The following is a 55,943-nucleotide window of genomic DNA, read 5'->3' as shown; positions in this document are numbered from 1 at the left end:
TGAGCATGACGACCTGCTGGGGGTGGATGAAGCAAGCATCTTGATTACTACGGATGTTTCTTTGGCCGAGCTGGAAAAAATCATTGGGATGGAAACCGACCTACGCAGGTTCAGGCCCAACTTCGTCATTCGTTACGACGAACCGCAGCCCTTTGAGGAATTTGATTGGATCGGGAAAACCGTCCAAATCGGGGATACAAAACTGGAGATATACAAAAAATGCCATCGCTGCAGTATGGTAAACGTAGATCCGGATCACAACACCGTCAACCCGACCTTTCTCAAGCATATCTCCAAGCATCTGGATGCTTGCTTTGGGGTATATGCCCGAGTCATTCGGACCGGAACCGTTACCGCCAGCGATCCCGTTTATTTGCTCGACTGAATTTTCAATTGAAAAAGAGCGATTCCTTTACGAATTCGCTCTACACGGTAAATTTTATAACGTTCCCGATGCGCGCGGTGCCTATCACAGCGCGCGTCGCGGCGTTTAGGGTTACTCATTCATTGTCAGGTTGTGCAGCATCGTCAGGCGCTTCAAGACTTACGCGTCCCAGCTTGCCCGCTCTCAGCTCGCGCAGAATGGCGAGTGAGGCCTTCTCCAGATCCACCCGTCCCCCGCTCATCAGGGCGCCGCGCTTGCGGCCTACGGCTTCCATCAAAGCCACAATGGCATCGGTGTCTGCCGGGTCTTGCGGAATCTCGTCTACGCCGAAACGTTCTTTGACCGATTGTGCGTAATGCTCCGTCAAGTAACGCATGGCGAACAGAGCAATTTCCTCCACCTGCAAAATCTCTTCCTTGATCGCTCCGGTCGCTGCCAAACGCAGACCAACCGACTGATCTTCGAACTTCGGCCACAAAATCCCTGGAGTATCGAGCAGCTCCATCTCCGTGCCAACCTTAATCCACTGCTGACCTTTGGTTACCCCCGGCTTGTCTCCGGTTGCGGCAATTTTACGTCCGGCCATCCGGTTGATCAAGGTCGACTTTCCGACATTCGGAATTCCAACAATCAGCGCGCGGATCGCTCTCGGATTCATTCCTTTGCGCAGCTGCGCCTGAATTTTTTCTGACAGCAGTTCCTTGCTGCGCTGCATAATTTCTTTCACCGGATTGCCACCTACGGAATCGATCGGGATCGCTTTCAACCCTTGTTCCGCGAAAAACTCAATCCAACGCCGGGTAACCTCCGGGTCCGCCAAATCGTGCTTGTTCAGCAGGACCAAACGCGGTTTATTTTGCAAAATTTCATCGATCATCGGGTTTCGGCTGGATAACGGTACCCGCGCATCCAAAAGCTCGATCGCCATATCAATGAGCTTCAGCTTCTCTTGGATTTGCCGCCTTGCCCGTGTCATGTGACCCGGAAACCATTGGATCGTCATCTGAGTCACCTCAATCTGTTTACCTACTGCCGGTTCGGACTATTGAAATGAACCAGGCTAATTTTATTGAACGGCCAGAATATCAGGTCGGCACGTCCGACAATTTTATCATAATTGACAAAGCCTACAGACGGGTCGCGGCTATCCGAGCTGTTCGAACGGTTGTCGCCCATTACGAATACGCTACCCTCGGGGACTGTCTGCTCCGGGAAATTTCTTGTGTTATAGGGCCTCCCTTCCGAGGCGGCTTTATCCAGCGCCGGCTTCAGATAGGTTTCGTCCACCAATTGGTTGTCCACATACACCTTGTCGCCTTCGACTTTAACCTTTTGGCCCGGCAAGGCGATGACGCGCTTTATGTAATCTTTGTCTTTGGTCGCATGAAACACGACGACTTCCCCGTGCTCCGGCTTCCCGAACTTGTAAATAAACTTATTGACGATGAGCCGCTCTCCCGTATAGAAATTCGGCTCCATGGAAGGCCCTTCCACAATGAACGGGGCGAAAACGAGCCAGCGTATAAAAAACACGAGGGCCGCCGCAATCAGCAGCGCTTTGATCCATTCCCAAGCTTCGTTTTTGACGGGATTCGTTTTTTCTACGGTTTGATCCTGCTCCATTAGCTTTCCTGCCCTTTCGCCAGAGTGGGGTAAAAAACGAAAAGGGACTTGGTGTGCAAGCCCCTTTGTTTTCGTTATCGAATCTCTTGAATTCTTGCTGCTTTACCGCGCAGACCGCGAAGATAGTAGAGCTTCGCGCGACGGACTTTACCACGGCGAGCCACTTCAATCTTATCGATCTTCGGAGTATGAATCGGGAACGTTCTCTCAACGCCGACACCGTAAGAAATTTTTCTTACTGTGAACGTTTCGCTGATTCCGCCGCCGCGGCGCTTAATAACAACGCCCTCGAACAGCTGGACACGCTCGCGCGAACCCTCGATAACCTTAACATACACTTTCAAAGTGTCGCCAGGACGAAAGCTCGGAATGTCGCTGCGCAGTTGTTCCTTCGTAATCTCTTGGATCAAGTTCATGGATGACTCCCTCCTTCCACACAGGTGTTCATGCCGCTGCTATTAGATGTCGGTTCTTCGATGTCACGCGCAGAGGACCACCGTATTCAAGCAAATTGCCACAACGTTTTATATCATAGCATAAACTCAAGGGAAACACAACCAGTTCTTTGCTGTAAGATGAAGGTCCGATCCATTTTCGCAAATCGATCCGTTATTTCCACATTATTCCCGTTAAAACGAAAATGTATTCCATCCGTCAAATTAAAAAACCGTCTTGTCTCATGCTCCTGCGCATGACGCAAAACGGTTTTTCCTGAGGCCCGTCATTCCGGCTTACCGGAGGATTCTCGCCCGGAACGCTCCTGTGCTTCCCATTCGTCAAGCCAGCGGCGCTCTTTAGGCGTGAGCTCGATCCCCGCCAGCAAATCCCGACGTTTCCTCCATGTGCGCTCCAGCGACTGCTTTCTGCGCCACTCCTCGATATTCCCATGGTGGCCGGAGATCAGGACCTCGGGAACCTCCCAGCCACGGAAAATCGCGGGACGGGTATAATGAGGGTATTCCAGCAGGCCGGTGCTGAACGAATCCGTCACCGCCGACGTTTCGTTGCCCAGCACGCCGGGAAGCAAACGTGCGACGCTGTCGATCACGACCATCGCCGGCAGCTCTCCCCCGGTCAGCACATAATCGCCGATGGACAGCTCGTCCGTCACCAAATGCTCGCGGATTCGCTCGTCATAGCCTTCGTAGTGTCCGCAAATGAAGATCAAGTGCCGCTCTGCCGCAAGCTCCTCGGCTTTTTTCTGCGAGAACGACTCGCCTTGAGGACACATCAGGATCACGCGAGGCTTCGATTCGAGTCCGGAGGTTACATCTTCAACCGCAGAGAATAGCGGCTCCGGCTTCAGCACCATTCCGCCGCCGCCCCCGTACGGATAATCGTCCACCGTATTATGCTTGTTGTTCGCGTAATCCCGGAAATTGACCGTATTTAGCTCGACTAATCCTTTTTCCCGTGCCTTCCCCAAAATACTCGAAGTAAAGACCCCGTCGAACATCGCCGGAAAAAGCGTCAGCACATCGATTCTCATAGGTCCAGCAAGCCTTCCATCAGGCGGACCGTAACCTTCTTCTCGTTTACGTCGACGCTGAGCACGACATCGTCGATATAAGGGAGCAGCAGCGGCTTGCCGGCCGGACGCTTGACGGTCCAGACGTCATTCGCCCCAGGGGACAAAATTTCCGAGATCGTACCCAACTCTTCGCCTTCTTCCGTAAAGACCGTACAGCCGATAATTTCGTGGTAGTAGTACTCGTCTTCGGGAAGCTCAGATAAGTATTGCTCTTCGACTTTTAAGAGCCAGCCTTTATATTTTTCCACTTCGTTGATGTTCGTGAAGCCTTGGAATTTGATGATGAACATGTTTTTTTGCTCACGGGCCGCTTCTACCGTAACAGGGAGCTGCGTCCCTTGTTCGGGATGGACAAATACCAGCTTGCTGCCTTTGGCAAAGCGCTCGTCCGGAAAATGCGTTTCCGGGACGATCTTAAGCTCGCCGCGGATGCCATGCGTATTTACAATCTTTCCAACCGTATACAACTTTTCGCTCATAGGACCCTCCCGGGTTTGGAATAGGAGCTTATAGGAAGAGAAAAGAGTTAGGAGCAGCTCCTAACTCTCATGTTTCCCTTATGACACGATTTCAACCGAAACGCGTTTCGGTTCTTTCACTGCAGCGGATGTGACTACGGTACGAAGTGCTTTGGCAATACGTCCTTGCTTGCCGATCACTTTGCCGACATCGTCGGGGTGTACCGACAGCTCAAACGTAATGCTGCGGTCGTCCTCGACCGTATTCACGCGTACTTCTTCAGGATGATCCACCAACGCCTTGGCGATAACGGTAATAAGATCCTTCATCGTACCCTCCGAATCTTACAGATTACTTCTGCAGTTTAGACTCGTGAAATTTTGTCAAAATGCCAGCTTTGCTGAACAGGCTGCGAACCGTATCGGAAGCTTGCGCACCATTTTGGAGCCATTTCAGTGCTTTTTCCTCGTCAATATTCACAACGGCTGGTTGAGCAACCGGATTGTATGTGCCAATCTCTTCAATGAAACGACCGTCACGCGGGGAACGGGAATCCGAAACCACTACGCGGTAGAAAGGAGCTTTGTGAGCGCCCATACGCTTCAGACGAATGCGAGTTGCCATGTATATCACCTCCCCAATAGAGTTAAACATCATTTATCTCAAAACGGGAATTTCATCCCGCGTCCGAGCTTCTTGAGGTTCTTCAGCTGCTTGGCCCCTTTGGGTCCCATCATGCCGGAGAACTGCTTCATCATCTTACGCATATCTTCGAACTGCTTGATAAACCGGTTGACATCCTGCACGGAATTGCCGCTGCCCGCAGCCAGACGCTTGCGCCGGCTCGGACTGAGCAGATCCGGATTTTGCCGTTCTTCCTTGGTCATCGACTTGACGATCGCAGCGACGCGAGACATTTGCTTATCGTCGACCTTGACGTCCTTCATGCCCTTGATCTTCCCTGCGCCCGGCAGCATGTCGAGCAATTGGTCCAGCGGACCCAGCTTTTTGACCTGCTCCATCTGCTCCAGGAAGTCGTCAAACGTGAATTCCGCGGTACGCAGCTTGCGTTCCATTTCCTTCGCCTTGTCGGCGTCGATGCTCGCTTGCGCTTTCTCGATCAGCGTGAGCATATCGCCCATGCCGAGAATCCGCGAAGCCATCCGTTCCGGATGGAACGGTTCGAGCGCATCCAGCTTCTCGCCCATGGCAGCAAATTTGATCGGGCAGCCGGTGACGGCTTTGACCGAAATCGCCGCGCCCCCGCGCGTATCGCCGTCGAGCTTGGTCAGCACGACACCCGTCAGCTCCAGCTGTTTATGGAAGCTTTCGGCCACGTTGACTGCGTCTTGTCCGGTCATCGCGTCGACCACCAGCAAAATCTCGTCAGGGCTGACCGCTTCGACGATTTGCTTCAATTCGTCCATCAAGCTTTCATCGATGTGAAGACGGCCCGCGGTATCAACGATCAAATAATCGTTGTTATGATCCTTCGCATGCTGCAGCGCCTGCTTCGCAATCTCGACAGGGCTTACTTTGTCTCCAAGCGAAAACACCGGGACTTTGAGTTGCTCGCCCAGCACTTGAAGCTGTTTGATCGCAGCCGGACGGTAGATGTCCCCTGCTGCAAGCAACGGCCGATGGTTCTGCTGGAGAAGCAGCTTCGCCAGCTTGCCGGTCGTCGTCGTTTTCCCTGCACCTTGCAGACCGACCATCATAATGACCGTTGGCGGCTTGTTCGCCCGCGCCAGCTTGCTTTGCGTGCCGCCCATCAGGGCCGTTAGCTCTTTATTTACAATATCGACGACAACCATCGCCGGGGTAAAGCTTTGCAGCACTTCTTGTCCGATCGCCTGTTCCTTCACCTTGGCGATGAATTCCTTGACGACCTTAAAGTTGACATCCGCCTCAAGGAGCGCAAGCCGTACTTCCCGCAGCGCTTCGTTTACATCGTCCTCGGTCAGCTTGCCTTTTCCTCTAAGCTTACTGAATACACTTTGCAGCCGGCTAGATAGTCCTTCGAATGCCACAGGTCGTCACCACCTTCCGGAGGGAATATGTTAATCCAATTCGTTAAGCTTTTCCATGACGGCCTGAATCTCCATACGTTGAGGCTCCGGCAGACCACCGCTAAGCGCCTCAAGCTGCCGCAGAAGCCGCTGCCGCTCTTCGTGCTTCTCCAGAAGCCCCAGCTTGCCTTCGTAATCCTCAAGTACCGATTCGGCCCGTTTAATATGCTCGTAAACCGCTTGACGGCTGATGCTGAATTCCGATGCGATCTCGCCAAGCGAATAATCGTCGTGAAAATAATGCTTCAAAAACATTTGCTGCTTTTCCGTCAGCAGCCGTTCGTAGAAATCGAACAGCAGATTAATCCGATTCGTCTTTTGAAGGACATGTTCCTCCGTCATTCGTGCCTCACCCCCGTTAAGGTAAAACACTTTACAGCAAATCAACCTCACTTATCATACTGAAACTGAAGAGGGATGTCAAGCTTTTCTCCTTGTCAGGCAAAAAGCCGGCTTATTGACCGGCTTTTTCCTCTTCCTTTTCCGACTCGGCAATCCATTTGCTGAACAGCGCATGCACGAATTGATCGGAATCGAACGCTTGCAGATCGTCCATCTTCTCGCCGAGGCCGACGAATTTGACCGGCAGCTGCAGCTCCTGACGGATCGCGACGACAATGCCGCCTTTTGCCGTTCCGTCCAGCTTGGTCAGCACGAGGCCGCTCAGACCGGATTTCTCATCGAACAGCTTCGCCTGCTGCAAAGCGTTCTGTCCGGTTGTCGCATCGAGCACCAGCAGCACCTCGTGCGGTGCTTCCGGCACCTCGCGGCGGATGACGCGGTAAATTTTGTTCAGCTCTTCCATCAGGTTGACTTTGTTCTGCAGCCGGCCCGCCGTATCGCAGAGCAGCACGTCCACGCCGCGCGATTTGGCCGCATGCAGCGCGTCGTACATGACCGCAGCCGGGTCTGAGCCCGCCTGCTGCTTGATCACGTCGACGCCTACGCGGCGCCCCCATTCTTCCAACTGCTCGATCGCTCCGGCACGGAACGTGTCTCCGGCGGCAAGCAGCACTTTTTTGCCCTGGGATTTCAGCATATGGGCCATTTTGCCGATCGTCGTCGTTTTGCCGACGCCGTTGACGCCTACGAACAAAATGACCGTGAGGCCGGATTCGGCCATGCGCAGCCCGGTTTGCTCCTGCCCTTTGAGCAGCGCGATCAGCATCTCGGACAAAATCGGCTGCAGCTCGCTCGGATTCTCGATTTTGCGTTTGCGGACTTCGGCCCGCAGATCCTCGATCAGCTTCAGCACCGTGTTCACGCCCACATCGGCGCCGATTAGAATTTCTTCCAGCTCCTCGTAAAAATCCTCGTCGATTTTTTTGCGGCGGGAGAACAGATCCTCAACGCGCTCGACAAACACGTCTCTCGTTTTGGCCAAGCCTTCCTTGAACTTGTTCGTTACCGTTTCGGCTTTGGTCGAAATCGCTTCTTTCAATCGTTTAAAAAAGCTCACGGGGCACCTACCTCAATCTCAATATATCGGCATCAGCCGGCTTCCATAATGGCTTCGTCATCTTCCAGACGGACGGATACGAGCTTCGATACGCCGCCCTCTTCCATCGTCACACCGTACAGCACGTCGGCTTCCTCCATCGTGCCTTTGCGGTGCGTGACGACGATAAATTGCGTCGACATCGAAAATTCGCGCAAATATTCGGCAAAACGCGTCACGTTCGCCTCGTCCAGCGCCGCTTCGACCTCGTCCAGCACGCAGAACGGCACGGGCTTGACGCGGATGATCGAGAACAGCAGCGCAATGGCGGTCAACGCCCGTTCGCCGCCGGAGAGCAGCTGCAAATTTTGCAGCTTTTTGCCCGGAGGCTGCGCTACGATCTCAATGCCCGTGTCAAGCAAATTGTCCGGCTCCGACAAAATCAGGTCGGCCCGACCGCCGCCGAACAGCTTGCCGAAGACGACGACAAAATGCGAACGGATCGCATCGAACGTGGAGCGGAATCGTTTTCCCATTTCCTCGTCCATCTCACGGATTACGAGATAAAGCGCCGTTTTGGCCTCCACCAGATCGTTCTTCTGCTCCGCCAAAAACAAGTATCGCTCATTAACACGCTGGTACTCTTCAATCGCCCCGAGGTTGACTTCCCCGAGAATGGCGATTTCGCGCTTCAGCTCGCGAACTTTATTTTGGGTGCCGGGAACGTCCTCCGGTACGGGATAGCGCTCTTTCGCCAGCTCATAGCTGAGCTCGTAATCTTCGGAGAGCTTTTTGAGCAGGTTTTCCAGCTCCACGTCCAAGCGGTTCACGCGAACCTCCGTCTGATGGAGCTGCTCCTCGATCTGCCGCAGTTGGGTACGCTGCTCCTTGGTTTTGCTTTCCTCGGCTTCGAGCTTGGCCACCCACTGCGCCCGCTCCGCGCGCTTCATATCCAGCTGCTCCGCACATTGCTGTTTCTTCAGCTTCAAATCATTAAGCTGCTCAATCTGCAGCACGGATTCTTGCTCGTGATTCGCCATGTCGGAGTCGAGCTGCCGCTCCTGCTCGCTGTTCGTTTCCAGCTCGTGCTTGATCATCTCCAGCTCATTGCGGGAACGGCGCTCCTGCTCATGCATCGACTGCTTCTCCTGCGATTGCGCCGCGACCTTCACCTTCAGGTCGGTGAGCTGCGTTTGCAGCTCCTCCTTCTCCGACTCGCTCGCCTTGCGGCGAATTTCGGCGTCGCGGATGGCCTGCTGCAGCTCGGCCTCCTGCCGCTGCAGTCGCTCCTGCGCCTCAAGAGCTTCCGTCCGCCGGCGCTCCAAATCGCTGCGCTCGGCCGCCAGCGTTTCGCCGTCCGCGCCGTACAGCGCAAGTTGTTGGGCCACTTGCTTCGCTTCATGCTCCAACGGCTCAAGCGAAGCGCGAATCTGCTGCTCCTCGACCCGCCGGTTCTCGCCTTCCGCCCGAAGCTCGTCCAGCTTGCGCGTCGTTTCGCCGATTTCGCGGCGCAGCTCCTCCGCTTTGGCCCGGAAGCTTTTCAGCTGGGTTTCGGACAGCGAGATGTCCTTATCCATGTCTTCAATTTGCCGTTGACGGCTCAGAAGACTGGTCGTTTTCTTCTGCTGGCTGCCCCCGCTCATCGAGCCGCCGGGGTTCACGACATCGCCCTCCAGCGTGACGACGCGGTACCGGTACTGCACCCGGGCCGCAATCCGGTTGGCAACCTCCAGCGTATTCGCAATGATGACATTACCGAGCAAGCTGCCGGCAATTTGCCGGTACGTATCTTCAAATTGCACCAAATCGACGGCGATGCCGACAAAGCCTTCCATTCCTTGGATTTGGCGCTGTTCGCCTTCCGGTATGGACCGGCTGCGAATAACGTCCAGCGGCAGAAACGTCGCCCGGCCGAGCTGACGGCGCTTCAGAAAAGCGATCGCATCCCTGCCGTTCGCTTCGTTATCCACAACGATGTGCTGAAGCGCACCGCCCAGCGCCGTCTCCATGGCGACTTCCACATGGGCTGGCACCTTGACAAGCTCGGCCACCGCGCCGCGAATGCCGCGCAGATCGCCGCGGTCCTTCGCCTTCAGCACTTCCTTGACGCCGTGCATAAAGCCATCATAGTCGTTCGCCATTTCGCGCATCGTATCACGCCGCGACACCATCGAATCGATTTTCTGCTCCCACTTGCGGACGGCGGCCTGCGCCTCTTCCGAAAGCGTCTGCTTCGATTTGAGTCCTTGGCTGAGCTCCAGATACTGATTCCGCACCTCCGCGATCGCGGCTATGGCTTCTTCGAGCTTCTTCTCCAGAGCCGCTTTGCGCTCCGCGATGCTCTCCTGCTGCTCCTGCCACTTGCGGTGCTCGTCGTCGAGCCGGTCCAGCCGGCGGCCAAGTGCTTCAAGCTGCTGCTCGGCATACCGCGCTTCATTGCGGGCATTGGCGGAATCGTTCAGCACTTCGAGCAGTTCGCCCTTCAGCCGATCTTCCTCCGCGCTGCTAATGCCTCCCGTTACGCCGAGCAGCCGGTCTTCCTCGGCTTTCAGCTTGGCCTGCGTCTCTGCAAGCTCCGCTCCGATCCCGGCGATTTTTTCGCGCAGCTGCGCAATTTCAGCCTCTTTATCAAGCACCCGCTGCTCCTGTTGGACAACGGCAAGCCGGATCTGGTTTTTATTGGAAGCGTAATTTTTTTTCCGCTCCTTCAGCACCTCGCCCTGGCCTTCGCATTTCTCAAAATCCTCGCTCAGCTGAAGCAGGTGCTGCTGCAATCCTTCGATCTCTTCCTCCAGCCGCCGCGTTTCCCAGCGTTCCTTCTCCAGCTCGGCGTCCTGCTTGCTGATCACGCCGGACAATTCGCGCTGCGATTCGCGAAGCTTCTCAAGCTGAGCGTTCGTATCCGTCCAGCTTGCATAAATCTGCTCGATCTGATGAACATACATCGCGATTTCGCTCGATTTGAGCTCTTCCTTCAGCTCTTTGAAACGCACCGCCTTCTCCGACTGCACACGCAGCGGCTCCAACTGGTCTTCCAGCTCCGACACCAGATCGTGGATACGCAGCAAATTTTGCTCCGTTTCCTGCAATTTCTTTTCCGTTTCGCGCTTGCGCGATTTATATTTGACGATCCCCGAAGCTTCTTCAAAAATACCTCGGCGGTCTTCCGATTTCGTGCTCAAAATTTCTTCGATGCGCCCCTGCCCGATAATCGAGTAAGCTTCCTTCCCGATTCCCGTGTCCATAAAGAGCTCGGTAATATCCTTGAGCCGGCAGGGCTGCTTGTTGATCATATATTCGCTTTCCCCGCTGCGGTGCACGCGCCGGGTGACCGTCACTTCGCTGTAATCCAGCGGCAGCGACTGGCTCGCATTATCGAGCGTCAGCGATACTTCGCCGTAATTGACGGCTTTGCGGGCATCGCTTCCGGCGAAAATAATATCTTCCATCTTGCCTCCGCGCAGCGACTTGGCGCTCTGTTCGCCAAGCACCCAGCGGATGCCGTCGGAGATGTTGCTTTTTCCGCTGCCGTTCGGCCCGACCACTGCCGTAATTCCTTGTACGAATTCCAGCTCGGTCCGATCCGCAAACGATTTGAAGCCCGAGAGCTCGATACGTTTCAAAAACAACTTGGCTCACCTCTTACGGCTATTGTACCATATTCCGGACCTATAGTAGATACCGACCGCTTCAGCAGTCGATCTATACGCAGGCTGCGATTGACTTGCTGTCGTCTGAACCTAAACGAGAACGTTTTTTTGACTAACGGTCCCGTCCGCCTGCAAAAAAAAGAGTGACGGCCCGCTATACGGCCGTCACCTTCTGCGAACTTGCTTTATGACTGATCCACCTTGACCTCCAGCTTCGAAAGCGCTTCTGCGGCCGCGTGCTGCTCCGCTTCCTTCTTGGAGCGGCCAAGTCCCCGACCAAGCATTTCCTCATGAAGATATACTTCCGCCGCGAACTCCCGCTCGTGTGCAGGTCCGCGTTCGTCTACGATTTTGTATTCCAAGGGGCCCATATTATGCTGCTGGGTATGCTCTTGCAGAATCGTTTTGTAATCCGCCGTTAACAGACGCCCTTGCTGAGGCAGGCCCGGAAACATATGGCGGCTTAGAAAAGCGCGCACCGGCTCCAAACCTTGGTCCAAGTAAAGCGCACCGATGAACGATTCGAACACATCTGCGAGCAGTGCCGGACGGGTTCGACCGCCGGTCAGCTCTTCTCCTTTGCCGAGCAGCACATAAGATCCGAAGTCGAGCTGCTCGGCGAAGCCGACGAGCGAGGGCTCACAGACGATGGAGGCCCGCAATTTGGTCAATTCGCCTTCCGTGCGGTCCGGATACTTGTCGAACAAATATTCCGACACGGTTAGCTCCAGGACAGCGTCGCCGAGAAACTCCAGCCGCTCGTTATCCTTGCATTGACCGATTCGATGCTCATTCACGTAGGAAGAATGGGTAAATGCCTGCCGTAGAAGGTCGGGACGCCGGAACGAAATCCCCAGGTCCGCTTGCAGCTGTTTTAAGTTGCGATGCATATCTAATCACCTTCGTGTAAGCAATTTGTTTCGTGGAGATTGAATTGTGCAGCCAACCCCACGAAACAATGTTATAGTTTGGCCAGCCCCGTGAAGTCTATGCCCTTAAGCCTCGTACTTTTGCAGAATGACCGTTGCGTTGTGGCCGCCGAAGCCGAACGAGTTCGACATGACGATACGCAGATCGAACGAGCGCGGCGTATTCGGCACGTAATCCAGATCGCATTCCGGATCCTGATTATCGAGATTGATCGTCGGCGGGATCATGCCATGCTTCAAAGCCAGTGCGCAGATGAGCGCTTCCACGCCCCCCGCTGCGCCAAGTAAGTGACCGGTCATCGACTTGGTCGAGCTGACAGCCAGCTTGTAAGCGTGCTCGCCGAATGCCTGCTTAATCGCAGTCGTCTCCGATTTGTCCCCGATCGGCGTCGAAGTGCCGTGCGCGTTGATATAATCGATCGCTTCAAACGGAATGCCGGCGTCTTTCACGGCTTTGACCATGCAGCGTGCAGCGCCGTCCGGGTCCGGATCGGTCATATGATGCGCGTCTCCGCTCATGCCATAGCCGATCACTTCGCCGTAAATGCGGGCTCCGCGCTTCTGCGCATGCTCCAGCGATTCCAGAATGAGAATGCCGGCGCCTTCGCCCATGACAAACCCGTCGCGATCCGTATCGAACGGACGGCTCGCTTTTTCCGGCTCGTCGTTGCGGGTCGACATGGCGCGCAGCGCGCAAAAGCCGGCAACGCCCGTCGGACTGATCGTCGCTTCCGCACCGCCGCAGATCATGACGTCCGCATCGCCGTGCAGGATCGTCTTGAAGGCGTCTCCAATGGAGTGCGTACCTGTCGCACAGGCGGTAACGGCCGTGCTGTTCGGTCCTTTGGCACCCGTTATCATCGAGATTTGCCCTGATGCCATATTGGCGATCATCATTGGAATAAAGAACGGGCTGACCCGCTTCGGTCCCTTTTCAAGCAAAATTTTATGCTGCTCTTCCCAAGTCGACAAGCCGCCGATCCCCGAGCCGACATAAACGCCGACCCGTTCCGGATCGGTATCTTCTTTCACATTCAGTCCTGCATCCTTCAAGGCCGTTATAGTGGCGGCTACGGCAAATTGCACGAAGCGGTCCATGCGGCGGGCTTCTTTCTTGTCAAAATAATCTTCCGGGTTGAAATCTTTAATTTCGGCGGCGATCCGTGTCGGATATTCGCTGACGTCAAATGATTCAATCGCGCTGACGCCGGACTTTCCGGACAACAGATTTCCCCAAAAGGTTTCAAGATCGCGTCCTAGCGCAGACATCACGCCGAGACCTGTAATAACGACTCTTTGTTTCATGTTGTAATTCACCTCTATCGTAAATAACCTTCGTTATGTACTTCATTCGTAAGGGGTCGAGCTCACTGGTGTGCGCAGTTGGGCACGGAATGGAGATAAGTCCCGTTTATCCAAGAAAAACGGGACTTATGCGTTTTACGTATGAGATTTTATGTACTCAACTACTTGACCTACAGTAGTGATTTTCTCTGCGTCTTCATCAGAGATTTCCATATCAAACTCATCTTCCAATTCCATAACCAATTCCACGACATCGAGAGAATCGGCACCTAAATCATCTTTAAAAGAAGCCTCAAGGGTCACTTCCGCTTCGTCAACGCCGAGACGGTCCACGACGATGCGTTTTACGCGATCCAAAACGTCGGACATCCGGTTCACCTCCTCTTTGGTATTATACTTAACTTATGGACAAAATGCCATAGTAAAGCCTCGTTTAGTGCGAAAAAAAACTATTTTCGCCAAAAAATTCAATTTTTGCGGCAACTCTGGCAATGCGATACACGCGCCCGCACCTCCGCCCATTGTTGCCGCAAGCCGCGCTACATATACATGCCGCCGTCGACATGAAGCGTCTGCCCCGTCATATAGGACGAATCGTCGGACGCCAAGAATATCACCGCTTTGGCAATGTCTTCCGGTTGGCCCAGGCGAGCCAGCGGAACTTGCGACGAAAGCTGCGAGCGCAGATCTTCTGCCAGCTTGTCCGTCATATCGGTCTCGATAAAACCGGGAGCCACACAGTTGACGTTAATGCCTCTCGAAGCAAGCTCTTTTGCTGCCGATTTGGTCATACCGATGACGCCGGCTTTGGCGGCTACATAGTTCATTTGACCGGCATTCCCCATCGCTCCAACGACGGACGAGATGTTGATGATCCGTCCCGAACGCTGCTTCATCATCGGGCGCGTAGCCGCTTTTACGCAGTTGAATACGCCTTTCAGATTCGTCTCGATCACTTGATCGAATTCCTCTTCCTTCATGCGCATAATCAGGTTATCCCGCGTAATTCCCGCGTTGTTGACCAAAATATCGATCCGGCCGAACGCTTCCAGGACGAGCTTGAACATCTCTTCGACTTCCTGCACGGAACCGACGTTCGCCTTCACCTTAAACGACTTGCGTCCCAGCGCTTCGATGGCCTGCACAACTTCCGCCGCCGCCGCTTCGCTGCCCGCGTAGTTGACGACCACATCGGCCCCTGCTTCCGCGAGACCGATGGCGATGGCCCGGCCGATGCCGCGAGATGCGCCGGTAACCAGTGCTACCTTACCCGTTAGCATGCGTCAATCCCTCCCATGAATAATCGTTTATTCCGTCGTTTCCAGCTGAAATTTCTCGATGGCTTCCAGACTGTTGATGGAATACACTTTCGCGCTGCGGTCGATTTTCTTGATCAGACCTGCCAGAACGGTGCCGCTGCCGATTTCGACAAACGTGTCCACACCCTGTCCGAGCAGCCATGCAACACTGTCTTCCCACAGCACGGAGGAATGTACTTGATCGATCAACAGCTGCTTAATTTCCGCAGGCTCCTGCACAGGCAGCGCCGTCACGTTGGCAACGACCGGAACGGCCGCCGCTTTCATTTCAACGGACTCCAGCACGCCGCCGAGACGCTCGGAAGCGGGCTTCATCAACGAGGAATGAAACGGCCCGCTAACCTCAAGCGGAATCACGCGTTTCGCGCCGGCCTCTTTGCCGCGCTCAGCGAGGGCCTGCACCCCTTCTTTACTGCCGGAAACAACGATCTGTCCCGGGCAGTTCAGATTGGCAAGCTCGACGACGGTTCCTTGCCCGCTAACGTCCGAGCACAGCTGGCGCAGCGCTTCGCGCTCGGCGCCTAGCACGGCTGCCATAGCGCCTTGTCCGCTCGGGACCGCCTGCTCCATGAACTCGCCGCGTGCACGTACCGTACGGATCGCGTCTTCAAAGCTCAGCACGCCTGCCGCCACAAGCGCACTGTACTCGCCGAGGCTGTGCCCGGCGGCATAATCCGGCTGAATGCCATGGCGCGCGCGAAACAGCTGAAGGTAGGCTATGCTGGTTGTCAGCAGCGCAGGTTGCGTATTAACGGTAAGCTTCAATTCGTCCTCCGGACCGTCGAAAACGATGCGGCTGAGAGGGAAGCCGAGCGCCTTGTCGGCCGATTCGAAAATGCCCCGTGCGGCGGCATCCGCCTCATAAACGTCTTTCCCCATCCCTACCGCCTGAGCCCCTTGGCCCGGGAATACGAATGCGATTTTCCCCATATCCGATTCTCCTTTATTACCGACAGCAAGCCATTCGGATAGACCGGAACGGCCGGTCCTGCACAAAGATATTAAGATTGAAATCCATATTCCGGATCATTCATTTACCCCATACCAAGACGGAAGCGCCCCAAGTCAAGCCTCCGCCGAAGCCGACAAGCACCAAGCAGTCGCCTTCTTTGACCCGTCCGGATTCCGCCGCCTCCGCAAGAGCGATCGGAATCGATCCTGCCGACACGTTGCCGTATTTGTCCAGGTTGATCATGCATTTGTCCTCGCTCAAATTCAGCTTCTGCAGCGCGGACTGAATAATGCGGATATTCGCCTGATGCGGTACGAGCAAATCCACCTCGGACTTGTCGATTCCCGCCTTGCGCAGCGCCTCTTCCGCAGCGCTTCCCATAATGCGGACCGCGAATTTGAACACCTCGCTGCCGGCCATGAAGATGAAATGCTGCTTGCCTTCCAGACTTTGCGGCGATGCCGGACAGCGGGAGCCGCCGGCAGCAACATTCAGCAGCGGGCCGCCCGTGCCGTCCGCGCCAAGCTCGAACGATTTAAATCCGCGGCCTTCCGGTACGGTGCCGAGCACGACTGCGCCTGCACCGTCCCCGAACAAAATACATGTGTTCCGGTCGGTGTAATCCGTAATTTTAGACAAACATTCCGCGCCTACCACAAGCGCATATTTATACGTTCCGTTGGCGATGAAATTGGCGGCGTTAGCCAAGCTGTAGATAAATCCGGAACAAGCCGCAGACAGGTCGAAGGCGGCCGCTTTTTTGGCCCCAAGCTTGTCCTGCAAAATGCATGCCGTCGACGGGAACGCCATATCCGGGGTAACCGTCGCCACAATAATTAAATCAATCTCTTCCGGCGTGACGCCCGCGTTCTTCAGGGCGATTTTCGAAGCTTCATAGGCCAAGTCCGACGACGCTTGCTCCGTAGAAGCGATGCGGCGTTCGCGGATGCCGGTGCGGGTGACGATCCATTCATCGTTTGTGTCCACCATTTGTTCCAGCTCGAAATTGGTCAGTACCTTCTCAGGCACATATTTTCCCGTTCCGAGAATGCCTACAGGCTTTAAGCTGCTATTCATAACTACTCGCTCCCGTTGCTAATTTCCGCAGAAATGCTGCGGACCAAATCGTTTTTCAAAGCGACCCGGGCTTGACGCACCGCATTTTTAAAAGCTACGCCGTTGGACGAGCCGTGGCTTTTGAGCACCAAACCGTTAATGCCCAGCAAAGGCGCTGCGCCGTGCTCGGTGTAATCCATTTTTTTACCCAATTGGCTGAGGCCCTTCTTCACCGCCGCCGCCGCCAGCTTCGTGTACCACGTACGCATAAATTGCTCTTTTAAGACGGAAAAGATGACCGAGGCCGCCCCTTCCATCGATTTAAGCATAATATTCCCCGCAAAGCCGTCGCATACGATGACGTCGCAAGGCTTCCGGAGCACGTCGCGCGACTCGACGTTGCCTATGAAGCGAATCGGCGCCTGCTCCAGCAGCGGAAAAGCCGCCTTCGTCAGCTCGTTGCCTTTCATCGCTTCCGTGCCCACGTTAAGGAGACCGACGCGCGGCTCGGCCACCCCATGCACTTTGCTTCGATACAAGCTGCCCATGATGGCGTACTGCACCAGATGCTCCGCCGTCGCGTCCATATTCGCTCCGAGGTCGAGCGCAAGAATGCCTTCCCCGTCCACCGTCGGAAGCATCGGCGCAAGCGCAGGGCGCTCGATTCCTTTGATTCGACCGACAACCAGGAGGCCCGTCGTCATCAATGCTCCCGTATTGCCCGCCGATATCATGGCGCCTACTTCCTGCTCCTTCACCATACGTCCGGCGACGACCATCGATGCGTCCTTTTTGCGCCGCACCGCTTTCACCGGCTCATCATCCGCTTCGATTATCTCGCTTGCGTGCCTCAACTCCAGATTCGCAAGCTTCTTGCCTTGAAGCAATGGCTCCAGCACGCTTGTATCTCCAACTAGCACAACCGTCGTATCCGGCCATTCTTCGGCCGCCGCGATCGCGCCATCCACCGCTGCCTGCGGCGCATGGTCTCCGCCCATCGCGTCAATCGCTATCCGCATGAAGCTCACCTCCTTCATGCCGATCTTTGCTCGCATGATAAATAATGAAATTCCCTTGGAATACCACTTCGTCTCCGACGTATGTAAAAACTTCGACCTTCGCCTTGCCTTTGGAGATCGAACGGACATAAGCCTTGGCAATACACTTCTCCTGCAGTTTAACCTGCCGTACGAAACGGATGTCCGCAGCGGCGGTCAGCGCCACCTTATCGTTGATCAGCGCAACGGCCAAGGAATTGGCCTGAGAAAATATATGATGACCCCGGGCGATTTTCGTCCGGGAGAACACATGCTCTTCTCGAATTTCGAACATAGAAATGCCGCTCTTGTCGAGCTGCAGATCAATGACATCCCCGATAACTTCATGCAGCGGAAGCGAACGCACCTGATCGTACGATTGCTCCGCCATCAGCTTCATCCGCTCTCGCAGCTCGGGAATGCCAAGCTCGAGCCGGTCCAGACGGATCGTCTGGATGCTGACTTGAAACAGCTTCGTCAGCTCTTCATCCGTTATAAACGGGTTTTCTTCGATCGCTTTGGCCAACTGCTGCTGGCGCTGTCGTTTCGGAAGGCGTTCGATAACGAGCACCACCTTTTTTTAGCTTAACTAGGGAGGTCCCCACCTGATGCATAGGACATGGCACTATCTCTTATGACCAAGTCACAAAGCAAAGTATACTGGATTCTGCATAAAAAGGGAAGCGCAAGCAGACAAAAAAAATAGCACTGCACCTAAAGGTGGAGTACTATCTCTTTTGTCTGCAGGAAGATTATTGGCTAATAATCTCTCTTTTCTTGTATTGACCGCAAACTTTGCAAACTCGGTGAGCCAATTTCAATTCACCGCAATTGTCACACTTTACCATGCCCGGTACTTCCAATTTAAAATGAGTACGACGCTTGTCGCGGCGCGTTTTGGATGTTCTCCTTTGAGGTACTGCCATATTTCCCACCTCCTTCAACGAATTCAGCCTGCGTTCCTGGTTACGATCGGTCTTTAAAAAAATCCGCAAGTCCGGCCAAACGCGGGTCCACCTTCTCCGTCTTGCATTCGCAAGCCTTCTCGTTCCGGTTCGTTCCGCACACGGGACACAGTCCTTGACAATTTTCACTGCACAGCGGGATGAACGGCAGCGCCATCATGACGCTTTCCGCCAAATAGGGCTTCAGCTCGAACCGGTCCTCGGAGACATACAGCACGTCTTCCTCGTCCTGGTCCTCATCCTCGGACTCTTCCAGCTCTTGCTCTTCGCCCTTCACAAACGTCTCATGAAACGGAATCGTCAAATGCTGTCCGATCGGGGACAAGCAGCGTGAGCACGATTGCTCCACGTCGATGTCCAGTTCGCCCGTGACTTCGGCCGTGCCGGCCTTGTCCCGAGCTTCCAAACGCACCTGCAGCGGGCCATACCCGAGCAGACTTCCGGACTTCGGCAGAATGCCTGTCAGATCTTCCGTGCCTTCGATCCGGATCGTGCCTTTGGATGCCAAATCTTTCAAATGTATAAACATGAGTATCACCCCAAACAAACAAAGATTATTATATCGACTTCGGTTCCGTTTTGTCAACATTTTCAGTTCATGCTATGTTCATGCTATAGTGATTAAACAAAATCGTTCATGGCAAAAGAGCCTGAAAACGCTGATCGGGAGGAATCATTACGCATGTCAACCGTCGGTCTCGTCGTCGAATACAACCCGCTGCATAACGGTCACTACTATCATTTCCAACAATCGAAAAAGGTAACGGGAGCGGATAGCGCAATCTGCATCATGAGCGGGAACTTTCTCCAGCGCGGCGAACCGGCGGTCGTAAACAAGTGGGCGCGGGCCGAGATGGCGCTCCGCATGGGAGCCGACCTTGTTCTGGAACTGCCGGTCGCCTATAGCGCCCAGCCGGCGGAATGGTTCGCCTTCGGCGCCGTCTCCGCGCTCGACGCTACCGGGCTCGTCGACAGCCTCTGCTTCGGCAGCGAGAGCGGCGACATTGGCTGGCTCGAAGCCGCGGCCGATGTCTTGCAGGACGAGCCCGCTCCGCTGCGGGAGCTGCTGCAGCAGGAGCTGAAGGCCGGCGTCCCGTATCCGGCCGCCTACAGTCGCGCCGTAGCACAGCTCGTACCGGGCGCGGACGAAAGCGAGCTCGCCAAGCCGAACAATACGCTCGGGCTGCATTATTTGATTGCCCTGCGGCGGCTTCGCAGCGGCATCCTGCCGCAAACGATCACAAGGACGAAAGCCGAATACAATCAGACCGATATTACAGACGGTCGCATTGCAAGCGCTACCGCTCTGCGCAAATTGCTTTTTGAAGAACGTAATTTGCACGCCCTCCGCCCTTATGCGCCTGCGGCGACGCTGGATATTTTGGAGCGGGAATGGCAGGCCGGACGCGCGCCAGTCGATTGGGAGCGCTTCGCGAAACCCCTGATGCTGCAGCTCATGAATCATACCCCGGAGCAGCTCGCGACGTTCCACGAGGTAACGGAAGGGCTGGAGCACCGCATCCGGCAGGCACTGACCGAGACGACGGCTCCAGGCGAGGGCTGCGTCGCTTCGCTGCTGGACCGACTCAAAACGAAACGCTACACGTGGACCAAGCTGCAGCGCACCTTACTGCGCATTTTGCTGAATCACACCAAGGAAGAGCTCTCAGTCGGAACGCTCGGCCAAGGTGTGCCGTACCTGCGCGTGCTTGGCTTTCGTCCGCAAGGAAGGGAGCTGCTCCGACGAATGAAAACAACGGCGAAGGTACCCGTTGTTACCAAAGTAACGGACAAGCTTTCGCCGCTGCTCGCGATGGATATTCGCGCTACATCTGTCTATGCGCTCGGATATGAAACGCCTGCTCCCCGCGATTGGTTCGCGGATTACTACGAACCACCGGTCGTTGTGACGGATTGATACTAACTTCCCGTTTTCGCCGGCAGCTTCGCCAAATAATCCAAAGCCTCGCCCATCGTAGCCACCGGAACGACGGTCATTTTGGTCCCCAGCTCATCGGCACGCTTCTTCGCATCCGAATAATTGGGGATCGTCTGGCCGTTCGGAGCTTTATAGTCTTTGGGGCTGAAAAAGATTTCGGCGCCCGCCCGGTCGGCCGCTACGATTTTATGCTGAATACCCCCGATAACACCGACATGTCCGTCCGGATCGATCTCTCCGGTTCCCGCCACCTTATAGCCTTTCGTAATATCGCCGGCCGCCAGTCTGTTATAGATTTCCAGCGAAAACATCAGTCCCGCCGACGGCCCGCCAATGTCTCCCGCCTGAATAGTTACCTGCTGCTCCTCGGAATCGGCTTTCACACTGTGCAATTCCGATAATACGACTCCAAGCCCGACACGCGAAGCTTCTGCCGGTTTTGCGTTTGGATCGGCAGGCAGCGCGGCCAAAGCGATATCCTTCGTCTGGACCACGCCTTTGCGCTTGTAGCTGATCGAGACGCTGTCCCCCGCTTTTTTGCCTGTGACGCCGCCTCGCACCTCATCCATCGTTTGGATCGGTTTGTCGTCGATTTTCACGATGGTATCGCCGGCCTGAAGCACGTCATGCGCCGGAACATTCGGATATACCTGCTGGATGACGACGCCATCCTTGCTGATATGGTAAGGAATTTTCAACCGGTTGTATGCCGCCTGAATCGCGTCCGCCTGCGAGGTGAGCATAACCACTTCCTGACGCTGCGAATACTCCGCCTCGGTCTCGTTGTTGCGGAGCAGATCCCGCTTCAGCCGCAGCTCTTCGTAGGGCCGGACATAGGACATCAAATAGCCGAATACGGTTGCGTCGGCCACTTGCACCGTAGTCAGCATGAACTTGCCTTTTTCCTCTGCAGCCTGCTTGACGTGAACCATCGGATGAATGTCCTCGGCCGTCCCCGGCTTAAAAATATAGAGCGGCAAAGGCATAAAATAAACCACGTATAAAAGCGCTATCGCAATAAAAACGGAAAAAACGACGCGTGAAGCGCGTTTCATGTGTCGTGCCTCTCCCATTGGCAGCTTCCCCCCCAGCCGTTCGCAAATGTTGTATCTCTATAGGTAGCGTACGCCTGTCAGGTCTATTCCATGCGGACAAAGCGTAAACATGTACCACTAACCCAAGCTGGAGTGATGATTCGAATGCAACGGTTACAGGTTCTCTTCTCCCCGCGCTTTGCGACGCTGCTGCTCGGCGCTGCGGCGCTTGCTCTCGTCGTCAGCATCATCGCATTTCCCGACGAAGCGTTTCGCTCGTCGCTCCAGGGGCTGCAGCTCTGGTGGAAGCTTGTCTTCCCGGCCTTGCTGCCCTTCCTGATCGTCACCGAGCTTCTGCGCGGCATGGGCGTGCTGCACGGACTTGGCGTGCTGCTCGAGCCGCTGCTGCGCCTTTTATTCAGGCTCCCGGGAGTCGCCGGCTGGATTGTGGCGCTCGGCTTCACAGCGGGCATGCCGGCCGGTGCCGCAGCCGTGGGCCAGCTTCGTAAGGACGGCACGCTGACCCGCGACGAAGGAGAGCGGCTGCTCTCGGTCTCTCACCTGCTGAACCCGGTTTTCCTCGTAAGCGTGGTCGGCGTCGGCTTCCTGCAAAGCGCGACCGCCGGACTTGCGCTGGCGGTCATCCATTATGCCTCCACGCTGCTCTTGGCCCTGCTCCACCGTTTTCGCAGCGCCTCTGTACCTCACCCTCTGCCGGCAACGAAATCGCAGAACAAGGGAGGCTCAGGGTGGCTCAGTCGGAGCTTCGACGCATTTCAAGACGCCCGGACGCGCGACGGCCGGACGTTCGGGAAGCTGCTGGGAGATTCGGTGACGTCAAGCGTCCAGCAGCTTTTTCTAATCGGCGGGTGCATGATGATGTTTTCCGTGCTGCTTCACGCCGTTTCGCTTTCAGGGCTTGTCTCCGCTGCCGCTTCCCTCGCCTCCGCACTTGGCCTTAACCGCGACAACGCTCTGACGCTTGCCCAAGCGCTGCTGGCCGGTTTCTTCGAACCGCATCTCGGAGCGTATGCCTTATCGCAATATACAGAAGCCGCTTCGTCGGCCTTGCCGTATGCGCTGCTCAGTCTGCTGCTCTCGTGGGGAGGCTTGTCCACGCACGCCCAAGTCAAAAGCTTGACTGTGGCTTCCGACTTGCGCTATCTGCGCTTTCTACGCTCCCGGCTTGAGCATGGCGGAATTGCTTTTGTGCTCACCTGCTTAGCTTGGAAACCGCTCACCGATTCGCTTGGCGGAGAGCAGCCCGTGCTTGCACACTATGCCACAGCCCACATTGGCTGGTCCTTCGAGCACGATAGTTTGTGGCCCTTAATCAGCCCGATGATGCTGCAGTTCGGCACGATGCTGCTTGTCCTGCTTGTGCTCTCGGTATTTACCGCCTTTCTCTTCCACCGCCGCCATCAGCGGTAAACCTTCCTTCCGAACTACAAGCTTCCGCTACCGTATTTGCCGCGCAGCGCCTGCTCGACTTCCGGAGGGACCAGATCGACCACAGGGCCATGGAAACGGGCGATTTCCTTCACAATACTGGAGCTCAAATACGAATATTTCGGCGTCGACGTCATAAAGAACGTCTCGATGTCCTCGCATAGCTTACGATTGGTGGAGGCCAGCTGCAGCTCGTATTCAAAATCGGAAACCGCCCGCAGTCCACGGACGATGAGGTGCGCGTTTTTTTGCTTCATATAATTAATGAGCAAATCCCGGAAGCTGTCGATCTCGACGTTCGGCAAATCTCTGGTCACCTTCCACAGCAGATCCGTCCGCTCCTCCACCGAGAACAGCGGATTTTTGCTGGTGTTGTTGAGTACGGCGACAATCAGCTTATCGAACACCTTAGCCGCGCGATGAATAATATCCAAATGCCCGTTCGTCACCGGATCAAAGCTGCCGGGATACACGGCCACCCGCATCCCGGGATGATCGCCAATCTCGATAATTGGATTCATTGGTACAGTCAGCTCCCTCTATTGTCGAGTTTAAGTCTCTTTACCCTCGAAACGGGTTCGGTAAATCGTAATGGCAGTATCCCCATACTCGGCCCGCCGCAGCCATTCGAGCCCTCCGAAGTCCCCCTCATGGCGGTCCTCCGCGTCATGCTCGACCACGATCCGCGCTCCGTCGGCCAGCAATCCGCCCTGCTGCAGCTCCTCCAGCAGCTCTCCAATCACTTTCAGCTTGTACGGCGGGTCCAAAAACACCAGATCAAAACGCGCTTCCCGCTTGGAAAGCGCTTTGAGTGCGCGCACCGCATCATTGCGGTACACTTCGGCCCGCTCCGTCAACCCGGTCGCCTGAAGATTGTGGCGAATCGTGTCGATGGCTTTTTTATCAACATCCGTGAGCACGGCACGATCCATCCCCCGGCTCAACGCTTCGATACTCAGCCCACCCGTGCCCGCAAACAAATCCAGCACTTGTCCGCCGTCGAAATAAGGGCCGATCATGCTGAATACAGCTTCTTTCACTTTGTCCGTCGTGGGCCGGGTTCCCATGCCCGGTACCGACTTCAGCGGCCGCCCTTTGGCACTTCCCGATATGACTCTCATGCTGTATAGCCTTCTTTCCGCCAAACTTAATATTGATATCGTATCACAAACGGAATCTTTTGCACAAAAAATCCAAAAAAATTTTCCCAGCGGATGTATATCTTTCTGCAAAAAGGATCATCCTTATATCATCGACATCCGAAAATGTCGTAGACAACCGCGGAGAAGACTTACGTTCCCCATAAGCTCTTCGTCCGGTTTCTCCTCTCCCATGAAAGGGGCTCGTCGCGAGACGGGCCCCGATTTTATTGGTACAGTATAAAGTAATGCTTTATTTAAAGAAATTTTATATGTAACAGAAAAATTAACACACTATAACAGATACGTTTTTCGAACACTATAGACCATTTGTAGACTAAATTTTTTTCCTTCATTTAAACATAGATCTCAGCGAAAAGGACGCCAATTTACGGCGTCCTCAGTTTTAGTACTGGCGAGTTTGCGAAAGTACGAAACAACAAATGAGTAAGAATCCTTCCTTTCTTTAAACGTATGCGTATTGATCAAATCAAAACTCTGCACATAGTAGATTTTTATATAAACTTGAAAAACCAGATGCACGAATCGATAAAAAAGGCCCCCTTGGTCCATCATCAATTGCATATATTTTCCAAGTGTTTTAAAGTATTTTTTCGAAAGCTGTTTCATGAAAAGTTTTAAAAGAGAATCCTATCGATGGAATCACTAAACCAAAAGATGCTACCAAAGAAATGGAACATTATAATCAAGAAGAGATTTTTGATATATTTAATGCCCTTCAGACTGAAATTATTCAAGTTCGAATCCTCATCATACTTGCTTTTACAACCGGTATGAGACGCGCTGAACTTCTGGGACTTCAATGGAAACATATCGATTTAGAAAAGGGATTTATAGAGAGTAAGCAATCCATCCCCAAATTTAAGTCAGGAAGGCCAATCATTAAATTACCTAAAAACAATAAGACCCGCAAAATCGCGATTTCTCCTTCTGTGGTTAAGGAATTAGAAAAATATTTATTGTATAAAAATATCGATTATTGATCAAGGATAAGTGGCGCGAGTTTCATAATCTCCATCCTAAACTAAGATACATTAGATTACATGATTTGCGGCATACTTCTGCCACGATCTTGATAAGCGAAAATGTCCATTGTCCACCAAATGATTCTGTACAAAAATAGTCGACTAAAACAAATATGTAAATTACCTTGTAGAAACACTTCACTAAGTAAAAAAATCCCACCAGCGAAAGCTAGTGGGAGTGTTCAAAATTCAAAGTTTCCATTAATGCCCAAAGATGTACTCAAATAAGGTTGTAGGAATCCAGTTTTACCGCTTAGCGTACATTTACCAGATACAAAAAATTTTAATATACAGTAATGTAATAAACGTATTTTAGTTTTGATCCATCCAGCACCTGTACTGTGGCTTTACCTTTTTTCTTTCCAGTTACAAGGCCGTCTGAATCCACTTCAATTTTATCCGGCCAGCCCCCTTGAGGGAAATACTGATATCCACGTGGCAATTGCAGTGTCTTCCCGACTTTTAATTCTTTCTCCCTTTCTATGGGACTTGCAAATGTGGAGGCGGAGTCAGAAGCTACCACGCTGATATTAGTCTCACGAGACTGCACTTGTTCAGCATTTGCCCCAGAAGCAATGGAGACTACTGATAAAGCCGATAGTAATGCCAAAGATGCAATTTTTTTCATATCAAACGCTCCTTTAATTTTTTTTGTTCAGTTCGACTGAACACAAAGCTAGTATACATTGTTTCCCAATTCACTTAGACATTTTTGATTAACTGGCAGATAAGCGGTAATATCCTGTACAAAAAAAGTCGATTTTTAGGTAAATTTGTCAACGATCTATTGTCCAAGGATACCCCACCACTACATCTTCACGGTAATAAATTGATACCCCAAAATTCGTAATGCATTAGCGCTATTATCTTTCTTTCCGGTACCCATACAATTACAATGCAAGTGTCTCTGCTATTCGCCGGTGCTTTCTTCGTCTGGTTTATGCTCAAGTTTCGATCAAATCTATGAGGAATTGAAACCACCGCGATATATATAGGCATTGGTCCAACCCGAAGAATGCCCTCTTACATATATTGCATTAGCCTACTTTCGAAAAGGAGTGACATCGAATGGCGTTTATGCCTCCATTTGGACCACCGCCTGGAACGACTGCACAACAGGTACCTACGCTCCCTCCTCCACCTTTTGAACCCCCCATTTCTGCTTTTGCTGTTGACCCCGGAGCTATCTCCCGTTGTTTGTTTCGAAATACTTTTGTTTGGCTTACGAATGGGAACCGCTTTTGGTTTTTTCCAACCTTTGTCGGGCGTTTTTCAGTTACAGGTTATAGGTGGACCGGTAGATTTTGGGTGATCTTTGGGATTAGTTTAAGAGAAATCAGCTCATTTTCATGCTTTTAAATTTGCTCTAACTTCCTCCTTCGCAGCAGCAGCAATGCAATATGAAATGCCAGCGGGTATGACATCTTCGCTGCTGCTGCCGTGCCTACCTTACGTTCAGCTCCCGCTGACGACAGCGGCCGATGAGTCTTACGCTGCGGGGAAAGGGATGATTCGGACAACTTCGACACTGGAAAAGATGGGTATTTACGAAGGGAGATCAAATGAGGCTAGCTATTTTTGGAATGAAGCATTGCGAGCGGGTAAAAAAAGGGGAAACGGACGCGGCGAGACATGAGGCATAAGGCATAAACCATTCTCGAAAGTACATACGACCGATCTATAGTAGGCCTAGTCGCAATTGCCTTTGCAGTAAGTGGAAGAGTCCCTGACCAGTTCAATTGACTAGCCGGGACTCTTGTAAAAAAACCGCTACGTGGTCGGCTGCCACGAATGCCTTCCTAATACTGGTGGAGTTGTCGCTATTTTTTTGCAACCTTCTTCTCAATCGGTTTAAAACCCTTCGTATCGTTCCACATCTTTTCGAATTCATCTGAAAATGTTTTTGCTGCCCCTTCCTCCCGGATTACAACCAGAACCTCATCGTTCGTTGTACTTGCCGCCTTGGAGTAGTTATACGAGCCGGTGGTTACGACCTTCTTATCTGCGATCGTCACCTTCAGGTGCATCAGGCCGTTGTGGCTGTTGATCTTCATCGGAATCCCCGCGCTGCTAAGGATCTTTAAAGCCTCTCCCTGCGCTTTCCCTTCGGACTGGGTCTTGTCCGTAATTACACGCACTGCTACGCCGCGTTTTTTAGCATCACGGATCGCCGCTACAATGTCCGGATGCGTGATGCTGTGGATCGCAACATCCAGCGTCTCCTTCGCCGAGCTAATGACATCGATCAGAACCTTTTCAGGATGCTGATCCGCTTTCGTAAAAGCAAACTCTGCATTCGTTGTTGTTTGCTGTTTAGCTGCTTCTTTTGGTGTATCCTGCGGTGTTGTTGCCGGCGCGGTATTCTGCTCAGGGGCGGCAGTTGCTTTTGGAGGTTCTGCTTGCGTACAGCCTGCATTCACGATCATTATCACCAGAGCGAGGAGTCCAAGATACTTCTTCATGGCCTGTCTCCTTTACATTTTTTACACATCGTATCACGAACTCATAGAGCTCCACAAATTCGACATTATGTAAAAAATTTCGTCTCCTGGAAACGAATCGAAATCTATACAAAAAGCTCAAGAAACCTCGTATCGTCGAGTTTCCTGAGCTTTTTTCTTTTTGTACCTTTTGTCAAAGAATTTGCTGAATCTGCTCCAAAGGTCTTAACAAATTCTTTTTCATGAAATGTGCGGCCCCTTCGGAATCATGCGCTTCCAATGCGCCGATAATTTCCCGGTGTTCATGGGCAGCGGCTTGTGATTCTCCAAGCGGCCGTTTTAGAAAAATGTACTTATACCGCCGAATATGCATTTGTAAGGATGAACTGAAAGAAACGATGTACGGATTGTCCGAAATATCAACGATCATGTTATGAAACTTCTCGTCGTACTCGACCGCCTGATACAAATCATTGTCTTCAACGTACTTGGCAAAGGAGTCGTTTAATTCATGCAATTGCCGAACCTGCTCCGGCTGAATTAGTCGGGCGGCGGTTTCGGCAGCTAGCGCATGCAGGGCCGCAAGGGTCGGGTACAATTTTAAAATATTCGCTTTGTCGATTGTCGTTACCCTCGTATCTTTGCCGGGGAACATTTGAACGAGTCCCTGCATTTCAAGGATCTGCAAAGCCTCTCTTACAGGCGTTCTGCTTACACCGAGAGCTGCGGAGATTTCCGCATCGTTTAATTTTTCATCCGGCTGCATGGTTCCTTCGATGATCCATTTCTGGAGTTGAGCCAAAGTTTTATCTTTTGCGGATAAACGGACGGGTGTTAAATAGTCCTTTGGAATAGGCATAGGAGTCTCACCTCTTGGCAGGCAATATTTCGATATTTAATATATCGCAATTTGCCCGAACAATGCAAATCGAATTTCCCCCCTAACATTACAAGAAAAATACTTGGAAAGAAAGAGTTGACACATTATAGACAAGACATTAATATGTGATATATTGCATATGTATATTATTTCAGAGGGTTAAATCACCCTACTTGGTCAGGAAAGGGGTTGGCTAACAAATTTGTATTGATAATAATAATCATTATCGTTTGATGATTTTGCGAAAGGAGGAGCGCCGGGGCTTCACGATAAAATGAAGTACTCTTGAGATGCATCCGAAATATAGAAACTCGTGGGGAGAAAACGACATGGCAACTAAAACGAATACGATTCATCCGTCATCCGATGCGATGAAAACCATCTATCCCATTTTATTGATTATTAGCATGGTTCATTTGCTGAACGATACGATTCAGTTCATCGTTCCGTCTCTTTTTCCAATTCTCAAAGATTCGCTATCGCTCAACTTCTCGCAGATCGGTCTCATTTCACTGATGATTAATTTAACGGCGGCGGTCATGCAACCGGCTATCGGGATCTATACCGACAATCGGCCCAAGCCTAAAATGCTGCCCATCGGCATGCTCTTTACGCTGATCGGGGTCGTTGCTTTGGCTTATGCCGCCCACTTCTGGGTCGTGATACTGGCCGTTATGCTGATCGGCCTTGGCTCGGCCGTATTTCATCCGGAGTCGGCCCGCGTTTCCTTCATCGCCGCCGGTCCGAAGAAAGGCATGGCATCGTCGATTTTTCAGTTCGGAGGCTTTATCGGGCAAGCTATTGCCCCTGTCATCACCGCGTTCCTGTTTGTGCGCACGGGGCAGCAAGGCGTGGTCTGGCTGGCCATTCTGGTTTGCATCGGATTCATCGCGCAGTTTTATGTCGCCGGCTGGTATGGAAGGCGGCTGTCTCCTGCGAAGAAGACGGAGGCTCCCCGGGAGGCCGGCCCGATGGCTCCAACCGTTTCAAAAGGGTACGTCATCCTTGCCATTACCATTCTCATGATTCTCGTCTTTTCTAAAAATTTATATGTCGCCGCCATCAGCAGCTACTACGCTTTTTTCGCTATCGATCGTTTCGGCGTTTCCATGGCTCAGGCACAAATTATTCTGTTTGTTTTTCTGGCAGCGAACGTAATCGGGCTGATGCTCGGCGGTTTGCTGGCCGATCGTTTTAGCAAGCTCAGCTTGATTTGGTTCTCCATTTTGGGAACGGCCCCCTTCTCACTGCTGCTTCCGTATTCGAACCTGACCTTTTCCGTGATCTGGATTTTTATGGCGGGCATGATCCTGGCCTCCTCTTTCTCCGTCATTATGGTCTACGCAAATGACCTGCTGCCAGGAAAAATTGGACTGGTTTCCGGGATTTTCTTTGGGCTGGCTTTTGGCTTAGGAGGAATTGGCTCGGCCATCTTGGGCAATCTTGCCGATTCGACCAGCATTGACTTCGTGATTTATTGCTGCGCCTATCTTCCATTGATCGGTTTGTTGACGATCTTTCTTCCTTCCGATAAAAAAATGCGGGCATCGGTTCGAGAGGCCGGCAAGTCATCGATCGCTTAGCGGACCGTTTTTTTATAGACGAAAAGCCCAAGGATCAATCCCTTGGGCTCTCCACATTCATGATATCCAAATAAGGAACTTTCAGCGTATCGCCGTCACACTCTACATGTACCAGCCGGGTTCGCGGGTCCATGTTGCTGATTCGTCCCCGCACCTGCTCGTCCATTCCCCATACGGTCAAAAAAATCTCGGCCCCCTCTTCACGAGCCTCGAACAATTGGTTTCCCAGCTCCTCCAATTCAAATTCGTCTCTTGTCGGACGTTGCGCAGCGTGTTTCTTGCTTAACGTCGGTAAGCCTATCATGATTTCCCTCTCCTCTTCAAATTCATCTTCAATCCATTACCGTCTATTGCGGTGCCCCTTGCTCTAAGCCTTGTATGACCCGAAGCTCGTCCCTGCGAACTTCTACGTAACCGTCCTTGACGAGGCAAAATACAATTTTTCGCAGTTGCTCCACCGTACGCCCGGATAACCAAGAAATCCTTTTGACATCAGGCCTTACCCAAGCTGTTTTGTATAGATTCCATAAGATTCGAAGCACTTTCTTTTCAACATCTGTCATCAATAAATTCCACCTCGGTCACGTCTGCGAGCTGAATTAGCTGCCATTTACGTCTTAATTCTGCTTCTATAGATCTGATTTCGCCGGTCTGCCGGACCGGCTTTGCGTCAGCTCATGATACCCTCGATGATACGGAAACCTGCTTCACAGCTAAAATATTTTCGATCCGAATTATCCGCAGCGCTTGCCGTTGATGACAAAACGCTTTGACGAGACCATTCTCAACCATCAAGACCTCAATTCTCCGCTGCTTGGTCTTATTGTCGATATCCAAATAAATAACTTCAATGATATGGCCAATGTATCTTTCCATTACGTTCGCCTCCAAATAAGAACATTTGTTTGTATTATATACGAACAAAATGCGAACACGCAATAGTCCATTTGGTTTATACTGGATAATACAGCATAATGATGCACATCGAAGAGGAGATAACGAGGTTGCGAAACCGAAGCATCGATAGTAGGAAATGGGTCCCGAGCGCAAGTCGACCTTGTCCAAAACAAAAAGCACCCAGTAGGCGCTTTTTGTCTGAATGTTCCTATATCGTTTCAAATCCGGACATCGATTCTCTTGCAATGCAGCCCTGTCCCTTGCTCTTGACTGCGGCTTGTGCCCGGTTCCTCGGGCTTCCGGATCAGCTCACCCGCCTCGCTCAAGCTTCGGTCCCGATTCGGCGCAACGGTCTCGGGCCGGTACCGTCTTCCGCTTTGTCGGTCTCTTCCTTCTTTCGGTCAGTTTTTTGCGCTTCGGCCATCGTTTCCCCGATTTTCCCGTCCAAGCCGGCAATTTGGGCTTTTAAAGCCGTTTCTTGCTCCAATTTCGGCTTAAATACCGACTGCTCGGCGTTTTCCAGCATCTGTCCTCTCCCGCTGTCGTTAGCCGGTCCTAATTCAAACTGTAGTCTGCCCAGTCTGACTTCCGACTGCAAATTGTTCGCTGCCGCTTCCAATTCGCCTCGAACCTGGGTCATCTTCTTGAGCTGTCCGTGCAAGGAGTCGGCTCGGACAATGTCCTTCATGGAAGTATCGGATAAACGGCCCGGTTTCGGGTCTCGGGATTCCGCGCTTGGCGAAACACCGTTTTTACGGTTTTGGGCTTGCTCCATTCGAATTTGCGCGATTTGAGCTTCGATCGTTTGCTGTTCCGTTGTCAAGGACTTCAATCGTTCCGCTTTTATTTTGCTATCCAGCTCTTGACTTGCCTTTACTTTGGCCTGTTCTTCTTCAATTCGGCCTTTTTGCTTTAGCAAAGCTTGAATTCGCCTATCATATTCGGACATGAGGGTTGTTGTGGATGGTTTAGGCTGAGCTCTGCCGACAGAAATGGAAATATGCGTCATTTCAATATCTCCTATATAAGTTATCCAATAATCTCCTTATTTACATTTATCGGTGAGGAACTTCTTTTTGTTAACGATGTTTCGTTAAATTGAAAAAGGATAGCCCGTCAGAGGTTGACTCTGACAAACTATCCCTGTTAAGAAATCTTGTCCGATTACTTCAGCAACCACAACGAAGCTGCGTTGGACGGCTCCCAGCCGACCAGCGAGGTGTGGGCCTGACGGCACTCGTACGTTTTGCCGTTGTACGTGACAAGCGTGCCTACCGTATACGCCACATTCGGCGCCCATGCGGAAACCGCCGGACCGGAAGCCGTCTTGGCATTTACAGCGTTGCTGTCGGCCGATACGTTGCCGGCGGCGTCAATTGCGCGAACCGTAAACGTATAGGACGTATCAGGCGTCAACCCCGTGACCGTATATTCGAGCGCCGTCCCCGAAACCGTGGTCACTAACGTGGTTCCACGATATACCCGGTAGCCCGTTACCCCGACATTATCCGTCGATGCGCTCCACATCAGGTGAACGCTGGAGGAAGTCGGAGTGCCCATCACATGCAAGCCGGTCGGAGCCGTAGGCGCCTCATTGTCTACAGGTACGGCCGGAGTCGTAACTGTGACGGCGTTGCTCGCGCCGGAGACGTTGCCTGCGGCATCCTCGGCACGAACCGTAAATGTATAGGACGTATTCGAGGTCAGCCCCGTGACGTTGTAATTTAAAGTCGAACCGGAGACGGCGGCAATCTGCGTCGAGCCGTTAAAAATTTTGTAGCCGGACACTCCGACGTTATCGCTCGATGCGTTCCATGCCAGCGATACGCTCGTGGCTGTAAGGTTGGAAGCGCTTAAACCCGCCGGTGCGGTAGGAGGCTGATTATCCGAAGGATCCCCTCCGAAGTTGACGTCGATGACATTATAGAACGCATTGGCCGTGTCGGCAATTTCCCAGACTGCCAGAATGACTTGATATCCGGTCCGGCTAGGAACGTTGCACGTATCGGAATACGTCTTAGGAGGCATCTTTCCGCCATAATTTACCGAACAGAACGGCGTGAGGTCGAACGATGCCCGGCTGAGCGGGGCGTTCTGATCCCAGTTTTGCTTCGTAATGTAATACTTCCAGCTGGATGTCGCATGAGGGACTTTAAGAACCCATGAAAACGTTTTCGTTCCTGCCGTCATCGGTACCTTACTCCAACGTGTAGCCGATTGCTGATCAAGCTCCGAAAATCTCCCCACTGCGGCGCTGGCGATTTTGCCGTCGGCAGGCCCGGCCTGCGGAAACCCTTTCAGTCCTTCCAGGCTGTACGGTTCGTAAATAATCTCCCCGCAGTTCTTGTTTTGCCCCAGACTGCACAAATAGCCGCGGCTGCCGGGCGATTCGACATAACCATGGGCGAAAGCCCGGTCCGAGAACAGCAGCATGACTACGGCCATCAGCAGCATCATGCCGCTGGCAACGAGTAGTTTGAATAGAGAATGGTGGGGTAAACGAAGCTGTATCATATATGTTACCTCCTTATTTTGGGGGGCGGTAAGGACACTACGATCAGGCATTACCCTTTCAATCGTTCGCAATTATCCGTTCGATTCAAACCTCCTCTCCACCTAAATTATAGCTGTGATCCCATTTGCGTAATTTCTTGTAAGTATTGCCTATCCTCCTTTCTATCCCATGTTTTTATTTAAACCCATAATGCCATCCATGTTCAGTCTTGCTGTCGGGTAGAATTGAAAGGTTTCCGATTACTTCAGCAACCACAACGAAGCTGCGTTGGACGGCTCCCAGCCGACCAGCGAGGTGTGGGCCTGACGGCATTCGTACGTTTTGCCGTTGTACGTGACAAGCGTGCCTACCGTATACGCCGTGTTCGGCGCCCATTCGGAAACCGCCGGACCGGAAGCCGTCTTGGCATTGATGGCATTGCTGTCGGCCGATACGTTGCCGGCGGCGTCAACCGCGCGAACCGTAAACGTATAGGACGTATCAGGCGTCAACCCCGTGACCGTATATTCGAGCGCCGTCCCCGAAACCGTGGTCACTAACGTGGTTCCACGATATACCCGGTAGCCCGTTACCCCGACATTATCCGTCGATGCGCTCCACATCAGGTGAACGCTGGAGGAAGTCGGAGTGCCCATCACATGCAAGCCGGTCGGAGCCGTAGGCGCCTCATTGTCTACAGGTACGGCCGGAGTCGTAACTGTGACGGCGTTGCTCGCGCCGGAGACGTTGCCTGCGGCATCCTCGGCACGAACCGTAAATGTATAGGACGTATTCGAGGTCAGCCCCGTGACGTTGTAATTTAAAGTCGAACCGGAGACGGCGGCAATCTGCGTCGAGCCGTTAAAAATTTTGTAGCCGGACACTCCGACGTTATCGCTCGATGCGTTCCATGCCAGCGATACGCTCGTGGCTGTAAGGTTGGAAGCGCTTAAACCCGCCGGTGCGGTAGGAGGCTGATTATCCGAAGGATCCCCTCCGAAGTTGACGTCGATGACATTATAGAAGGCATTGGCCGTGTCTGCAATTTCCCAGACTGCCAGAATGACTTGATAACCGGTCCGGCTTGGGACGTTGCACGTATCGGAATAAGTGTTCGGAGGCTGCTTTCCGCCGTAGTTTACCGAGCAGAACGGCGTGAGATCGAACGAAGCCCGGCTAAGCGGGGCGTTCTGATCCCAGTTTTGCTTCGTCATGTAATACTTCCAGGTGGATGTCGCATGAGCAGCAGTCAACTTCCATGTAAACGTTTTCGTTCCTGCCGTCATCGGTACCTTACTCCAACGTGTAGCGGACTGCTGGTCAAGCTCCGGAAAAGCTCCGGCGGCGCTGGCGATTTTGCCGTCGGCAGGCCCGGACTGCGGAAACCCTTTCGGCGCTTCCAGACTTTGCGGCTCATAAATAATCGCTCCGCAGTTCTTATTTTGCCCCAGCTTGCACAAAGAGGCGCGGCTGCCCGGTGATTCAACATAGCCATGGGCAGAAGCCCGGTCCGAGAACAGCAGCATGATAACGGCCATCAGCAGCATCATGCCGCTGGCAACGATCAATTTGGATAGGGAATGGTGGGATAAACGAAGCTGTATCATATATGTTACCTCCTTATTTTTGGGGTCGGTAAGAATATTACGATCAGGCATTACCCTTTCAATCGTTCGCAATTGTCAGCTCGATCAAACCTCCTCTCCACCTAAAATATAGCTGTGATCCCGTGTGTGGAAGCTCTTGTAAGTATTGCCTATCCTCCTTTCTATCCCATGGTTTTATATAAACTCGTAAAGAGTCTATATATGCCGATATTCCGCGAATGTCATCCATGTTCGATCTAGGTGTCGGTAGAATTGAAAGAGTCAAGTAGAGGAACGGACACTTTGAGCATGTCTCTGTGTCCGGTAGCTTTCGAAATATATGGCGCGATGCGGGGAACTTGATGTAAGCGATTGCGTTAAAATGATCGCATACCGAAGGATCATAGCAGGACTATGTAATCCACTCATAGTACTTGGAATTATATCAATAGTAAATATATAGTAATAATAATATATTACTTAAAAAATTACAATATAGCCCATGATCTAGCATGAAATTACTTTTCTCCACAATTTCAACAACATAGAACGACAGGCTCAAGTCCTATTGCCTAATAAACGAAGAGCGTTATCGAGCCCCATCTTTCCATAAAAGCAACTCTCTGTGCAGTTGCAATCAAAGACAGAGCTTGGTAGATTTAGTTTAAGCCAAAATACGCAGCCGGGAGCGAATGACGATGAGTTTTACTTTAGACCGAATCGAGAATAAAATTGAATTTTTTGAAGCCTACGATTTGAAAACGCTCGAAGCCAAAATCGACGCGCAAATCGAGAATAACAAAGCGCTGCTGCTGGATGTGTTCTCGATCAGCCATCAAGTGGTGTTCGATCCGAACGCCGGGAAAATGCTGTACAGCGCCGTCGTTCATTTTAAAGTGAAAAAATAACGAGTTCCGCCAAGAAAAAAGCTTCAACACACAAAGAAACCATCGGCCCCTCCGGCCGATGGCTAGAATTTAAATAAACAACCCGATGCCCGCCATGACCAGTCTGTACCAGCCGATCATCGACAGCCACAGCGGGACGCTCAGCAGTGCCCCGAACATGATTCCTATCGAAAATCTTCCTTCCATACGCCGCACCTCCAACAGTGTCCCCTTGCGCCCAAGAGCTTCTGTGATGATAAGGTAAGCATAGCAAAGTTATGTTTGGAATCTTTTAGGTCCTTGTTAGATTTCAATGAGCTTTTTGAACTAGGTCGAAACAAACCTACAACTTTTTACCCATTTTTATCCGCAAGCAAACCCTTCTTGTAAAAAAAGACCCGTGCACTTCAGCGCACGAGTCTTGCTCTATTTTTCGTACAGCTCCAAGGGCAGCCGGTCCGGATCAAAAAAGAACGTAAATCGTTTTCCCGTAGTCTCATCGACACGAATCGGCTCCACGGCGATTTCTTCGGCTTCCAAAGCCTTGACGGCCGCTTCGATATCGTCAACCTCAAAGGCCAGGTGCCTCAGACCTCTTGCTTCTGGATAGCTTGGCCGCTCTGGCGCATTCGGGAACGAGAACAATTCGATCTGATGGCTGTCGCCGACCCGCAGATCGAGCTTATACGACTGGCGCTCCGCCCGGTACGTTTCCCGGATGACCGTCAGTCCGAGCACGCGAACGTAAAAATGCTTCGACTTCTCGTAGTCCGAGCAAATGACCGCGGCATGGTGAATGTTGTTCAGCTTTAGCATGACGTTGAGCACAGCCTCCTCCGGAACCAATCTTGATGTCGTCCGATCAATAGCTGATTAACGAAGCCAGCAAAAGACCCGACGCCAGACTCAAACAAAACGAGAAAATACCAACGGACACATTGCCCTTCGGAATTTCGGCCAGCACTTTAAACGGAGTCAACAGCTCGAACAAGTAGAACACGATAATCTGGAATGCGATCCCGATGAGTCCCCAGATGATTAAATCGACGAGACCGACCGAATGATATACGGCGGATGCAAGAACAAGCACTTGGCCGATAATTTTGCCCCCAAGATCGTAAGCCGCAGCTTTGGCTGCCGCCGCTTTAGCGGGATCGGACAAATCGCCGCCCTCCCGGATGAGCGCGAATTCATTGTACGGCGTCGTCAGGTTGAAAAATAAAATGCCGAGTCCTACAAGCGGGACGGTCACGCCCAAATACATCAAAAAGTTAAGAATATTTCCGAACTGATCCAACGAACTCCAACTCCCCAATAAATGTTAGTAATATAAGGCTGTTCTTATTGCAGGCCTAGCCTATGACCGATGAAGGCAAATAATAGGACAAATTGTTCGTGATGCTCCCGCCGACGCGCGCAATGACGGCAGAGCTTCGGCCATCGATTAGAAAGCAGCCCCAGAGCAGCCGGCCGTCGTACGGGCCGTTTAACGTTTCCACCCGGATGCGGGGCAGCTCGGCATATTGCTGGTAGACCATCGGTTGATCCCCGTATTCGTCTTCCCCGCTCGCCTCCGCAATATCCCCGCTTCCCGCATAGATCGTGACCCCGCTGCCTTCGCGCCCCAGAATCGGCTTCGCCACATAAGGCACCCCTTCGGGGAAGCACGGCTCCATAAACGTCGGCAGCATGTAGGCTTCGATCGTCTCATGCTCCTCTTCCGTGTAAAACTCCCCCGCTTGATGCAAATTCCAGATCAGCGCCTGGAACGCCTTCGTCTGAGCGGCGAACCCCGAGGGCGGATTAATGATCGCCAGCTTGCGCTCGGCGATTAATTCCAGCACATGCTCCCCGGTCGGATAGCCGTCCGTATCCCGGTCTTCAGCCAGCTTCTCAATCGCATGCAGCCGATATAACACATCGATCGGACATCCCGCCGCTTCTTCGTCATCGGTATTAGGCTGCGCCCATATCCGGTCTCCCTCCACACGGAGGTCGGACAGTGCAGCAAATTCCGCGCCGGCAATCCCGGATTGCTTCAGGAGATAGCGCGTCGTTCCAGCATCCTCCTCATGCCAATCGAGCGAGCTGAAGACGACATGCTCGGACGCATAGCCCGCTTCGCGGTACAGGTCAAGCATCCGTTTGAACGCCTGGCGGAAAGCCCCGCTGCAGCCTTCGTTCGGGTCCTCTTCGCCATAGGCGGCGCACACCCGGCCGTTCGCATGAAAAGCTTCGACGATCCCCGTCGGCGTATCGCTGTTAAACTCAAGCATCTTGAGCCCCTGCGGCGTCAAAGCAAAATCGAAACGCCCGATCAGCGTCGGGATGTCTTCATCGAACCGTAGACGAATGGCGCCGAACGATGCGGGAGGCAGCCCCAATTCAGCCAAAAGCGCCGGTTCGCCCTGCTGGACGATCCGGACGGTCTTGGCATAGATGCGTCCTAACGCTTCGGCGGCTCTGCGCATTTCTTCCAGCTGCGTACGCTCCAACCGGTACAAGCCGGCGAGCGCATATTCCTGGTCGTATAAGCAGTCCCATGTAAATATCCCCTCTTGCCGCAGCGGCCTATAGATCGCTTCCCGGCGTTCCTCATAAGAAGCGTCCGGCCGCAGCGTCTTTGCCGTGCTCATGCCCGCACGCCTCCTCTCTGATGTTGCTTTTTATCGTCGTCGGACCGCCCTGGCAGCTCTGGCGCTAGGAGCTTGAGCTGCCGCTACCGCCAATGCCGCCTTTACTGATCCCGGAAGAGCTGCCTGAAGATCCTTTATAGGAACTGCCGCTTGACCCCGAGCCGCCATAGTAACGTCCTCCGGACGAACCGCTGCTGCCGTTGTCGCAGTAACCGTCCCCGTTTCGATCGGTACAGTTCTGGGAATTGGAGCAGCCTGCCGTACCGCCGAGCACCAGTGTCGACGCCACGAACAGCGCTACCAGTTTGCGTGTCCTGCTGCTTTTTTGCTGTTCCATTCTTCGTCACTCCTGTTTTCCCGGTTTGAATTGCGGCTACACCGGCACGGCGTAGTATACATACGTCTCCCGGTCTTCGTCGATTTCGGCGGAAGTACGCTGCCATTCCCGGCCCTCCACATACAAATAATTCGCCTGAAGGTTCAGCATCGCCTCCAGCGTATCGGGAAATGTAAACGTATGCACCAGCCGGTAATCCGCCGTCCATTCGCGGTATTCCCTTAGCTCCACGCGAACGCCGCGGGGACCTTCCGGCTTGTTCCATAGCATCGTCCGCTCGTCAAGCGCTTCCTGGACATAAACGACATAACATTCCGGCTCCACAGCGCACGAGGTTTTCTCGTACACCTTGCCGTCCTTAATAAAATAGTCGCACGCAAAACGCAAAGCGACCTCGTCCCGGCCGATCCGGTCATAATAATACAGCAGCGGGAACGTCTCGCTGCCCTCGGCATACAAACGGTATTCCAATCGTGTCATCATACTTCAGCACTCCTTCTCTCTCTCTCGGAAACGGGCCTTTCTCACAGAGATTCACCAAACATATACGCACAACGGCGGAAAAGGATTCGCCGTCCGCCATTGCGGTTTGTTCCCCGGCCCGGAAGCTGCATCCAAAATCGATTATAAATTTCTGACACGGTACGTCAAGCAAAATTTGCCTCGAATTCGGTGAAGCAACAAAAAAAGAGGCCTATCCCTCTTGTTAAGAAAGTGTTAAAAAAACCAATAAACCCAGTAGGCCAGCGCAAGTACTAGGGCGTTATATTTACCGCTCCATTAAGCTTGCAATTCCTGCTTTGTCCGACTCCTTGGGACAAACTTTTCATTGTGCTATGGCTTCCCCGAGCATTAAAATTATCTTTCAAATATTCCTTGACAGGAATATTCTCGATAAGGTATATTTTAAACAAGAAAACGGTACCGGCAAACGAAACAAGACACCCGGGATAACGCGTACCGAAACGAATATTAGGAGGAAAATTTGGATGTCGAACCTAATGACGATCAAGGTGGAAGGTCAGGAACTTATTCTGGAGCGTGTGTTCAATGCGCCGCGCGAGCTTGTATTTAAAGCGTTCTCACAGGCCGAGCATCTCAAGCACTGGTGGGGACCGCGCGGCTGGACGCTTACGGTTTGCAACGTTGATTTTCGTCCAGGCGGCATCTGGCATTACTGTATGAAATGTATCGATCAGAACCAGGGCGATTTTTACGGATTCGAATCCTGGGGCAAAGCCGTCTATCAGGAAATCGTCGAAGCGGAGAAAATCGTCTACAAGGATTACTTCTCGGATGCCGAAGGCAACGAAGCGGAAGGCATGCCCTCGGCTCTCAATACGATGACTTTCACAGAATTCGAAGGCAAGACGAGGCTTGTTAACCGGGCCCAATACCCTTCTGCCGAAGCGCTCAAAACCGTTGTCGATATGGGGATGGAGCAAGGGATCACCGAAACCTGGGATCGTCTCGCCGAGCATTTGCAATCCATGCAATAACACAAATTTTGTTATCAACAAAGCCGTTCGGCCCAGAGCCGGCGGCTTTGTTTATTTAAGTTATGCGTTAAATTCACCTCTCTTTATTTCATTAATTAAATCTATAATCATGAATTTATTAAAAATTAAACGTTTTTTATGAAAATATTTTAAAAAATAAAACCTATGATTATAATTATATTTATAAATTTAATGATGGGGTGGTTATTTTGGACGCAATTGATTTAACGATACTTGACGCTTTAAAAGAAAACAGCAGGATGACGGCTTCCGAAATAAGCAAAAGAGTAAATCTGTCGATTCCGGCCGTGTCGGAACGAATTCGAAAAATGGAGGAAGCGGAAATCATTGAAGCCTACACCATAAAAATGAATCGGATGAAGACGAACTGCAGGCTATTGTCCTTTATTTTTGTCAATATTGATCAAACCGAACATATCGAGGAGTTCAGACAGTCTGTTGTTCAATGCAGTTCTGTCCTGGAATGCCACCATGTTGCCGGCGAATATGATTATTTGTTAAAAGTTCTTGTGGAAGATACCCAAGCGTTGGAACATTTTATTTCCAATACGTTAAAGAACATCAAGGGTGTGCTTAAAAGCAATACCATCATCTCTCTTTCTTCCTTGAAAGAAAACATAAATATTTAAAGAGGTGCTAAACATTTTTGCAAAAGGATTCAAATTTGGAATGATGTTACAGTTAGCTATAGGTCCTATTTGCATTTTTATATTTCAAATCGCTTCCTTACGAGGATTTTTCGCGGCTGAGACCGGCGTACTCGGTGTTACTTTGATTGACGGGCTCTTTATTGTGGCCGCCATTCTCGGCATTGCAACCTTGATGGAGAAACAAAATATTAGACGGGGGTTGAGACTGTTCGGGGCCGCCGTCTTATTCATATTTGGGTTGAACCTGGTGTTGAGCTTGATTGACATTCGTCTCCTGCCCAGCTTAAGTATTGCAGATTTCGGGGACACAAACCATGCATTTGTCTACTCCATCCTTCTGACGATATCAAATCCTTTGACTGTCCTTTTTTGGGCAGGCGTATTTTCAACCAAGGTAGCCGAAGAAAATATGGCGCGGAAAAATATTTATGTATTCGGTTTTGGAGCATGGTTTGCAGCCATATTCTTTTTAACTCTGGTGGCATTCATCGGCAGTTTGACCCGTGAATTCATTTCGCCTTTCGTACTTCAAGTTTTGAATGGTTCCGTAGGAGCAGCCTTTATTTATTTTGCCCTAAAAATGGTTTTGCAAAAGAATGGTTGAGTTTCAAATTCATTGTCCATTCGTTATCCATAGTCCATTTGGTAAGTTTTTTGTCGAATGATGAAGGAAAATTGCACTTGATATTGAAATTGTTTCTAAAGAAGGTTCCGACATCATGAAATTCCCATAACTTATGAACCTGACAGAAACTAATCGGAAGATGGAATGGGAGTCATGACAAGTATGGACAATGCGACAAACAACCCGGGGGCGGGAACGGCAGCCAAAAAATCAAATAAGAAGCTGATCATCATCATGAGCTCGCTTCTCGTTGTATTGGCAGCGACCGGAGGAATTGCCTACAAGCTTACGAATAATATGAAATACGATTCGTTGGTCAGGCAGTACAATCAGGATTTTGAGGCGATTCAGGCGGCGGGTTCCACATTCAAAAATCAGATCGAAACGCCTCCTGTCGACAAAAAAACGCTTAAGGAAATCGTCGGTTTTTATGAAAGCTCTAAATCAACGATCAATTTTGAAGCCCAAGTGAAGGAATTGAACGGCAATCCTAAGTACGCTTCGCTTACGACGGAAAAGAAGGATTACTCCAGTCTTAACTTGGAAACTGCAATCGCGGAGTACAAAGACCGGTTGAAGGATATCGAAAAGCTTCAGAGTGTCATCCAGCGAAGCGATAACATCGATTCGGAAATCAGACAGTTAAAGAAGCCCAACGACAATATGTATGCCATTTATGGCACCGTTGACTCTCTCATCGAAAAAAACAACAAGCTTAAGGACGAAGTGCTAAGCGTAGTTTTATCGCCGAAATTAAAAGATATTCAATCCAAGTTCGTCGATGCTCTGACCTACCGCGGCAAATATTTGACCGAAATGCAAGCTGCGCATGAGGCTGCAGAGAGTTATAAATATAACGAAAGCAGTTACGAAAGCAATATCGCCGACATCAAGAAAAACAAGCAGCTGGCGCAAAATAATACGTATTCCTACGGATTTATTACTGCTGCCTACAAAGCGGCCGATAACGCAGAGTCCAATCGAAAATATTTAGAAAAAAAGGGGACCGAGCAAAGAAGTCATGCAACTGAAGCCGCCAACATGCTGGCCAAATACGTAGAATTGACGGGAGCCGAATCGGCCGATTTGACGAAAAGCGAGATCAATCCCAAGCCGCTTCCGGACAGTCCGGCAAAGCCATCCGGCGATGAGGAAAAGGCCAAGCTGATGGTCGAGATTTTCCTGACGAAAAACATGTGGGCCCTTGCCTCAGACAACATCCATGTCGTGACGCCGTATTTGAGTTCGAAGAAACACCAAGAACAGGCCAATTACATGCAATACCTGAAAAGCAAAGGGATTAAGGAATCCATGACCCTTGCCGAAGCCAAGTCGGTAGAAAAATCGGGCGATTCCGCCTTCATCGTTACGACATCGGAAAAGTATAACATCTCCTATGGCGATGGCAGCCGCAAAACCAAAAGCTTCACTTCCAAATATAAAGTCGTGAAAACCGACTATGACGATTATGACTTCGTGATTGACGAATTGCTCGAAGCGAAGGAAACGGAAAGCATAGACAGCTAAGATTGCTTGATAACCATACCAGCCTCCGGGTTTTGATTCCGGAGGTTTTTTGACGATGTAGCGCGAGCCAATTTCAATTATTTACCTTTGCATAAAGAACGTATGTTCGATATATAATAATCATATACGAACATATATTCGCAGGTGATGAAATGCAACGAACTGTTCTCATGGCAGATGGACAAAGTTTTTACGCGAGCATTGAAAAAGCAGCGCACCCGGAATATCGGGATAAACCCGTTGCGGTTGGGGATCCGGCACGCCGTAGTGGAATTATTTTAGCTGCCTGTCCGGCTGCAAAATCACGCGGCGTGACTACAGCCCAAAGAGTCGGTGAAGCGCTGGCCAAATGCCCGGAATTGGTCGTCATACGGCCACGAATGCAAACGTATATTTCGGTATCCCTGCTCATTACGGAAATTTTCGAATCCATTACAGATCAAGTAGAACCGTTCTCCATCGACGAACAGTTTCTCGATGTGACAGGATCTTTGGCCTTGTTCGGTTCTGCTGAAGAGATTGCCCATTTGATACAAACCCGAGTAAAGCTTTCAACCGGAGTATGGTCCCGTGTCGGTATCGGCCCCAACAAAATCCTTGCCAAAATGGCTACGGATAATTTCGCAAAAAAAGGGCCCACGGGTATATTTAAACTTACCCATGACAATATCGAAAAAGACCTTTGGTCCCTGCCTGTCCATCAAATGTTTATGGTAGCCGGGCGAATGACTTCCCATTTTGCTCGAATGGGTTTACACACCATCGGCGATATAGCGCGTCTCGATCTCGGTGAATTCAAAAAACGGATGCGCTGCCGGATGGGCCGGCAAAGTGACATTCAGGCGGAATATTACTGGCAAACGGCGAATGGCATCGACCCGAGTCCCGTTGTCACCGGAATGCGAAGTCAAATTAAAGTGATCAACCACGGCAGGGCATTAAAATGGCAAGCCTATCGAACGATCGAAGACATTGAACCGCTTATGCTCGAACTTATCGTGGAGGTTTGCCGTCGTGCCAGGCGATACGGATATATGGGTAGAGTCGTCGCAGTAGGAGCTGCAGAAACCGACGGGCATCGGTCTTCAAGTTTCGGGAGGCAAAGAACATTGTCGCGTCCTACTCATTTGGAACATGAAATTGGCCCGGTTATACGCTCACTCTTTTTGGAGCACTGGAAGGGCTTGCCCCTTACTCATTTGCATATTACGCTTACGGACCTTTCGAGAGATGATGTTTATCAACTGGACTTATTTGAGAATCGAGAACAATTGATTCGCCGCGAAAAAACAGTCGATGCGCTGAAAGAGAGGTTTGGACCAACGGCTATTATCCGCGCATCGTCCTTGTTAAAAACGGCTCAGGCATTTGAAAGAGCGGCTCAAATAGGAGGTCATTGGGCATGAGTAAACTAGACGGGAATGGCCGCTGGCAGTCGAAAATGACGCTCACGGAACACACGGAGCAATACGAGGCGCGTAATGAAGCCAAAACTTCTCGACCGACACCTGAGGAATACACCATGGCTCGGGATTACATTCTGCTGCCTCATATGCTAACCATAATTGACCGGAATGTCGAGGAAATAAGAGCCTCAACAAATATCTTAAAGCGGTTATCTTTGATCGCTGCGCAAACCGTTATGAATCAAATCCATAAAGACATGCACACGTTACGTCGGGAATTAAGTAAACGAAACATCAAAGTAATTAACGACGAGCAGATCGACCTCGTTATTTATTACAAAATCATATGCCGAGGTTACGAAGAACGATTCGGTATCGTTCGTGATGTCGTTCGATCGGAGATCAGTGTGCGTTTAACCAGGTATCTGCAAGACGTTGCGAAATACCTTGGGCAATACGATAAATAATGTGCGTGACCGGAACTTCTTATCTATCAAGAAATTCCGGTCATCAGCAGGAAACTCATCATCTCCTCTAGTCCAGTTTCACTATGAGCGTATCCCCGGAACGTGCTATAATCGGAAAAAGAAAAACGTCCCGCCTCAGCAGAGACGGGACGCTAATAATGGAAGCAAAGGTGAAGACGCATGCTGCTGCATAAGGGCGAAACGTTGTTTCGCCAAGGAGAAGCCGGACCGCTGTACCACATCAAGAGTGGCCTGCTTAAGATTGTCCGCATTCATGAGGACGGGAATCCCGTCTTGGTCAATATTATCGTTCCAGGCGAGACGATCCCTCATCATTCCTTGATCAGTCCGAAAGAATATTACGGGACCGCGATTGCACTCATGACGTGCGAGATCGAAACACTTCCCGCTCAAGAATGGTATGCCAAGCTTCAACGGGAACCGCAAACGTGTCTTGAGATCGCCATGCTGCTGGAGAGCAAGCTGCGGATGATGCAGCAGCGAATCGATCAGCTGACGCAGATTGCGCCGGCTGACAAGCTAGTGAAGCTGCAAACCTGGTTCGAAGCCTATATTGCACCGGCCCGTTTGACCGATCTGCTGACACAGGAAGAGATCGGCCAGTTTATCGGGCTGCGCCGCGAGACGGTCAATCGTCTGCTTCGCGCTCAAGCCGGCAACCGCGCTGCCTTGCAGGCTCGGGATGATAGCAAACGCTGACCACTAAGCATACCGTTCCTCTGTTGATCCGAACCGCATTTTAGCGCTGTGCCGGAGCCGTTGATTCCCCGGCTTCCTCCAGCGAACCCGATGGTCCGAAAAACTCGTAACGCGCGTCCTCCTTGCGTACGCCCCAGGATTGCAGCATCCGGTTGACCGTCTTCATGAACGGCACCGGTCCGCAGAAATAGAACGCCGCGTCCGGCGAAGGAACGACGGATTGCAGCCACTCCCAATCGATGTAGCCCTCCTTGTGGAACGTACGTTCCTCCCGATCGGCAGCGGTCGGCGATTGGTAGCAAAAGTAGTACGAAAAGCCCGGATGCCTGCGAGCCAGCTCCTCCACCTCGGCGCGCATCGCGTGCGTCTCGCCGCTCAGGGCCGCGTGAATGAACGTGACCTGCCGGTCCGGCGCCGTTTCGCCGAGCGTTTTCAGCATACTGAGCAGCGGAGTCAGACCGACGCCGCCGCTCAGCAATACGACCGGGCGCGGATCGGAGAGGTCGAGCGTGAAGTCCCCAGCGGGAGCCGTCAGCCATAGCGTATCGCCTTCGTTCACGTGTTCGTGAAGGAAGACGGACACTTTGCCGGCCGGGCGGTCCGGCGCACCGTCCTCACGTTTGACGGAAATGCGATAATACGGCTTGCCCGGCGCATCGGACAAGCTGTATTGCCGGATATGCGTGTGCGTCTCGCCAGGCATCTCCGGCTTCACGCTGACATACTGTCCAGGCTCGAACGAGGCAATCGCGCCGCCGTCAAGCGGAACCAAATAAAACGATGTAATGACGCTGCTTTCCTTTTGCTTGCGCTCCACCCGGAACGCGCGGAATCCTTCCCAGCCGCCCGCCTGCCGCTCGGCCTGAGCGTACATTTCCGCCTCAACGCCGATGAAGGCGTCGGCAATGATGCCATAAGCGGTTTCCCACGCCTGAAGCACCTCGTCCGTAGCCGCCTCGCCAAGCACCTCGCGCATAGCCGTCAGCAGCGTCCGACCCACGATCGGATAATGCTCGGGCTTTATGCCAAGGCTCCGGTGCTTATGTCCGATCTGCTTCACCACGGGCAGAATGGCAGCCAAATTATCGATATGCACGGCGGCGGCATACACGGCATTGGCCAGCGCCGTCTGCTGACGTCCCTGCTTTTGGTTCGCGTGGTTGAAGACGTTCAGCAGCTCAGGATGCTCGGTGAACAAAATTTCATAAAATCGTTTCGTTACTTCAGTCCCCTTCGATTCCAGAACCGGGACCGTCGATTTAATAATACGGATCGTCTGTTCGTTTAACATCGTTATCCCTCGTTTCATCATTCCGGATTTCGTTACCCTTGCATGAGAACAGTATACAAGTACGCCAAGTACGTTCTTGTGATTTAGATCACATCAAAACAAAACGATTTGTGGCAAAACAGACAGCAGCCGGTCGGGTTTTCATTTCTCCGACCGGCTGTCCGCTTGCCGAGTTATTTGATTCCGGATTGTATGCTTCAGAGGTTAAAAGCCCGTCTTCGACGTATCCTTCCCTTGATCGGCCAGCGTTTCGCCGTTACCCGCACCAGCATTGCCGTAAACCGTGTTATTTTCGCAGCGGCTGCCGGCGATCTGGATAGCGGCAGTCGAACAACGGGACAGCATATTGCCCGTAACGAGATTGTGTCTGCTGAAGGAGCCGTCGGCATTGCCGGACGTTTCAAGCGTAATGCCGGTTTGGACCCGGCGTACATCGTTGCCCGTTACCGTAGTGACGTCGCTGTTCAGCAGAACGATGCCGCGCTCGCTCTGATCGATTTTGTTGCCGGAAACGATGTTGCCGAACGGCCGCTCGTCGTCTGCCGCGCCGTCGCCCGTCAGCGAGATGCCGGATTCTTTTGCCCGGGAAATGAGGTTATGGACGATCACGTTGTCCGTACAGTAATCGCGCAGCACGATGCCTTGCTTGCCCGCAAAAGCGCCGTTTTCCAGCCCCTCCGCCGATAAGATGTTGCCTTCGATCCGATGGTACGAGCTCGGCTTCAGCTTGGAGGATACTACGATAAAAGCATCCTCACATTGCTGTGCCACGTTATCGGAAACGATCGAATACGAGCTGCCTGCGGAAATATAAATGCAGGGTCTTTTCAACAAACGAAACCGGTTATCCGTCAGCCGGAAATTCGCCGCTGATTCGGCAAAGATCCCATAGCCTTCGTAGAAACTTTCATAAGCAAATAGCTGAGAGAACGAGCTTTGGCTAACCGAGACGTGCCGGCTGTCGTTGAGCCACACGCCGTTGACGATGGCGGAGAAATGACAATTCCGAACGGAGACGTGCTCGCATTTTTCAAAATAAACGCCGCGTTCCGTCATCTTGGAATTTGTCAGCGATAGGGCGCCCATGCCTTCGAAGCCAAGTCCCTCGACCGTATTTTTCTTCGTGCCGAGCCCCATCACCATGGATAGATTCGACTCCGCCGCCTTCAGTATGGATGCGCCCGGCCCGTCTCCCACCAAACATACATTCGGTCTCAGCATAATGGAGGATCTCAGAATGTAGCGCCCGGGCGGCAAATAAACGGTCCCTCCCAGAGGCGCCGCCGCTTCGACGGCCGATTGAATCGCCGGCGCGTCATTTTGATCAAAACGACCCAAGCCTTGCGCTCCGTAGTTTTTTACGTTGATCCAAGCGACCGATTCCGGGCGAAATCCCGGATTCTGCATCGGATTGGGCATCGGCTCCGCCGCGGCCGTGCCGCTCCAGCCCGTACCGGCGGCCAGAATCATTCCGGCCGTCGCCGTGCCCATTGTGGCCAGCAGCTCGCGGCGGGACATTGCTTTGTCTTTGGGTGAAGATGAAGATTCCGAAGTCGACATATCGTATATCGTTCCCCCTTCCACAATCTAGCAATCTATCAGCATTATAGCTTTCTCTGCTTCATTTGACAATTGGGCCAGAGCCCGGCGTTCCGACAAAAAAAAGAACATGCCCGCTTAGCGGAACATGCTCCACAGTTTAATCAGATGAAACGCATTGTTCGGATCGATTTTTTGCGAGATGACGAACTGAACGAGCTGCTCGGTCTGCTGCTCGGTGACTCTTTCGCCGAGCACCTTCGTCAGCATGCCGACAAACCGACGAACCTTCACGCGGTCCTGCAAATCGTACTTCGTGACGCCCTGCAAAATCATTTTGACCCGTTCTTTCGTCTCCGGATTTTTCATCTTCAGCTTAATCCGCTCGACCTGCGCAGGGTCAAAGCCGTACTGCGTATAGCTCATGCCTCACACCTCCGCGTTCTTGCAAATAGAACTTACAACCACCATACAGTAGTAAGTCTATGTCGGAGAGCTTGGCCTTGTGTACCTATTTCTTTCGCTCGTCTTTCCCTTTCGCCCCGCAGGCGGAGCGTGAAGCAAGCTATCGTCTAATCCAGCATCTCGCTGTCGAAGATGTGCTCGCGCTGCAAATAGTGACGGAGCGGCACGTAGTCGGCCTCGGTCCAGAAATCCGGCTGCTTGACAAGCTCGGCCGCATCGTCTCTTGCCTGTTCCATCACTTCGAAGTCGGTCACCATGTCGGCGAGCCGGAAATCCGGCACCCCGCTCTGCTTCGTGCCGAAAAAGTCTCCAGGCCCCCGCAATTCGAGGTCGCGGCGCGCAATCTCGAAGCCGTCGTTCGTATCCGTCATCGCCTTCAGCCGTTCCTTGCCGACTTCGTTCTTCGGATCGGCAATCAGCACGCAGTACGACTGGTGCTCCCCCCGTCCGACCCGGCCCCGCAGCTGATGAAGCTGCGATAATCCGAACCGGTCGGCGTCGTAGACGACCATCAGCGTGGCGTTCGGCACGTCCACGCCGACCTCAATAACGGTCGTCGAGACCAGTACATGAAGCCGGCCTTGGCTGAATTCGCGCATCACATCGTCCTTCTCCGCCGGGGCCATCCGTCCGTGCAGCAGCCCGACTTTGTACTCCGGAAAAGCAAATTGAAGCTGCGCGTGCACGTCAATCGCGTTCTGCACGTCGAGCTTCTCGGATTCTTCGATCAGCGGGCAGATGACATACGCCTGCCGTCCTTCGGCCACCTCGCGGCGAATAAAGCCAAGGACGCGCTCCAGCATATTGTGCGTGACCGCATAGGTCTGAATCGGCTTGCGTCCCTTAGGCAGCTCCCGCAGCGTCGAGACGTCCATGTCGCCAAAAGCGGTAATCGCAAGCGTCCGCGGGATCGGCGTCGCCGTCATCGTAAGCACGTCCGGATTCATCCCTTTGCGGCGCAAAATGCTCCGTTGCTGTACGCCGAACCGATGCTGCTCGTCCGTAACGACGAGCCCGAGCCGGCGGAAAAACACATCCTCTTGAATGAGCGCATGCGTGCCGACGACGATGTCGACCATCCCCATCTGCAGCGAGCCGAGTACCTCCCGACGCGTCCGCTCCGTTAAGCTGCCCGTTAGCAGTGCCGTCTGAATGCCGTACGGCTCGAACAAGCGGTCGAGCGAGCGTTTGTGCTGCTCCGCAAGAATTTCCGTCGGCACCATCAGCGCGCCTTGATAGCCGGCTTTGACGACGGCAAATAGCGCCACCGCTGCGACAACGGTTTTTCCCGCGCCCACGTCACCCTGCAGCAAGCGGTTCATGCAGAAAGGCTGCTGCAGATCATGAAGAATTTCGGCCAGCACGTTTTTCTGGGAAGCCGTCAGCGTAAACGGCAGCGCGCGTACGAACGCGCGGACAGCCGGCAAATCTACGGGGTGCGCGACCCCGTCCGCCCGCTCGTGATTCAGCGTGCGGTACGCCTGCATCTTGAGCTGGAACAAGAACAGCTCCTCGTACACCATCCGGCGTCTCGCCCGCTGTCCCTGCTCCATACTGCCCGGCAAATGCAGCAGAGCGACCGCCTGCTTGCGGGGCAGCAGATTGTATTTACGCAACAGCTTGCCCGGAAGCACTTCGGGAATGAGGTCGCCGAATTGCAGCAGCGCTTGCTTCGTCGTTTGCCGGAACCATTTTTGCGTGATCGATCCGGTCACCGAATAAACCGGCTGCAGCGTGCCGGTCTGCGACGTGCCGCGGCCCGGGAATTCGACCTCCGTCACGTTCAAGTGCAGCCGCTTCTGGTCCCATTTTCCGGTCAAGACGATATCCGTACCGGCTGTCAGCTTGTCCTTCAAAAAATGCCGGTTGAACCAGACGGCCGTAATGAAGAGCGGGTCGACCACGATTTTGCAGGTCATGCGCGATTTGGTGCGCCCGTACATTTGCACTTGGGGAACCCCTGCGACCGTGCCCTGCACCGTAATCCGGTCTCCGTCCTTCACCTGCGTCAAATCGCGAAGCGTGTAATCCTCGTAGCGGAAAGGATAATAATCGAGGAGCTCTCCGACGCTCGAGATGCCGAGCGCAAGCAGCTCCTCGGGCTTCTTGCCTTTGACGCCGGACACCTTCGTGACCGGAAGCGAATAAAGATCCAAGGTCATATCAGACCGGTATAGCAAAGGCCGCTACGGTTCCGGGTCCGACATGCGCTCCGATGACGGGCCCGATATGCGTGTATTGCACGCTTTTTACATCAAAATGCTGCTTCAGCAGCGAGAAAAATTCCTCTGCCGTCTCGCGGCCGGTCGTATAAGCCATGATCAAATCGATCGGCTTGCCGGCAAAATCCTTCTGCATCAGCTCGACGATCCGGTTCATCGCTTTCTTCTGTCCGCGAACTTTATCAACGGAGTACACGACTCCGTCATCGTTGACCGACAGGATCGGCTTAATATTAAGCAAGGAGCCGAAGAGCGCCGCAGCCTTGCCGATCCGTCCGCCCTTATGCAAATACTCGAGCGTATCCACCAAAAAATAAAGTCCGATGTTTTGGCGCAGCGAAGCAATCCGTTCCAAAATTTCCGACTTGCTCTTCCCCTGCTTTGCCGCCTCCGCGGCAGCTACGACGAGCATGCCGATGCCACAGGAAGCCGTACGGCTGTCCAGCACCTCGATATCCGCCTTCTCGTCGATCATCGTTTTCGCCACGAGGGCGGACTGGTAAGTGCCGCTCATCTGCGATGACAAATGAATCGAGATGATCGAGTCGGCGCCTTCGTCCTTCAGCCTCTCGTATACTTGGATGAAATCGGCCGGCGACGGCTGCGATGTGGTCGGAAAAATACCGGACGAGGCCAGCTTGTCATAAAATTGCTCCGGACCCATATCAACCCCGTCGCGAAATGCCTCCGAGCCGAACAATACTTTAAGCGGCACCATCTCAATGCCGAGCCGCTCCCGCAGGTCGGCCGGAATATCCGCCGTACTGTCCGTTACAATACGAACCTGGCTCAATAGCCTCCCTCAATTCTTTGCAAAATTTTGATCTATAGAAATAACGTCGAAAGCCAACCCGCTTACTCTGCAGAAATAATGTAGTAATAGAGCGGCTGTCCGCCGTCCTGCACTTCCACTTCTACCTCTTGATACGTTTGTTCGACATACCCGACAAGCTCCTCGGTCTGCTCCTGCACCGCGTCCGCTCCGGTATACAGGGTCACGATCTCGGCACCCGCATCCAGCATGGAGTCAATCAGCTTTTTGCAGGAATCGATGAGATCCGGAGCCGAGGAAACGATGCGGCCGTTATGAATGCCGATATAATCGCCCTCTTTAATCTCGATCCCGTCCATTTGCGTGTCGCGTACGGCATGGGTGATTTGACCGGCCTGTACCTGCTGCAGCGCCTGCTGCATTTCGTCGATGTTTTCTTCGGGAGCCGCCTCCTCCTGGAAGGCAATGACAGCGGCAATGCCTTGCGGAATCGACTTGCTCGGAATAACGACTACCTGCTTATCCTCCACAAGCTCCACGGCCTGCTGAGCTGCCAGGATGATGTTCGAATTGTTCGGAAGCACGAACACGGTTCTCGCTTCGACCTCGTTGATAGCGCGGACGATATCTTCTGTGCTCGGGTTCATGGTTTGTCCGCCGTGCAGAATCCGATCGACGCCCAGGCTGCCGAAAATACCGGAGATGCCTTCCCCTGCGGATACGGCGACAAAGCCGTATGGCTTGAGATCACGGGGCGGATCGTTCTCTGCCGGGACGGACGGTTGGCCCATTTCGAGCTCCTTCGCCGCGTCCAGCAGATGCGTCGCCTTGGCCAATGCCGCAACCGCGCCGGACGGTCCGGCCTCCTCCATCAGAAGATGCGTATGCTGATCACGCATATTTTCGATTTTGATCCGGCTGAGATCCCCATAGTTCTGGGCCAGATTCATAACGCTGCCCGGGAATTCGGCATGGATATGCACTTTGACCAGATCGTCGTCGGCCACGACAAGCAGGGAATCGCCGAAGGCGGACAGCTCCTCGCGGAACAGAGTCTCGTCAAACTTGCGGCCGTTCAGCTTACTCGGGTTCAGCGTCACCATAAACTCCGTGCAATACCCGAACTCGATATCCTCCGTCGCCAGCTTCGCCTGAGCGCGCTCATGACCAGTAAAATCAAGCGGCGTAGCCACGGGCTCAAGCGTCTCCTCCAGCGGCTGCACCGCGCCAAAAGCGACGTACGGCATATCGGCCGGCTCCTCAAGCGGCGCTTCCTCCATGTCTAAAACGGAAACAAAGCCCTCGTAGATATACACGAGCCCCTGTCCGCCGGAATCGACGACACCCACCTGCTTTAGTACGGGAAGCATGTCCGGCGTTTTGGCCAATGCCTCTTTCGCTTGATCCAGCAGCTCCGCCATGACGACAGCCACGTCCGGCTGCCGCTTGGCGGTCTGTACGCCCTGCCTAGCCGCTTCCTTGGCTACGGTCAGAATCGTACCTTCCACGGGCTTGACGACAGCTTTGTAGGCCATATCCACGCCGTTCTGAAACGCCGCAGCCACCTGCTGGGCATTGGCCGAAGGCAGGTCGGATACGGCTTTGGCGAAACCGCGGAACAACTGCGACAGAATCACGCCCGAATTGCCGCGGGCGCCCATCAGCAAGCCTTTAGCAAGCGCTTCCGCTGCTTTACCCAAGTGGTCCGACGGACGGCGGCGAAGCTCTTCCACCCCGGAAGTCAAGGTCAAATTCATATTGGTGCCCGTATCGCCGTCCGGTACCGGAAAGACGTTGAGCGCATTGACCCGTTCTGCGTTCGTCGTCAGCCTATGCGCTCCCGCTTCTACCATTCGGATGAAATCTAGTCCATTCATTTCTTTCAAGCGCTTACTCAAAAAGACCGTTCCCCTTTCGCTATAACCCTGTCGGCGATCCATAACATGTTTCGGCCACAACCGCTGTCATCACAGGTCTCATTCCGCAATCCTCACACCTTGGACAAAAATGTTCACGTTAGCCACTTGCAGGCCCGCCACTTCCCCGAGCATGTATTTGACTTTGCTCTGCACGTTATGCGCAACGACCGAAATTTTCGTACCATAGCTGACGACGATATATAAATCAATGGTCAGGACATCCTGCTCGTCGCGGTGAACCTCGACCCCCCGGCGCAAATTGTCCCGGCGCAGCAGTTCGGCAATACCGTCCTTGAGTTGATTGCGCGAAGCCATCCCGACAAGTCCGTAGCAGTCCAGCGCCGCCGAACCCGCAAGTACAGCGATTACTTCGTCCGTAACGTAGATTTTTCCATATTCTGAAGCCAGTTCGATTGTCATCTCCATACAGCTCCTTCGATTCCATAATTAGCATGGACTACGAATCATTGTACTATATTCGCCGCAAGAAATAAATAAAACTCAGGCCGCAGGGGAAGAAAACGAAGAAGCTGCGTTGACGGCCTTTAGGCCGCTGTGATATGATGTTTAAGTGTGTTTTTGAAGCGTGTATGCTTTAAGGAGGTGTAATCAATGTCCCGCAAATGTTTTATCACAGGTAAAGGCCCGGGTACCGGTAACCATGTATCCCACGCGAACAACAAAGCGAAACGCACTTGGGGTGTCAACGTTCAAAAGGTTCGCATTCTGGTCGACGGCAAACCGAAACGCGTTTGGGTGAGCACAAAAGCTCTGAAATCCGGAAAAGTAACTCGCGTGTAATCTGCATCCGCAGACAAAAAGCACCTGGCTCAGGTGCTTTTTTTAGTTGATAAGCATAAATTCCCATCAACCTTGACAAACGCGCTTGTCTTGCAAGACAAGGACGGCTGAGCCGTTGATTTCGGGTGTAGCGCCTGCCCTGGCCCGGCAGCCGGCGCCCAAGTATGGACGAGCGTACCTTCAGTTTTTGCTAAATGTATTAAGTACGGCTTTCACAAACCCACCCAAAAACTTCGGAAGCTTGATTGTGTAAAATTTCATTTTGCACCCTCCCTCCAGACTTTGCGCAGCAAAGTCAGCATCGCTTGGCTTTGCGACGCAAAGCCGACCTCGAGCCATGCGCGCAGCAAACCACCTCGTTAAAAGTATATTCCGCTGCTACCCAAAACGTGCCATGCAAATTCCAGGCACCGAAAAAACAAAAAAGGCTACAAAAGCCGGAAGCCGTACTTTTGTAACCATGTGTATGCGAATCCCGGGCCGGTTATGCACGTCCGGGCTCTGTCTTTTTTCTCAAACCGCAGCCTGCTGCTGCTGAACAGCCAAATACAGCGCGTAAAACACCGTATAAATAAAATAGAATAAGATCGTGGTCAAAACGAATGCAATGCGCGGGCCGCGCGTCTCGAATCGCTTAAAAAACTGGATACCGACATATAGCGCCCCTAGCGAAAAAGCAAACTTCACCACGCCGTCGATAATGGAAAACACAAACAGCAGGGCAGCGCATAGTAAACAGAAGGCAACAATTTGAAGCGCCCGCATTTACCGGCCGCTCCCGGCTTCCCGGATCGCGCGGATTGCCTCGGCACGGTCCGGCCGGTTGAACACCGCATTCCCGGCGACGAGCACATTGGCGCCCGCTTCGGCAACGAGCTTGGCCGTCTCGGTATTGACGCCTCCGTCAACCTCGATGTCCACGTGCTGAAGCCCGCGCTCGTCCAGCATGCGAC

The 55,943-nt window shown here is 52.5% G+C and carries 61 protein-coding genes (2 of these 61 cut by a window edge); 14 read left to right on the top strand and 47 right to left on the bottom strand.

Annotation, left to right across the window (positions count from 1 at the left end):
* Positions 1–385 carry the 3' portion of an MOSC domain-containing protein gene (locus tag QMG93_RS15310; RefSeq protein WP_281937856.1) on the top strand. It extends 359 nt beyond the left edge of the window, so only the last 385 of its 744 coding nucleotides appear in the window; the start codon falls outside the window, past its left edge; it ends in the stop codon at positions 383–385.
* Positions 386–500: 115 nt separating this feature from the next.
* Here the strand turns inward: QMG93_RS15310 and ylqF are convergent, their stop codons facing one another.
* The 21 genes from ylqF to QMG93_RS15205 form a co-directional block, all read right to left on the bottom strand.
* A complete protein-coding gene (ylqF, locus tag QMG93_RS15305) occupies positions 501–1,388 on the bottom strand; it encodes a ribosome biogenesis GTPase YlqF (protein ID WP_281937854.1) in 888 nt (295 codons plus the stop codon).
* 23 nt (positions 1,389–1,411) lie between these two features.
* Positions 1,412–2,008, bottom strand: a complete 597-nt coding sequence (gene lepB / locus QMG93_RS15300) for a signal peptidase I (protein WP_010501086.1) — start codon at positions 2,006–2,008, stop codon at positions 1,412–1,414.
* A gap of 74 nt (positions 2,009–2,082) precedes the next feature.
* Positions 2,083–2,424 (bottom strand): 50S ribosomal protein L19, encoded by a 342-nt coding sequence (gene rplS, locus QMG93_RS15295; protein WP_010501088.1) that lies wholly within the window; start codon positions 2,422–2,424, stop codon positions 2,083–2,085.
* Between the two features lie 305 nt (positions 2,425–2,729).
* Entirely contained in the window at positions 2,730–3,497 is a 768-nt protein-coding gene (gene trmD, locus QMG93_RS15290; protein WP_281937850.1) for a tRNA (guanosine(37)-N1)-methyltransferase TrmD, read from the bottom strand.
* Positions 3,494–4,018 carry a ribosome maturation factor RimM gene (gene rimM, locus QMG93_RS15285; RefSeq protein ID WP_281937847.1) on the bottom strand — a complete coding sequence of 175 codons (525 nt, stop codon included), beginning with the start codon at positions 4,016–4,018 and terminating at the stop codon, positions 3,494–3,496. The genes trmD and rimM overlap by 4 nt, the downstream gene beginning before the upstream one ends.
* Before the next feature lie 78 nt (positions 4,019–4,096).
* Positions 4,097–4,327 carry a KH domain-containing protein gene (locus QMG93_RS15280; protein ID WP_010501094.1) on the bottom strand — a complete coding sequence of 77 codons (231 nt, stop codon included), beginning with the start codon at positions 4,325–4,327 and terminating at the stop codon, positions 4,097–4,099.
* Between the two features lie 22 nt (positions 4,328–4,349).
* The gene (rpsP, locus tag QMG93_RS15275; RefSeq protein WP_010501096.1) at positions 4,350–4,622 is read right to left on the bottom strand and encodes a 30S ribosomal protein S16; all 273 of its coding nucleotides are present in this window, start codon (positions 4,620–4,622) and stop codon (positions 4,350–4,352) included.
* A gap of 38 nt (positions 4,623–4,660) precedes the next feature.
* Entirely contained in the window at positions 4,661–6,028 is a 1,368-nt protein-coding gene (gene ffh / locus QMG93_RS15270; protein ID WP_063187537.1) for a signal recognition particle protein, read from the bottom strand.
* A gap of 30 nt (positions 6,029–6,058) precedes the next feature.
* Positions 6,059–6,409, bottom strand: coding sequence for a putative DNA-binding protein (locus QMG93_RS15265; protein WP_281937843.1), 351 nt, complete (start codon positions 6,407–6,409; stop codon positions 6,059–6,061).
* Positions 6,410–6,521: 112 nt separating this feature from the next.
* On the bottom strand, positions 6,522–7,526 hold the full coding sequence (gene ftsY / locus QMG93_RS15260) for a signal recognition particle-docking protein FtsY (RefSeq protein ID WP_216796199.1): 1,005 nt from the start codon (positions 7,524–7,526) through the stop codon (positions 6,522–6,524).
* 32 nt (positions 7,527–7,558) lie between these two features.
* Positions 7,559–11,134 carry a chromosome segregation protein SMC gene (gene smc, locus QMG93_RS15255; RefSeq protein WP_281937841.1) on the bottom strand — a complete coding sequence of 1,192 codons (3,576 nt, stop codon included), beginning with the start codon at positions 11,132–11,134 and terminating at the stop codon, positions 7,559–7,561.
* A 206-nt stretch (positions 11,135–11,340) separates the two neighbouring features.
* Positions 11,341–12,045, bottom strand: coding sequence for a ribonuclease III (rnc, locus tag QMG93_RS15250; protein WP_281937839.1), 705 nt, complete (start codon positions 12,043–12,045; stop codon positions 11,341–11,343).
* Between the two features lie 105 nt (positions 12,046–12,150).
* On the bottom strand, positions 12,151–13,389 hold the full coding sequence (gene fabF / locus QMG93_RS15245) for a beta-ketoacyl-ACP synthase II (protein ID WP_281937837.1): 1,239 nt from the start codon (positions 13,387–13,389) through the stop codon (positions 12,151–12,153).
* Between the two features lie 135 nt (positions 13,390–13,524).
* Positions 13,525–13,758, bottom strand: coding sequence for an acyl carrier protein (gene acpP / locus QMG93_RS15240; protein ID WP_010501107.1), 234 nt, complete (start codon positions 13,756–13,758; stop codon positions 13,525–13,527).
* Between the two features lie 170 nt (positions 13,759–13,928).
* Positions 13,929–14,669 carry a 3-oxoacyl-[acyl-carrier-protein] reductase gene (gene fabG, locus QMG93_RS15235; RefSeq protein WP_281937834.1) on the bottom strand — a complete coding sequence of 247 codons (741 nt, stop codon included), beginning with the start codon at positions 14,667–14,669 and terminating at the stop codon, positions 13,929–13,931.
* Between the two features lie 27 nt (positions 14,670–14,696).
* Complete coding sequence (fabD, locus tag QMG93_RS15230) at positions 14,697–15,638, bottom strand: ACP S-malonyltransferase (RefSeq protein WP_281937833.1); 942 nt, start codon at positions 15,636–15,638, stop codon at positions 14,697–14,699.
* A gap of 100 nt (positions 15,639–15,738) precedes the next feature.
* Positions 15,739–16,737, bottom strand: coding sequence for a beta-ketoacyl-ACP synthase III (locus QMG93_RS15225; protein WP_281937832.1), 999 nt, complete (start codon positions 16,735–16,737; stop codon positions 15,739–15,741).
* 2 nt (positions 16,738–16,739) lie between these two features.
* Positions 16,740–17,735, bottom strand: coding sequence for a phosphate acyltransferase PlsX (gene plsX / locus QMG93_RS15220; protein ID WP_281937829.1), 996 nt, complete (start codon positions 17,733–17,735; stop codon positions 16,740–16,742).
* A complete protein-coding gene (fapR, locus tag QMG93_RS15215; protein ID WP_281937827.1) occupies positions 17,719–18,327 on the bottom strand; it encodes a transcription factor FapR in 609 nt (202 codons plus the stop codon). Before fapR ends, plsX begins: the two co-directional genes overlap by 17 nt.
* A gap of 178 nt (positions 18,328–18,505) precedes the next feature.
* The gene (gene rpmF, locus QMG93_RS15210; RefSeq protein WP_010501119.1) at positions 18,506–18,679 is read right to left on the bottom strand and encodes a 50S ribosomal protein L32; all 174 of its coding nucleotides are present in this window, start codon (positions 18,677–18,679) and stop codon (positions 18,506–18,508) included.
* 40 nt (positions 18,680–18,719) lie between these two features.
* On the bottom strand, positions 18,720–19,247 hold the full coding sequence (locus QMG93_RS15205) for a YceD family protein (protein WP_281937825.1): 528 nt from the start codon (positions 19,245–19,247) through the stop codon (positions 18,720–18,722).
* Positions 19,248–19,400: 153 nt separating this feature from the next.
* Between QMG93_RS15205 and QMG93_RS15200 the strand changes: the two genes are divergently transcribed.
* A complete protein-coding gene (locus QMG93_RS15200) occupies positions 19,401–20,636 on the top strand; it encodes a nucleotidyltransferase (RefSeq protein ID WP_281937823.1) in 1,236 nt (411 codons plus the stop codon).
* Between the two features lie 2 nt (positions 20,637–20,638).
* Here the strand turns inward: QMG93_RS15200 and QMG93_RS15195 are convergent, their stop codons facing one another.
* A complete protein-coding gene (locus QMG93_RS15195) occupies positions 20,639–21,712 on the bottom strand; it encodes a SepM family pheromone-processing serine protease (protein ID WP_281937822.1) in 1,074 nt (357 codons plus the stop codon).
* A gap of 144 nt (positions 21,713–21,856) precedes the next feature.
* Between QMG93_RS15195 and QMG93_RS15190 the strand changes: the two genes are divergently transcribed.
* Positions 21,857–23,122 carry a nucleoside recognition domain-containing protein gene (locus QMG93_RS15190; RefSeq protein ID WP_281937820.1) on the top strand — a complete coding sequence of 422 codons (1,266 nt, stop codon included), beginning with the start codon at positions 21,857–21,859 and terminating at the stop codon, positions 23,120–23,122.
* 14 nt (positions 23,123–23,136) lie between these two features.
* Here QMG93_RS15190 and coaD read toward each other — a convergent pair whose 3' ends face one another.
* A complete protein-coding gene (gene coaD, locus QMG93_RS15185; protein ID WP_281937818.1) occupies positions 23,137–23,661 on the bottom strand; it encodes a pantetheine-phosphate adenylyltransferase in 525 nt (174 codons plus the stop codon).
* 30 nt (positions 23,662–23,691) lie between these two features.
* Positions 23,692–24,261 carry a 16S rRNA (guanine(966)-N(2))-methyltransferase RsmD gene (gene rsmD, locus QMG93_RS15180; protein ID WP_281937816.1) on the bottom strand — a complete coding sequence of 190 codons (570 nt, stop codon included), beginning with the start codon at positions 24,259–24,261 and terminating at the stop codon, positions 23,692–23,694.
* A 710-nt stretch (positions 24,262–24,971) separates the two neighbouring features.
* Here rsmD and QMG93_RS15175 point away from each other — a divergent pair.
* The gene (locus QMG93_RS15175) at positions 24,972–25,283 is read left to right on the top strand and encodes a tyrosine-type recombinase/integrase (protein WP_281937814.1); all 312 of its coding nucleotides are present in this window, start codon (positions 24,972–24,974) and stop codon (positions 25,281–25,283) included.
* Positions 25,284–25,608: 325 nt separating this feature from the next.
* Here QMG93_RS15175 and QMG93_RS15170 read toward each other — a convergent pair whose 3' ends face one another.
* The 3 genes from QMG93_RS15170 to QMG93_RS15160 form a co-directional block, all read right to left on the bottom strand.
* Positions 25,609–25,953: an Ig-like domain-containing protein gene (locus tag QMG93_RS15170; RefSeq protein WP_281937812.1), complete on the bottom strand. Its 345-nt coding sequence runs from the start codon at positions 25,951–25,953 to the stop codon at positions 25,609–25,611.
* 1,192 nt (positions 25,954–27,145) lie between these two features.
* Positions 27,146–27,787 (bottom strand): phospholipase D family protein, encoded by a 642-nt coding sequence (locus QMG93_RS15165; RefSeq protein WP_281937811.1) that lies wholly within the window; start codon positions 27,785–27,787, stop codon positions 27,146–27,148.
* 172 nt (positions 27,788–27,959) lie between these two features.
* A complete protein-coding gene (locus QMG93_RS15160) occupies positions 27,960–28,625 on the bottom strand; it encodes a GntR family transcriptional regulator (protein WP_281937809.1) in 666 nt (221 codons plus the stop codon).
* A gap of 350 nt (positions 28,626–28,975) precedes the next feature.
* Between QMG93_RS15160 and QMG93_RS15155 the strand changes: the two genes are divergently transcribed.
* On the top strand, positions 28,976–30,229 hold the full coding sequence (locus tag QMG93_RS15155) for an MFS transporter (protein ID WP_281937807.1): 1,254 nt from the start codon (positions 28,976–28,978) through the stop codon (positions 30,227–30,229).
* 34 nt (positions 30,230–30,263) lie between these two features.
* On the opposite strand, the gene QMG93_RS15150 is transcribed toward QMG93_RS15155, so the two are convergent.
* From QMG93_RS15150 to QMG93_RS15130, 5 genes are all read right to left on the bottom strand, one after another.
* Positions 30,264–30,533: a YolD-like family protein gene (locus QMG93_RS15150; RefSeq protein ID WP_063187496.1), complete on the bottom strand. Its 270-nt coding sequence runs from the start codon at positions 30,531–30,533 to the stop codon at positions 30,264–30,266.
* Between the two features lie 371 nt (positions 30,534–30,904).
* Positions 30,905–31,105: a hypothetical protein gene (locus QMG93_RS15145; protein WP_281937803.1), complete on the bottom strand. Its 201-nt coding sequence runs from the start codon at positions 31,103–31,105 to the stop codon at positions 30,905–30,907.
* A 343-nt stretch (positions 31,106–31,448) separates the two neighbouring features.
* Positions 31,449–32,045 carry a hypothetical protein gene (locus QMG93_RS15140; RefSeq protein WP_281937801.1) on the bottom strand — a complete coding sequence of 199 codons (597 nt, stop codon included), beginning with the start codon at positions 32,043–32,045 and terminating at the stop codon, positions 31,449–31,451.
* A gap of 245 nt (positions 32,046–32,290) precedes the next feature.
* Positions 32,291–33,640 (bottom strand): lytic polysaccharide monooxygenase, encoded by a 1,350-nt coding sequence (locus tag QMG93_RS15135; RefSeq protein WP_281937799.1) that lies wholly within the window; start codon positions 33,638–33,640, stop codon positions 32,291–32,293.
* A gap of 240 nt (positions 33,641–33,880) precedes the next feature.
* Positions 33,881–35,227: a lytic polysaccharide monooxygenase gene (locus tag QMG93_RS15130; protein WP_281937797.1), complete on the bottom strand. Its 1,347-nt coding sequence runs from the start codon at positions 35,225–35,227 to the stop codon at positions 33,881–33,883.
* 677 nt (positions 35,228–35,904) lie between these two features.
* Here QMG93_RS15130 and QMG93_RS15125 point away from each other — a divergent pair.
* Entirely contained in the window at positions 35,905–36,114 is a 210-nt protein-coding gene (locus tag QMG93_RS15125) for a YrzA family protein (RefSeq protein WP_063177809.1), read from the top strand.
* A gap of 405 nt (positions 36,115–36,519) precedes the next feature.
* On the opposite strand, the gene QMG93_RS15120 is transcribed toward QMG93_RS15125, so the two are convergent.
* The 5 genes from QMG93_RS15120 to QMG93_RS15100 all read right to left on the bottom strand — a co-directional run bounded on the left by QMG93_RS15120 (position 36,520) and on the right by QMG93_RS15100 (position 39,546).
* Positions 36,520–36,909, bottom strand: a complete 390-nt coding sequence (locus QMG93_RS15120) for a VOC family protein (RefSeq protein WP_216796179.1) — start codon at positions 36,907–36,909, stop codon at positions 36,520–36,522.
* 46 nt (positions 36,910–36,955) lie between these two features.
* Positions 36,956–37,390, bottom strand: a complete 435-nt coding sequence (locus QMG93_RS15115) for a DUF350 domain-containing protein (RefSeq protein WP_281937793.1) — start codon at positions 37,388–37,390, stop codon at positions 36,956–36,958.
* Between the two features lie 55 nt (positions 37,391–37,445).
* The gene (locus QMG93_RS15110) at positions 37,446–38,729 is read right to left on the bottom strand and encodes a glutathionylspermidine synthase family protein (RefSeq protein ID WP_281937791.1); all 1,284 of its coding nucleotides are present in this window, start codon (positions 38,727–38,729) and stop codon (positions 37,446–37,448) included.
* A 64-nt stretch (positions 38,730–38,793) separates the two neighbouring features.
* Positions 38,794–39,066, bottom strand: a complete 273-nt coding sequence (locus QMG93_RS15105) for a hypothetical protein (RefSeq protein ID WP_281937789.1) — start codon at positions 39,064–39,066, stop codon at positions 38,794–38,796.
* Between the two features lie 36 nt (positions 39,067–39,102).
* Positions 39,103–39,546 carry a hypothetical protein gene (locus QMG93_RS15100; protein ID WP_281938112.1) on the bottom strand — a complete coding sequence of 148 codons (444 nt, stop codon included), beginning with the start codon at positions 39,544–39,546 and terminating at the stop codon, positions 39,103–39,105.
* A 509-nt stretch (positions 39,547–40,055) separates the two neighbouring features.
* Between QMG93_RS15100 and QMG93_RS15095 the strand changes: the two genes are divergently transcribed.
* From QMG93_RS15095 to QMG93_RS15065, 7 genes are all read left to right on the top strand, one after another.
* Entirely contained in the window at positions 40,056–40,565 is a 510-nt protein-coding gene (locus QMG93_RS15095) for an SRPBCC domain-containing protein (RefSeq protein WP_281937788.1), read from the top strand.
* A 209-nt stretch (positions 40,566–40,774) separates the two neighbouring features.
* Positions 40,775–41,215 carry an Lrp/AsnC family transcriptional regulator gene (locus QMG93_RS15090; protein ID WP_281937786.1) on the top strand — a complete coding sequence of 147 codons (441 nt, stop codon included), beginning with the start codon at positions 40,775–40,777 and terminating at the stop codon, positions 41,213–41,215.
* A 40-nt stretch (positions 41,216–41,255) separates the two neighbouring features.
* Positions 41,256–41,840, top strand: a complete 585-nt coding sequence (locus tag QMG93_RS15085; protein WP_281937784.1) for a LysE family transporter — start codon at positions 41,256–41,258, stop codon at positions 41,838–41,840.
* Between the two features lie 183 nt (positions 41,841–42,023).
* Entirely contained in the window at positions 42,024–43,388 is a 1,365-nt protein-coding gene (locus QMG93_RS15080; protein WP_281937782.1) for a TcaA NTF2-like domain-containing protein, read from the top strand.
* Between the two features lie 152 nt (positions 43,389–43,540).
* A complete protein-coding gene (locus tag QMG93_RS15075) occupies positions 43,541–44,794 on the top strand; it encodes a DNA polymerase IV (protein WP_281937780.1) in 1,254 nt (417 codons plus the stop codon).
* Positions 44,791–45,261, top strand: a complete 471-nt coding sequence (locus QMG93_RS15070; protein WP_281937778.1) for a hypothetical protein — start codon at positions 44,791–44,793, stop codon at positions 45,259–45,261. The genes QMG93_RS15075 and QMG93_RS15070 overlap by 4 nt, the downstream gene beginning before the upstream one ends.
* 180 nt (positions 45,262–45,441) lie before the next feature.
* Positions 45,442–45,981 carry a Crp/Fnr family transcriptional regulator gene (locus tag QMG93_RS15065; protein WP_281937776.1) on the top strand — a complete coding sequence of 180 codons (540 nt, stop codon included), beginning with the start codon at positions 45,442–45,444 and terminating at the stop codon, positions 45,979–45,981.
* Positions 45,982–46,021: 40 nt separating this feature from the next.
* Here QMG93_RS15065 and hmpA read toward each other — a convergent pair whose 3' ends face one another.
* The 7 genes from hmpA to QMG93_RS15030 all read right to left on the bottom strand — a co-directional run bounded on the left by hmpA (position 46,022) and on the right by QMG93_RS15030 (position 54,609).
* Positions 46,022–47,272, bottom strand: coding sequence for an NO-inducible flavohemoprotein (gene hmpA, locus QMG93_RS15060; protein ID WP_281937774.1), 1,251 nt, complete (start codon positions 47,270–47,272; stop codon positions 46,022–46,024).
* 204 nt (positions 47,273–47,476) lie between these two features.
* Entirely contained in the window at positions 47,477–48,832 is a 1,356-nt protein-coding gene (locus QMG93_RS15055; RefSeq protein ID WP_281937772.1) for a nitrous oxide reductase family maturation protein NosD, read from the bottom strand.
* Positions 48,833–48,949: 117 nt separating this feature from the next.
* Positions 48,950–49,237 carry a stage VI sporulation protein F gene (locus QMG93_RS15050; RefSeq protein ID WP_054974171.1) on the bottom strand — a complete coding sequence of 96 codons (288 nt, stop codon included), beginning with the start codon at positions 49,235–49,237 and terminating at the stop codon, positions 48,950–48,952.
* 146 nt (positions 49,238–49,383) lie between these two features.
* The gene (recG, locus tag QMG93_RS15045; RefSeq protein ID WP_163857986.1) at positions 49,384–51,438 is read right to left on the bottom strand and encodes an ATP-dependent DNA helicase RecG; all 2,055 of its coding nucleotides are present in this window, start codon (positions 51,436–51,438) and stop codon (positions 49,384–49,386) included.
* Position 51,439: 1 nt separating this feature from the next.
* Positions 51,440–52,291 carry a DegV family protein gene (locus QMG93_RS15040; RefSeq protein WP_281937769.1) on the bottom strand — a complete coding sequence of 284 codons (852 nt, stop codon included), beginning with the start codon at positions 52,289–52,291 and terminating at the stop codon, positions 51,440–51,442.
* Between the two features lie 62 nt (positions 52,292–52,353).
* A complete protein-coding gene (locus QMG93_RS15035) occupies positions 52,354–54,147 on the bottom strand; it encodes a DAK2 domain-containing protein (protein ID WP_281938110.1) in 1,794 nt (597 codons plus the stop codon).
* 99 nt (positions 54,148–54,246) lie between these two features.
* Positions 54,247–54,609, bottom strand: a complete 363-nt coding sequence (locus tag QMG93_RS15030; protein WP_281937768.1) for an Asp23/Gls24 family envelope stress response protein — start codon at positions 54,607–54,609, stop codon at positions 54,247–54,249.
* Positions 54,610–54,801: 192 nt separating this feature from the next.
* Between QMG93_RS15030 and rpmB the strand changes: the two genes are divergently transcribed.
* Positions 54,802–54,990 carry a 50S ribosomal protein L28 gene (rpmB, locus tag QMG93_RS15025; protein WP_010498258.1) on the top strand — a complete coding sequence of 63 codons (189 nt, stop codon included), beginning with the start codon at positions 54,802–54,804 and terminating at the stop codon, positions 54,988–54,990.
* Positions 54,991–55,170: 180 nt separating this feature from the next.
* Here rpmB and spoVM read toward each other — a convergent pair whose 3' ends face one another.
* The 3 genes from spoVM to rpe all read right to left on the bottom strand — a co-directional run.
* On the bottom strand, positions 55,171–55,251 hold the full coding sequence (gene spoVM, locus QMG93_RS15020) for a stage V sporulation protein SpoVM (RefSeq protein WP_014652194.1): 81 nt from the start codon (positions 55,249–55,251) through the stop codon (positions 55,171–55,173).
* Between the two features lie 252 nt (positions 55,252–55,503).
* Positions 55,504–55,755 (bottom strand): hypothetical protein, encoded by a 252-nt coding sequence (locus QMG93_RS15015; RefSeq protein WP_281937765.1) that lies wholly within the window; start codon positions 55,753–55,755, stop codon positions 55,504–55,506.
* On the bottom strand, positions 55,756–55,943 hold the 3' portion of the coding sequence (rpe, locus tag QMG93_RS15010; RefSeq protein ID WP_281937763.1) for a ribulose-phosphate 3-epimerase. It continues 481 nt past the right edge of the window; 188 of the gene's 669 nt are visible here — the last part of the coding sequence; its start codon lies beyond the right edge, outside the window — the gene reads right to left on this strand; the stop codon is at positions 55,756–55,758. It abuts the gene before it with no gap.

The organism is Paenibacillus tyrphae (genome assembly GCF_027925525.1).
In the GTDB taxonomy this organism is placed as follows: domain Bacteria; phylum Bacillota; class Bacilli; order Paenibacillales; family NBRC-103111; genus Paenibacillus_G; species Paenibacillus_G tyrfis_B.
Note: the sequence above shows the minus strand (reverse complement) of the source record. Positions and strands in the feature narration are given on the sequence as shown.

What these genes read in the sequence shown, in the direction of transcription:
- rpsP (WP_010501096.1), bottom strand. Translation starts at nt 4,622, where the DNA reads ATGGCAACTCGCATTCGTCTGAAGCGTATGGGCGCTCACAAAGCTCCT.
- QMG93_RS15145 (WP_281937803.1), bottom strand. Translation starts at nt 31,105, where the DNA reads ATGGAAAGATACATTGGCCATATCATTGAAGTTATTTATTTGGATATC.
- plsX (WP_281937829.1), bottom strand. Translation starts at nt 17,735, where the DNA reads ATGCGGATAGCGATTGACGCGATGGGCGGAGACCATGCGCCGCAGGCA.
- QMG93_RS15155 (WP_281937807.1), top strand. Translation starts at nt 28,976, where the DNA reads ATGGCAACTAAAACGAATACGATTCATCCGTCATCCGATGCGATGAAA.
- recG (WP_163857986.1), bottom strand. Translation starts at nt 51,438, where the DNA reads ATGACCTTGGATCTTTATTCGCTTCCGGTCACGAAGGTGTCCGGCGTC.
- QMG93_RS15065 (WP_281937776.1), top strand. Translation starts at nt 45,442, where the DNA reads ATGCTGCTGCATAAGGGCGAAACGTTGTTTCGCCAAGGAGAAGCCGGA.
- QMG93_RS15080 (WP_281937782.1), top strand. Translation starts at nt 42,024, where the DNA reads ATGGACAATGCGACAAACAACCCGGGGGCGGGAACGGCAGCCAAAAAA.
- rsmD (WP_281937816.1), bottom strand. Translation starts at nt 24,261, where the DNA reads ATGAGAGTCATATCGGGAAGTGCCAAAGGGCGGCCGCTGAAGTCGGTA.
- QMG93_RS15095 (WP_281937788.1), top strand. Translation starts at nt 40,056, where the DNA reads ATGTCGAACCTAATGACGATCAAGGTGGAAGGTCAGGAACTTATTCTG.
- QMG93_RS15105 (WP_281937789.1), bottom strand. Translation starts at nt 39,066, where the DNA reads ATGGAACAGCAAAAAAGCAGCAGGACACGCAAACTGGTAGCGCTGTTC.
- fabF (WP_281937837.1), bottom strand. Translation starts at nt 13,389, where the DNA reads ATGAAACAAAGAGTCGTTATTACAGGTCTCGGCGTGATGTCTGCGCTA.
- fabG (WP_281937834.1), bottom strand. Translation starts at nt 14,669, where the DNA reads ATGCTAACGGGTAAGGTAGCACTGGTTACCGGCGCATCTCGCGGCATC.
- QMG93_RS15055 (WP_281937772.1), bottom strand. Translation starts at nt 48,832, where the DNA reads ATGTCGACTTCGGAATCTTCATCTTCACCCAAAGACAAAGCAATGTCC.
- QMG93_RS15100 (WP_281938112.1), bottom strand. Translation starts at nt 39,546, where the DNA reads ATGACACGATTGGAATACCGTTTGTATGCCGAGGGCAGCGAGACGTTC.
- QMG93_RS15070 (WP_281937778.1), top strand. Translation starts at nt 44,791, where the DNA reads ATGAGTAAACTAGACGGGAATGGCCGCTGGCAGTCGAAAATGACGCTC.
- hmpA (WP_281937774.1), bottom strand. Translation starts at nt 47,272, where the DNA reads ATGTTAAACGAACAGACGATCCGTATTATTAAATCGACGGTCCCGGTT.
- QMG93_RS15165 (WP_281937811.1), bottom strand. Translation starts at nt 27,787, where the DNA reads ATGAAGAAGTATCTTGGACTCCTCGCTCTGGTGATAATGATCGTGAAT.
- QMG93_RS15075 (WP_281937780.1), top strand. Translation starts at nt 43,541, where the DNA reads ATGCAACGAACTGTTCTCATGGCAGATGGACAAAGTTTTTACGCGAGC.
- QMG93_RS15130 (WP_281937797.1), bottom strand. Translation starts at nt 35,227, where the DNA reads ATGATACAGCTTCGTTTATCCCACCATTCCCTATCCAAATTGATCGTT.
- spoVM (WP_014652194.1), bottom strand. Translation starts at nt 55,251, where the DNA reads ATGAAATTTTACACAATCAAGCTTCCGAAGTTTTTGGGTGGGTTTGTG.
- lepB (WP_010501086.1), bottom strand. Translation starts at nt 2,008, where the DNA reads ATGGAGCAGGATCAAACCGTAGAAAAAACGAATCCCGTCAAAAACGAA.
- QMG93_RS15160 (WP_281937809.1), bottom strand. Translation starts at nt 28,625, where the DNA reads ATGCCTATTCCAAAGGACTATTTAACACCCGTCCGTTTATCCGCAAAA.
- trmD (WP_281937850.1), bottom strand. Translation starts at nt 3,497, where the DNA reads ATGAGAATCGATGTGCTGACGCTTTTTCCGGCGATGTTCGACGGGGTC.
- QMG93_RS15175 (WP_281937814.1), top strand. Translation starts at nt 24,972, where the DNA reads ATGGAACATTATAATCAAGAAGAGATTTTTGATATATTTAATGCCCTT.
- ylqF (WP_281937854.1), bottom strand. Translation starts at nt 1,388, where the DNA reads ATGACGATCCAATGGTTTCCGGGTCACATGACACGGGCAAGGCGGCAA.
- QMG93_RS15190 (WP_281937820.1), top strand. Translation starts at nt 21,857, where the DNA reads ATGCAACGGTTACAGGTTCTCTTCTCCCCGCGCTTTGCGACGCTGCTG.
- QMG93_RS15265 (WP_281937843.1), bottom strand. Translation starts at nt 6,409, where the DNA reads ATGACGGAGGAACATGTCCTTCAAAAGACGAATCGGATTAATCTGCTG.
- QMG93_RS15195 (WP_281937822.1), bottom strand. Translation starts at nt 21,712, where the DNA reads ATGAAACGCGCTTCACGCGTCGTTTTTTCCGTTTTTATTGCGATAGCG.
- rpmF (WP_010501119.1), bottom strand. Translation starts at nt 18,679, where the DNA reads ATGGCAGTACCTCAAAGGAGAACATCCAAAACGCGCCGCGACAAGCGT.
- QMG93_RS15170 (WP_281937812.1), bottom strand. Translation starts at nt 25,953, where the DNA reads ATGAAAAAAATTGCATCTTTGGCATTACTATCGGCTTTATCAGTAGTC.
- QMG93_RS15120 (WP_216796179.1), bottom strand. Translation starts at nt 36,909, where the DNA reads ATGCTAAAGCTGAACAACATTCACCATGCCGCGGTCATTTGCTCGGAC.
- QMG93_RS15015 (WP_281937765.1), bottom strand. Translation starts at nt 55,755, where the DNA reads ATGCGGGCGCTTCAAATTGTTGCCTTCTGTTTACTATGCGCTGCCCTG.
- QMG93_RS15225 (WP_281937832.1), bottom strand. Translation starts at nt 16,737, where the DNA reads ATGAATAGCAGCTTAAAGCCTGTAGGCATTCTCGGAACGGGAAAATAT.
- rimM (WP_281937847.1), bottom strand. Translation starts at nt 4,018, where the DNA reads ATGAGCGAAAAGTTGTATACGGTTGGAAAGATTGTAAATACGCATGGC.
- QMG93_RS15150 (WP_063187496.1), bottom strand. Translation starts at nt 30,533, where the DNA reads ATGATAGGCTTACCGACGTTAAGCAAGAAACACGCTGCGCAACGTCCG.
- rpmB (WP_010498258.1), top strand. Translation starts at nt 54,802, where the DNA reads ATGTCCCGCAAATGTTTTATCACAGGTAAAGGCCCGGGTACCGGTAAC.
- QMG93_RS15125 (WP_063177809.1), top strand. Translation starts at nt 35,905, where the DNA reads ATGAGTTTTACTTTAGACCGAATCGAGAATAAAATTGAATTTTTTGAA.
- QMG93_RS15035 (WP_281938110.1), bottom strand. Translation starts at nt 54,147, where the DNA reads ATGAATGGACTAGATTTCATCCGAATGGTAGAAGCGGGAGCGCATAGG.
- fabD (WP_281937833.1), bottom strand. Translation starts at nt 15,638, where the DNA reads ATGGGGAAAATCGCATTCGTATTCCCGGGCCAAGGGGCTCAGGCGGTA.
- QMG93_RS15205 (WP_281937825.1), bottom strand. Translation starts at nt 19,247, where the DNA reads ATGTTTATACATTTGAAAGATTTGGCATCCAAAGGCACGATCCGGATC.
- acpP (WP_010501107.1), bottom strand. Translation starts at nt 13,758, where the DNA reads ATGTCCGACGTTTTGGATCGCGTAAAACGCATCGTCGTGGACCGTCTC.
- rnc (WP_281937839.1), bottom strand. Translation starts at nt 12,045, where the DNA reads ATGCATCGCAACTTAAAACAGCTGCAAGCGGACCTGGGGATTTCGTTC.
- QMG93_RS15110 (WP_281937791.1), bottom strand. Translation starts at nt 38,729, where the DNA reads ATGAGCACGGCAAAGACGCTGCGGCCGGACGCTTCTTATGAGGAACGC.
- QMG93_RS15280 (WP_010501094.1), bottom strand. Translation starts at nt 4,327, where the DNA reads ATGAAGGATCTTATTACCGTTATCGCCAAGGCGTTGGTGGATCATCCT.
- QMG93_RS15135 (WP_281937799.1), bottom strand. Translation starts at nt 33,640, where the DNA reads ATGATACAGCTTCGTTTACCCCACCATTCTCTATTCAAACTACTCGTT.
- QMG93_RS15085 (WP_281937784.1), top strand. Translation starts at nt 41,256, where the DNA reads ATGATGTTACAGTTAGCTATAGGTCCTATTTGCATTTTTATATTTCAA.
- QMG93_RS15200 (WP_281937823.1), top strand. Translation starts at nt 19,401, where the DNA reads ATGTCAACCGTCGGTCTCGTCGTCGAATACAACCCGCTGCATAACGGT.
- QMG93_RS15050 (WP_054974171.1), bottom strand. Translation starts at nt 49,237, where the DNA reads ATGAGCTATACGCAGTACGGCTTTGACCCTGCGCAGGTCGAGCGGATT.
- QMG93_RS15030 (WP_281937768.1), bottom strand. Translation starts at nt 54,609, where the DNA reads ATGACAATCGAACTGGCTTCAGAATATGGAAAAATCTACGTTACGGAC.
- coaD (WP_281937818.1), bottom strand. Translation starts at nt 23,661, where the DNA reads ATGAATCCAATTATCGAGATTGGCGATCATCCCGGGATGCGGGTGGCC.
- rplS (WP_010501088.1), bottom strand. Translation starts at nt 2,424, where the DNA reads ATGAACTTGATCCAAGAGATTACGAAGGAACAACTGCGCAGCGACATT.